The organism is Litorivita sp. NS0012-18 (genome assembly GCF_040371945.1).
Taxonomy (GTDB): domain Bacteria; phylum Pseudomonadota; class Alphaproteobacteria; order Rhodobacterales; family Rhodobacteraceae; genus Litorivita.
Genome location: NZ_BAABWS010000007.1, coordinates 1 through 51,375 on the forward strand (window position 1 = coordinate 1; position 51,375 = coordinate 51,375).

39 protein-coding genes and 1 tRNA gene are annotated in these 51,375 nt (G+C 59.8%); 20 read left to right on the plus strand and 20 right to left on the minus strand.

Annotated elements, in window-relative coordinates:
• The first annotated feature begins 381 nt into the window (after nt 1–381).
• Nucleotides 382–942 (plus strand): metallophosphoesterase, encoded by a 561-nt coding sequence (locus tag ABWV64_RS15435; protein WP_353346885.1) that lies wholly within the window; start codon nt 382–384, stop codon nt 940–942.
• A 135-nt stretch (nt 943–1,077) separates the two neighbouring features.
• On the opposite strand, the gene ABWV64_RS15440 is transcribed toward ABWV64_RS15435, so the two are convergent.
• The 6 genes from ABWV64_RS15440 to ABWV64_RS15465 form a co-directional block, all read right to left on the minus strand.
• Complete coding sequence (locus ABWV64_RS15440) at nt 1,078–1,305, minus strand: hypothetical protein (RefSeq protein WP_502902683.1); 228 nt, start codon at nt 1,303–1,305, stop codon at nt 1,078–1,080.
• Between the two features lie 75 nt (nt 1,306–1,380).
• On the minus strand, nt 1,381–3,246 hold the full coding sequence (locus tag ABWV64_RS15445; RefSeq protein ID WP_353346887.1) for a TniQ family protein: 1,866 nt from the start codon (nt 3,244–3,246) through the stop codon (nt 1,381–1,383).
• Nucleotides 3,246–4,223, minus strand: a complete 978-nt coding sequence (locus tag ABWV64_RS15450; RefSeq protein WP_353346889.1) for a TniB family NTP-binding protein — start codon at nt 4,221–4,223, stop codon at nt 3,246–3,248. Before ABWV64_RS15450 ends, ABWV64_RS15445 begins: the two co-directional genes overlap by 1 nt.
• Nucleotides 4,220–6,373 (minus strand): TnsB C-terminal domain-containing protein, encoded by a 2,154-nt coding sequence (locus tag ABWV64_RS15455; RefSeq protein WP_353346891.1) that lies wholly within the window; start codon nt 6,371–6,373, stop codon nt 4,220–4,222. Before ABWV64_RS15455 ends, ABWV64_RS15450 begins: the two co-directional genes overlap by 4 nt.
• Nucleotides 6,370–7,047, minus strand: a complete 678-nt coding sequence (locus ABWV64_RS15460; RefSeq protein ID WP_353346893.1) for a hypothetical protein — start codon at nt 7,045–7,047, stop codon at nt 6,370–6,372. Before ABWV64_RS15460 ends, ABWV64_RS15455 begins: the two co-directional genes overlap by 4 nt.
• A 228-nt stretch (nt 7,048–7,275) precedes the next feature.
• Nucleotides 7,276–7,509 carry a hypothetical protein gene (locus ABWV64_RS15465; protein WP_353346895.1) on the minus strand — a complete coding sequence of 78 codons (234 nt, stop codon included), beginning with the start codon at nt 7,507–7,509 and terminating at the stop codon, nt 7,276–7,278.
• 646 nt (nt 7,510–8,155) lie between these two features.
• Here ABWV64_RS15465 and ABWV64_RS15470 point away from each other — a divergent pair.
• Nucleotides 8,156–8,659 (plus strand): hypothetical protein, encoded by a 504-nt coding sequence (locus ABWV64_RS15470; protein WP_353346897.1) that lies wholly within the window; start codon nt 8,156–8,158, stop codon nt 8,657–8,659.
• Between the two features lie 300 nt (nt 8,660–8,959).
• Entirely contained in the window at nt 8,960–12,844 is a 3,885-nt protein-coding gene (locus tag ABWV64_RS15475; RefSeq protein WP_353346899.1) for an anti-phage protein Upx-like protein, read from the plus strand.
• Between the two features lie 41 nt (nt 12,845–12,885).
• On the opposite strand, the gene ABWV64_RS15480 is transcribed toward ABWV64_RS15475, so the two are convergent.
• The 4 genes from ABWV64_RS15480 to ABWV64_RS15495 form a co-directional block, all read right to left on the minus strand.
• Complete coding sequence (locus ABWV64_RS15480) at nt 12,886–14,073, minus strand: hypothetical protein (RefSeq protein WP_353346901.1); 1,188 nt, start codon at nt 14,071–14,073, stop codon at nt 12,886–12,888.
• A gap of 153 nt (nt 14,074–14,226) precedes the next feature.
• On the minus strand, nt 14,227–15,534 hold the full coding sequence (locus ABWV64_RS15485; RefSeq protein ID WP_353346903.1) for a YecA family protein: 1,308 nt from the start codon (nt 15,532–15,534) through the stop codon (nt 14,227–14,229).
• Nucleotides 15,535–15,649: 115 nt separating this feature from the next.
• Nucleotides 15,650–16,567, minus strand: a complete 918-nt coding sequence (locus tag ABWV64_RS15490; RefSeq protein ID WP_353346905.1) for a hypothetical protein — start codon at nt 16,565–16,567, stop codon at nt 15,650–15,652.
• Between the two features lie 260 nt (nt 16,568–16,827).
• Nucleotides 16,828–19,092, minus strand: a complete 2,265-nt coding sequence (locus ABWV64_RS15495) for an adenosylcobalamin-dependent ribonucleoside-diphosphate reductase (RefSeq protein ID WP_353346907.1) — start codon at nt 19,090–19,092, stop codon at nt 16,828–16,830.
• A 196-nt stretch (nt 19,093–19,288) separates the two neighbouring features.
• On the opposite strand from ABWV64_RS15495, the gene ABWV64_RS15500 reads away from it, so the two are divergent.
• Nucleotides 19,289–19,720: a DUF1489 family protein gene (locus ABWV64_RS15500; protein ID WP_353346909.1), complete on the plus strand. Its 432-nt coding sequence runs from the start codon at nt 19,289–19,291 to the stop codon at nt 19,718–19,720.
• A 6-nt stretch (nt 19,721–19,726) separates the two neighbouring features.
• Here ABWV64_RS15500 and hisG read toward each other — a convergent pair whose 3' ends face one another.
• The 3 genes from hisG to hisS are packed head-to-tail and all read right to left on the minus strand — an operon-like array spanning nt 19,727 to nt 23,060.
• Nucleotides 19,727–20,422 carry an ATP phosphoribosyltransferase gene (gene hisG / locus ABWV64_RS15505; RefSeq protein WP_353346911.1) on the minus strand — a complete coding sequence of 232 codons (696 nt, stop codon included), beginning with the start codon at nt 20,420–20,422 and terminating at the stop codon, nt 19,727–19,729.
• On the minus strand, nt 20,419–21,501 hold the full coding sequence (locus tag ABWV64_RS15510) for an ATP phosphoribosyltransferase regulatory subunit (RefSeq protein ID WP_353346913.1): 1,083 nt from the start codon (nt 21,499–21,501) through the stop codon (nt 20,419–20,421). The genes hisG and ABWV64_RS15510 overlap by 4 nt, the downstream gene beginning before the upstream one ends.
• Entirely contained in the window at nt 21,501–23,060 is a 1,560-nt protein-coding gene (gene hisS / locus ABWV64_RS15515; protein WP_353346915.1) for a histidine--tRNA ligase, read from the minus strand. The genes ABWV64_RS15510 and hisS overlap by 1 nt, the downstream gene beginning before the upstream one ends.
• 174 nt (nt 23,061–23,234) lie before the next feature.
• Here hisS and ABWV64_RS15520 point away from each other — a divergent pair, with 174 nt between their 5' ends.
• Nucleotides 23,235–23,429, plus strand: a complete 195-nt coding sequence (locus ABWV64_RS15520) for a SlyX family protein (RefSeq protein WP_353346917.1) — start codon at nt 23,235–23,237, stop codon at nt 23,427–23,429.
• Between the two features lie 24 nt (nt 23,430–23,453).
• Here the strand turns inward: ABWV64_RS15520 and ABWV64_RS15525 are convergent, their stop codons facing one another.
• The 3 genes from ABWV64_RS15525 to ABWV64_RS15535 form a co-directional block, all read right to left on the minus strand.
• A complete protein-coding gene (locus ABWV64_RS15525; RefSeq protein ID WP_353346919.1) occupies nt 23,454–24,800 on the minus strand; it encodes a hypothetical protein in 1,347 nt (448 codons plus the stop codon).
• Between the two features lie 101 nt (nt 24,801–24,901).
• Complete coding sequence (dnaE, locus tag ABWV64_RS15530) at nt 24,902–28,411, minus strand: DNA polymerase III subunit alpha (protein WP_353346921.1); 3,510 nt, start codon at nt 28,409–28,411, stop codon at nt 24,902–24,904.
• A 47-nt stretch (nt 28,412–28,458) separates the two neighbouring features.
• On the minus strand, nt 28,459–29,265 hold the full coding sequence (locus ABWV64_RS15535; protein WP_353346923.1) for a DUF6544 family protein: 807 nt from the start codon (nt 29,263–29,265) through the stop codon (nt 28,459–28,461).
• A 265-nt stretch (nt 29,266–29,530) separates the two neighbouring features.
• Here ABWV64_RS15535 and xdhA point away from each other — a divergent pair, with 265 nt between their 5' ends.
• The 9 genes from xdhA (at nt 29,531) to ABWV64_RS15580 (ending at nt 40,160) form a co-directional block, all read left to right on the plus strand.
• Nucleotides 29,531–30,925 (plus strand): xanthine dehydrogenase small subunit, encoded by a 1,395-nt coding sequence (gene xdhA / locus ABWV64_RS15540; RefSeq protein WP_353346925.1) that lies wholly within the window; start codon nt 29,531–29,533, stop codon nt 30,923–30,925.
• Complete coding sequence (gene xdhB, locus ABWV64_RS15545) at nt 30,922–33,246, plus strand: xanthine dehydrogenase molybdopterin binding subunit (protein WP_353346927.1); 2,325 nt, start codon at nt 30,922–30,924, stop codon at nt 33,244–33,246. Before xdhA ends, xdhB begins: the two co-directional genes overlap by 4 nt.
• Nucleotides 33,236–34,189, plus strand: coding sequence for a xanthine dehydrogenase accessory protein XdhC (gene xdhC / locus ABWV64_RS15550; protein ID WP_353346929.1), 954 nt, complete (start codon nt 33,236–33,238; stop codon nt 34,187–34,189). The genes xdhB and xdhC overlap by 11 nt, the downstream gene beginning before the upstream one ends.
• Nucleotides 34,186–35,709: an ABC transporter ATP-binding protein gene (locus tag ABWV64_RS15555; RefSeq protein WP_353346931.1), complete on the plus strand. Its 1,524-nt coding sequence runs from the start codon at nt 34,186–34,188 to the stop codon at nt 35,707–35,709. Before xdhC ends, ABWV64_RS15555 begins: the two co-directional genes overlap by 4 nt.
• Nucleotides 35,696–36,778 (plus strand): ABC transporter permease, encoded by a 1,083-nt coding sequence (locus ABWV64_RS15560; protein ID WP_353346933.1) that lies wholly within the window; start codon nt 35,696–35,698, stop codon nt 36,776–36,778. Before ABWV64_RS15555 ends, ABWV64_RS15560 begins: the two co-directional genes overlap by 14 nt.
• A complete protein-coding gene (locus ABWV64_RS15565; RefSeq protein ID WP_353346935.1) occupies nt 36,778–37,698 on the plus strand; it encodes an ABC transporter permease in 921 nt (306 codons plus the stop codon). The genes ABWV64_RS15560 and ABWV64_RS15565 overlap by 1 nt, the downstream gene beginning before the upstream one ends.
• Nucleotides 37,699–37,735: 37 nt before the next feature.
• A complete protein-coding gene (locus tag ABWV64_RS15570) occupies nt 37,736–38,824 on the plus strand; it encodes a BMP family ABC transporter substrate-binding protein (protein WP_353346937.1) in 1,089 nt (362 codons plus the stop codon).
• 316 nt (nt 38,825–39,140) lie between these two features.
• Nucleotides 39,141–39,482 carry a carboxymuconolactone decarboxylase family protein gene (locus ABWV64_RS15575; RefSeq protein ID WP_353346939.1) on the plus strand — a complete coding sequence of 114 codons (342 nt, stop codon included), beginning with the start codon at nt 39,141–39,143 and terminating at the stop codon, nt 39,480–39,482.
• A gap of 174 nt (nt 39,483–39,656) precedes the next feature.
• Complete coding sequence (locus tag ABWV64_RS15580) at nt 39,657–40,160, plus strand: hypothetical protein (protein ID WP_353346941.1); 504 nt, start codon at nt 39,657–39,659, stop codon at nt 40,158–40,160.
• A 63-nt stretch (nt 40,161–40,223) separates the two neighbouring features.
• Here the strand turns inward: ABWV64_RS15580 and ABWV64_RS15585 are convergent, their stop codons facing one another.
• Both ABWV64_RS15585 and ABWV64_RS15590 read right to left on the minus strand, forming a co-directional pair.
• Nucleotides 40,224–42,716, minus strand: coding sequence for a GcvT family protein (locus tag ABWV64_RS15585; RefSeq protein ID WP_353346943.1), 2,493 nt, complete (start codon nt 42,714–42,716; stop codon nt 40,224–40,226).
• A 138-nt stretch (nt 42,717–42,854) separates the two neighbouring features.
• Nucleotides 42,855–43,670: a hypothetical protein gene (locus tag ABWV64_RS15590; protein ID WP_353346945.1), complete on the minus strand. Its 816-nt coding sequence runs from the start codon at nt 43,668–43,670 to the stop codon at nt 42,855–42,857.
• Between the two features lie 249 nt (nt 43,671–43,919).
• Between ABWV64_RS15590 and panC the strand changes: the two genes are divergently transcribed.
• Both panC and panB read left to right on the plus strand, forming a co-directional pair.
• On the plus strand, nt 43,920–44,765 hold the full coding sequence (gene panC, locus ABWV64_RS15595; protein ID WP_353346947.1) for a pantoate--beta-alanine ligase: 846 nt from the start codon (nt 43,920–43,922) through the stop codon (nt 44,763–44,765).
• Entirely contained in the window at nt 44,762–45,571 is an 810-nt protein-coding gene (gene panB, locus ABWV64_RS15600; RefSeq protein WP_353346949.1) for a 3-methyl-2-oxobutanoate hydroxymethyltransferase, read from the plus strand. The genes panC and panB overlap by 4 nt, the downstream gene beginning before the upstream one ends.
• Nucleotides 45,572–45,611: 40 nt before the next feature.
• Here the strand turns inward: panB and ABWV64_RS15605 are convergent, their stop codons facing one another.
• Both ABWV64_RS15605 and ABWV64_RS15610 read right to left on the minus strand, forming a co-directional pair.
• Nucleotides 45,612–46,010: a GIY-YIG nuclease family protein gene (locus ABWV64_RS15605; RefSeq protein ID WP_353346951.1), complete on the minus strand. Its 399-nt coding sequence runs from the start codon at nt 46,008–46,010 to the stop codon at nt 45,612–45,614.
• Nucleotides 46,011–46,218: 208 nt separating this feature from the next.
• Nucleotides 46,219–47,205 (minus strand): 2-hydroxyacid dehydrogenase, encoded by a 987-nt coding sequence (locus tag ABWV64_RS15610; RefSeq protein ID WP_353346953.1) that lies wholly within the window; start codon nt 47,203–47,205, stop codon nt 46,219–46,221.
• Nucleotides 47,206–47,317: 112 nt separating this feature from the next.
• Between ABWV64_RS15610 and ABWV64_RS15615 the strand changes: the two genes are divergently transcribed.
• The 4 genes from ABWV64_RS15615 to xylB all read left to right on the plus strand — a co-directional run bounded on the left by ABWV64_RS15615 (nt 47,318) and on the right by xylB (nt 51,215).
• Entirely contained in the window at nt 47,318–47,839 is a 522-nt protein-coding gene (locus ABWV64_RS15615; protein WP_353346955.1) for an SH3 domain-containing protein, read from the plus strand.
• A 91-nt stretch (nt 47,840–47,930) separates the two neighbouring features.
• Entirely contained in the window at nt 47,931–49,340 is a 1,410-nt protein-coding gene (locus ABWV64_RS15620; protein ID WP_353346957.1) for a mechanosensitive ion channel domain-containing protein, read from the plus strand.
• Nucleotides 49,341–49,402: 62 nt separating this feature from the next.
• Nucleotides 49,403–49,477, plus strand: a tRNA-Gln gene (locus ABWV64_RS15625).
• A gap of 286 nt (nt 49,478–49,763) precedes the next feature.
• Nucleotides 49,764–51,215, plus strand: a complete 1,452-nt coding sequence (xylB, locus tag ABWV64_RS15630; RefSeq protein WP_353346959.1) for a xylulokinase — start codon at nt 49,764–49,766, stop codon at nt 51,213–51,215.
• Nucleotides 51,216–51,375: the final 160 nt, after the last annotated feature.

Here is a 51,375-nt window from a genome sequence, read left to right on the forward strand (position 1 = left end):
AAAGTCCCGCATTGCAGTCATCGCCGAAAGACGCCTCGAATGACAAGTTACGCAACCGCCGGATGATTGGCGATTCCGCTACAAATCGCGAACGTCGCGGAACGGGTGTTATGTAAACCGCCCTCAGGTTGAACGAGAGGGGTCAAATCTCAGCGATTCCATGTGAAACTTGAGGCCCTCGACGGGGGATACTCGATCCTGGATGGCCAAATACACAAGAACCCGCTATGGAACCTGCATGACGAAATCGCGCAACCAAATACCCCAAACTTAGCGCTCGCACATCTTTGCGGGCGGTTTCGCGCTGTTCGCTCATGATGATCGCCATCTCCGCATACATCCGTCTCCGTCCGCGTCACCAACGCACAACGGAGAACACATATGGCCAATTGGTATACTGCCGACACCCATTTCGGGCATGAAAATATCATCGGATTTTGCAGTCGCCCCTTTGCCAGCGTGGGACAAATGGATGCTACCATGATCGAGAACCTCTGGGCGACAGTAGGCCCTGATGATGATCTGTGGATTGTCGGTGACTTTGCGTTTGGCCCCAAAGCCAAAGAGTCCTCCTACCTCGCTGAGGTCTTCGGCCAGCTACCTGGTGCCCGCAAGCACCTGATCTTGGGCAACCATGATCGGGAGCCGACGCTGGCCTTGCCTTGGGCCAGCATCTCACATCTTGCCGAGGTACGGGACGGCGCCAAGAACCAAGCGCACACACTTTGTCACTACCCGATGATTACGTGGAACCACGCGCGTCGCGAAGCGCTTCAGCTTTTCGGCCATGTGCACGACAACTGGGAAGGTTCGCAAAACAGCGTAAACGTTGGTGTCGATGTTTGGGATTTTATGCCCGTGCGTTTCGAAGACATCATCCGCCGCGCCCGCTCACTGCCCGTCAACAAGCATTGGGCAGACGTCGAGCCAAACACGATGTAAAGGAAGTCATCCCCTCTTAGAAAGACTATTCTCCCTGCGCGACCTGCGAGGTTTCGCTAATTGAACCGGCATACCCGTCTAGCATTTCGAGCGGCGCAATCCTAAGCTTTCTCATCTTCGCAAATTATGTAGATATTATCCCTCCAACAGAATCCGGTTCTTCAGGTTTTGATGCAAACGTTCGGTCTTGCCCTTTGTTTGATGGTGGTATGGTGTCCCTCTGAATCTATCCATTTTCTTCTCTTCCAGCCATTCGGCAAGTTCACCCGAGATGTTACTGGCCCCGTCGTTGCTCAGCGGCCTAGGATTGTGCAGGAAGGCCGCCGGATCACAGCCTGATGCCTGCAGGGCCGGATCCAGCATATCGGCCATTTCCAACACAGCACCCGAAGAACCTGTAGCCTGAAGTTGGCCCGCTTACCAAACGACGACAAGCTTTCACGGATCCGGCCAAGCGATTTCTGCATGCTTTAGCGGAAAACGTTTTTTCCGCTCTTCCTCCCCAGACAGGACTTCGCTTCGCACGAAGATCCGACCTCCGCACTCTTCCCACATTTGAATAGACGAGACCCGTTCCCTGATTAACTGATCGGTTATCTTCCGAGTCTTATACCCCAGAAACTCGGCATAGTGCTTTCCAGGAATATATCGCTCGAGGAACTGATCGACAGAGCTATAAGGCACCACCTGGACAGACTTACGGGAGATCGGGTGACGTGCACGAACCAGCTCCAAATAGCCTTCGTCCACCAGGTAACGGACGGCAGATGCATTCACCCCAAGGAAACCCGACAGAGTGGAACGCAGATATCCATTTGGCTTGATCAAGCGCAACGCATCAGCGACCTCTTCCGGATCCAGGAGCACCGATAGATACCCTTCTTGTTCGACATCCCTCGCAATGGTGTTCAGATCGCCTTTCTGTATCAGTCCCACAACTTCGACCGCACCGGCAACAGCCTTGCGGCAAACCGACTGAATTCCGACAAGCCCCTCTGCTTTCGTGGCTGTTTTATGCGGAACGATGCTGGCGAGAAACGCGTCGAGTTGCTTTTCATCGTAGTAGGGTCGCCTAACTGGGGAGCCCGCAATCGGAGCAATTACCCCGCCTGCAACCAGCACACTAAACTGCGCCCTTGGAGCATTAATCTTCTTCTGTGCTGCAACCTGACAGATCGCCCCTGCAAAACTGTTGACAAGTGGCGCTACCGCCTGTGCGTCGAGCACAACATTAGTCACAGCTTTGCCTGAATGATCGTCCAGCTTTAGAAACCCATTGGCACATAGGAGCTCAACAGTCTGGCGGTGCCCTAGCCCAAGTTCGCGCCGCAAAGTTTCAACACTGTGGACACGGCGCGCTGTGCAGGTTTTACCAAGCACGTCACCGCCCTCGCCTATGGGATAGGTTTCAACGAAGAATTTCCTGACCAGATCCTGTAGGGGCTCGTATTGCTCTGCATGAGATTGCTCGAGCCAGTTGTATAAACAGCCGTAGTTTCTGCGCGAGAGTGATATGGGAGAGTCGGCGCCAAGATGAAGCCGTCGTAACAGCCGCAACAAGCCTTCTTCGCCCTCTGACAGGATTTCAAAGCCTCGCGCAGCTGCACAACGCTTTTCTTCTTCTGACAAGAACTTCGGTTTCGCAGCAACACCGAACAGGTCCACAACACCGAAGATTTCAGCACCAATCGCAACCGCACCATACTCCATGCTGTCGAGCCAATTGCCCTGGCATTCACCTTCGAGCCGACGGGTCAGATAGTCTTCGAGACCTGTTGATGCTTGCGGCACGCCAAGTTCTCTCAACTGATCTTCCCCCAGACCAAAGTCACGAATTCGCCCTGCAAAATCATGTGGCCCACGGCTGTGCGAATAGCTGTCGTCGTCATACAGCCTGACCTGGTGGTGGCGGCATGTCCGGATCGAAGGCACATGCCAGGCACATCTTTGTGCCGCACTACCGGCAGTGTCTGTCATGATGTCATCCGCGACACATTCAGGACAGAACCGCAGACGCCTGCGCGTAATCCACCGTTTCTCGACAAGCTGCCCGGCCAGCCGGTATTGCCCAGTCGACACTTTGCAAACGACACCGCGCATCAGTTGAGCAAGTTCTACTCCGCCAAGCTGGGCGAGGCGCGAAAGGGCCCTTTCATCGCCGTCAGCGATGGCCTGAAGCGTAAAGCCCTGATCGGTGCAGAACTCCGAGGCAAAGGAAAGACCATTCGTCCAGGCAAGCCGGGATGCGAAGGATGCTGGGGTCTCCCCCGGCATCAATGGGATGAGGATCGGCAAAACCTGCATTATGCAGCCCCCCTCTTGATTGCTGGCGTAATCTCCAGCTCTGCGCCGCTGAGAAGCTGACCCGTCTTAATGGAGCGGAAATTCTCAGCAATGAATGGGTTTAATGCATCAACACAGCGCTTCTGTTTGCGATAGGCCCCCGCGAAGTGTTTTAGCTCAAGGGCTTGGCTCCCTTCGCGCAATGACAGATTGATAGCCGATATGATCAGCCCAATTTTCGACCCGAACTCGTAGCGGGCCGCATGTAGCAGTCGTCGTACGAACGTCGAATTATCGAGCGTCTTGCCGCGCGAAAGTTTTGCAGCATCAAGATAAGCGTCCAGTACCGCCGTCACCTCGTGCCCATGGGAGGCAAATGTCATTGGCATAAAGTGTACCGGATCGAACCGGCGGCTAAGCTGGTCATCTCGGTTGATCAGATCCAGCAGTTCGCAGGTGCCGCTGAGGATTAGGCTGACCGGCCACTCAGCGTATTCCAGGCACGATTTCCAGACCAGCATCACCTGATCAAACTCAGACTTCGACTTGGTCCGAAGGATATGCTGCGCCTCGTCAAAATGTAGGAAAAGCGTCTTATGTGAACGCGCCTGACGCATCACCTGCCGCCAGATCGAATGTCCCGTCCGGGCACCTTTGCTCTCATAGCCATATGCCTCGAGGGTATCGAGACCGACACCCTTGATCGTGGCCTCCGACGCCAAGCGAACTGTCAAAGCCTGATTATACGGTTTTCCATAAGCCACATGCGGATGCTTCTGCAGAAGATGTTCGATGCCAAAACTCTTGCCAGCACCTGCATTGCCAATGACAACAATGCCGCGTTGCGCTGTCACCCGGCCAGCAGCTGTATGCGCTTTGCGTCGGTAGAGAATATCGTCGATCTGCTCCCGGAGTTCCAGGTAAGTGTCATGAGCGATAAAGCGGTGTTCAAGGTCAGCCACGATGTGGCTGACCTCCTCACGGGACATATGCGTCATTGCCCGTCCTCCATCCGCCAGCGAGGACGCGAGACCGGCATGGTCTTCTCCGCGTCATCGTTCTCAGGCGTTTTTGCCGACACCTGAGGTAGTGCCACCTCGGCCTTGGCGATCACGCCATCAAGGAGAGCTCGTTTTTTCCTGGACACCGTGGGAGCAATACCCGCAATGACTTCCAGGCCGAGCCAGAGATGCTCTCGATTGCGCTCAACATCTGCCTTTGTCGGAGCAAGCGCCGAAAGCCCGAGCCTCTGCGAGGCCGCGCGGTCCTCTTCAGAAAAATCGGCAAAGGCCTGATCGATTATATCCTGTGTCAGTTCTGCTTCCGCCTCGAAACGGCGGCGCAAATTGGTGCAGGCCTCCGTCCAGAGATCCAGCGACAGACCATCAAACCCTTTCGCCAGGGGGCGGGCAACAACCCAGACACCATCGAGATTAACTTCGATGAGGCCAAGATCCTGATGATCCACCCGGATTTCAACTTCGAGATCGGGATTGGACAGGAAATGATGCCGGACCAACTCACAGGTGTAGAAGATGCCCGCAAAGCGAACCCCGCGCCCGGAAATACTCCGGGTATATTTCCGACCGAATGCACCGAGGCGCTCAATCCGGCTCGGAGGGCGGGGCTTGCCAACGGTCGAGCACAATTCCCGCCAGCAGTTCAGCGGTGTCTGACCTCCGATGCCTCCATGGGGTTTGTTGTTGTATACATCGACAACGAAGCGAACCAGGATCCGGGTCAACTCGTCATCCGCGAGCGCAGCATAATCTTCAGGCTCAAAATCACCTTTTTCGACGATGTTTGAATAGGTGCGTGCGCTCAGGCATTCCATCAGCTCCACACCGAAGGTTCTGAAACAACGCTCGATATGTCCGCGAAGCTTGGGCACGCCCGCAGGTGGAAACATGACCGTTCCCCGGAGATCTGTCACAGCTCCCCGGAAATCAAAATTCGCAAAGGCCGTCCCCTGGTCTGAGGCAACAGTTTCAAAACCGGTGCCGGGCCAGTCCGGAAGTGCACAACCAAAGAGACGGGCAAGGTCCGCCTTATCCCGGGTTGCCAGATCCAACGCCGCGATTGCATCTTCGGCTTTCGGGGTCGCGCAGACCTTCACCGAGAGGATCAGTCGCGTTCGCACATCAATCACGACATAGATCCAGCGTCGCCCTTTTGGCAGAGCTTTGATCTGTTCCTCAGTCAGCTGACCGAACACACCCGCCTCTGCAAAGAAGGTGATCAGGTCGACTTTCCATTCATCGATTTCCAGCCGCTCTCCGGGGCGTAGGACATTCAGACCTTCGCCGATAATTGCAAAATGCCGGTTGGCCGCTTCCAACCCCTGCCGTTGGCACATCACATGATAAGGCTCAAGACGACATATCTCCCTGTAGATTGTACTTTCTGCGGGAATGGCCAAAGGCGGCAGGCCCTGGTTTATCCGATACGCGTTCGCCAGCCGGAATGCTCGCTTGGTCTGGCGAATGACACTCTTCTTCGACGGGCGCTTGAAACTCGCATATCGATCCGCGCATTTGCGAAGCAGGGCGGCGCTCTCGGGTCCAAATTTAACCTTCGTCCGTCCCGCCAGATAACGTTTGTCTATGAGCGCGAGAATACAGCGGTTTCCGGCCTGATAGGCCCGCACCCAACGCAACAGGCTCGAGGAGCCTGGCGGATCAATCTCGTCTCGCGACCGCTTCTTGCCTCCATATTTGCGCTTCCCGGCATCCTTATCAGGCTGTGGAATCTGCACCGTGATTTCCTGCGCCACACTCCGGATCCAGATCTCCACATCTTTCCAATAGCGGCCGATCTCTCCGCGTGCTTCAGCATCCAGAAAAAGATCGCACCAGGCCTGACGGAAGAAGACTGTTGCGCGCTGTTTTGCAGGCAGATGGGTGACGATCTGATCCGCAAACTGCACACGTTGTCGGGCGGCCTCTTCACTGTGATAGCCATCCTGGATAACAAGTTTACCTGATTTCAGACCTGTGCTGATCTCGTCATAAGTAAGCTCGTCAAAGACAATTTCTCCTTCACTCCAGCGACTGATGATGACACCTAACGGCCCTTGCTCCACGAGAAGACCCGGGACGCCACCTTGCTGAAACTGCGAATAGGGCTCGAGACGAATGATATCAGTCATTGCACGCCTCCCTCGATTAGCATGCCCAGATCGATAACCCCGTCCTGTATCGGGCGCAGGACACCTGCATAGATTGCTTTGAATATTTCTGGCCAGGCCCTGCCACCGATTGCTGCTCTCACTATCAGCTCTCGGATCGAAACCGGCAGATCGATCTCAGACGCAAGCTCTGCGATTATTGCAGCCGCTTCCGGGTCATCCTCACGCCTGTATGCAAACAAGCGCCGTGCATTCAGCGCCTCCCACTGGTCGTAGTTTTCCTCAGTGATCAGCACCAGATTATCCGCGAAATCATCTGGCATCGCTGCCGCCACATAGCCCAGTTGTGCCTCAAGGTTCTGAGCCCTGGCGCGTTCTGCCGGTTTGACCTCGGCAGCAAACCTGCTCCCGTCCGTTAATGTGTAGAGCTGATCCACAACCTTTCGGCGCGCGCGACCATCCGCGTCGACATACTCGATGGCAGGCGGCTGCTCGACCATATCCGCCACGGGATAGAGCGCTGATGTCGTGGTGAAGGCATCAAACTCAGCGAGACTGTCAAACACGACTTTCTGACTGTCTCCCCCATGCGGGCGGAACCCGCCTGTTTCAACATATGTGCGCCAGCGCGAACCCTCAGACAGATTGCGTGTTGAACGGCTGCCCAGTGGGGCTTTGAAGATTTCTTTTTCCATGTTTTTTTAATGGTGTGCGGGATCACTCCCTGACCAATAGGGTTAAGGTGAACCGCACACATTCCTCTTGTCGAATGGTGGAAGGCGACCGAACTCGACCAATCGGGTCAAAAGACTCGGCCGCCAGACTTGACTTTTGAGGGGATTCGAGAGACCTTCTGAGTGTCGGGTACCAATCGACGTGAAGGCCCCTGAGAGTCCGCTCTCGGGGCTTTTCTATTTTCTAGATCATCGCTTCTCCTCCTTTGTCCCTGAGACCACCGCTGGCCACAGGTCTTCGACGCGAAACCCCGTGCGCGCGGCGATGGCCGCCTCAATCGCCGCCGACCGCTTGCGCCCGGCAAGTACGTTCGACACCGCTGGCCGACTGTACCCGATGCTTTCAGCGAACTCTTTGATCGTGGTGTTCGACATCCCGAGGTGCAGTTTCACGATCTGCTGGCGCATTTTATTGGCATCCATGGTTCACGGCCTTTGGCAGAGACTGGTATTTACGCTGGTGTCGGAACGAACGTTCCAACACCCCCGATTCTAGGGGCATCTCCGTTAGACAATCAAGAGCCAATCCGGCCCCAAACAACCCGTAAATGCATGATTTTCAAGGTTAGTTTTGATTATTAACTTACGTTAGGAGCGCACTGCGTGAATGTTCAATTCTGCTATTAACGTAAGTGGTGAAACAGACGTTTCAGGGAGAGGGAAATGCCGTGAGGCGGTTACGCCCTCAAAGCGTTGTGTGCGACGGCTTCAGGTAAACTTGACCCCCTCGCTACGCAATTTCTGAACTCGCCAGGCACGCAACAATATCTTCGATCAGGTAGCTGCGAAGCATGGGAGCGTAAGCCACTAAGCCTGCGCAAGCATCGGCCCAGAGCGAGCTTTGGGCGCGACGCTCGGTTTCGGCGACTACAACTCACTCTTCGGGCATTCGCCGCAACCCTGAAACCCGAACTTGATCGTACTGACGGATCGAAGTTGCAGCAGCCTATTCCAATCGTGGAAAATGTCAGCGCGCAGCTGTTTTCTCAACGGTCCCGAGTACTTACATCTTGTTTCACAGGGCACTCCAAGAGAACCGCTCGCACCATTTTTGAAAAGGAAAAAATTGATGATTTACTCTGTTGCACCTTTGGGCGGTCAAACAATCGGCAAAGCCGCAAGTCGAGAAGATGCCTGGTGGCTTTGTTGCCGCTACGGTCTAAAACCATTTCCCTTAGATGATGCCTCAGCGGTGAGATTAGAGGACGCTGCAAATGGAGTGAAGGTATGGACTGTTCCCTGCGAGCATACCCAATACCCATATGACCGTGCTGCCTTCGAAAATCGGCATCGTGATGACTTGGCCGCACTAGAGAATGGCCTTCCAGCATGGCCTATTGCTGAAGAAAATGGGATAGCATTCCAGACGTTCAAACAACGGATCAAACGAGGCTGGTCGGTTGAAAGAGCCGCAACTGAAGGGGTACGGGAAACAGCGCATAACCCAGATGACGAATGGGAAGTAATCGCGTTAGAAAACGGTTTATCGGTCCGCGCATATCGAAGTCGTGTTCAGGCTGGTTGCCCAGAAAGCATCGCCGCGACAATGGGCTTAAGTTGGCGGAATTGGTAAGATACCGCATTTAACGGGCACAACGGCCCATTCCAGACTGAAAGCGTGTTAGCCTATGCCGCAGTGTAGCTTTGCCAAAGTGGATGTTAGTCTGAGTTGCTGTCATAGGCAAAATTGGACTGAACACTGGTATCTCTGCGTCTCCTCGATCGCAGTGGTAAGAGCAAACGAAAGATACTAGTGTGTCCTTCCCGCAGTCCGACGCGCACCAGATGGATGTACTATCGCCGAAAGAACTTGGCTTGGCGCAGTTCTTGCAACTGAAGCGGGACACAACGAGCAGCAAGTGATTTCGCGAAAATGAACGAAGAAGATGACGTATTTAAGCTGATTTCAGACTTCATCAAAGGCAAGTCTGGCCCACCTGACATGAGTACCGCGCAGCTATCGGTAACGGGCCAGCCGAACACTGATGAAATCATTCTGCCACAGTTGAGCAGGGACTACGGTGATTTCGCAGCAGAGTATCCCCTAGTCATTCGGGCTATGAAGCACTGTTCACTTAGTTCTTGCCTGTCATGTTTTGGCGCGATGCTGACCCTGCCTGAGTTCCAATCTAACAATCGCCGGCTTGAAATCCTTATCCACCTCGCGCTTATGTTCGCGCGGGGCCGGGTTTCAATCACTCCTGGAAAGGCCTCCGCTTGGTTTAACCAACTTGACGAAGGCACATGTGGCCGCGTGGAAGATCCTGCAGAGGATGTTTTCGTCGCTCCGGTTGCGCTCTCATCAGAATCATTTCTGGTTTTCGAAGGCACCGCGGAAGGAAACGCATTTCAAACACAGATTTTCCTGAATGCTCTAGATGATATGCCCGATCGCGGAGCCTATCTCGCTCTGAAAAACTCGGTGCGGGCGCTCTTGAGAGTATCTCAGACGATGGCTGAACAAGTTGGAGTTGACGAGTTCCTCGTTGGAAACACAGCACCAGCTTCAAAAATTAGAAAGCCGGGCGCTGAAGTCTGGTCACAGCTGATGAAGAACGTCACCTATTCTTTCGATGAGTTGGATGAAATTGGTGTCACCAGGCAAGAGCTACATCCCTTCATCATTCATGAAGATACCTTTGAGCTACTAGACAAGCTCCAACCTGGTCACACCCCTGTCGAGGCGCATCCGGTTTACGAGACAAAGAAAGGTCTGATATTTTTTGCGCCAAGCGTCATAGGCTTGGCAATCCGCCATTTCATCATTGAGCAATGTATTGAAGCAGACATGCAAGAGGTTTTGCACGCCTCGATTACAAATGCATATACCCGTCTTTTCTCATCAGAGCCATTTTTGGGGGATACTCGCCTTACGCCCCAACTTGCAAAATATGCTGGTCTTTATGTATCCCATGCCACGAAAGAAATCGACTCGGGCAGATATCTTCACGTTGTTTTCGTGGTCGATAGCTTCGACGGCTATGAGAATGGTACTTTTGCAGGACACAACGACTTCGACAAGACGGCCGACTTCGTAGGGCGCGCAATAGAAGAAGCACACAGCGAGGTTTCGGAAAGAGCTGGATATCGGGAGGCTGTCACCCTTGTCATCGGCTGTGGTTGGGGGCGCGGATTTGGGTTTGGGTTGCATGAACTACCACCAAACTGGCGCATTGAAATGATGCCTGCCTTTGACGCCTTCACTTTGTCGCGTCTCCCTTCGTTTTCATCATTGGAGATATTCCGTGTTTTGGATGCAAAGCGCAGCGCCGAGGCGATGGGGATTGAAATCCTAAATGCTAACGGATTACTGAACTTGTACGCGTGGATGAAGGAGAACCACGGGCATATTGTTCCGCACGAAAAGCTTCAGGACGATTTTCTGGATGCTCCCGGAGCAAGCTTTCTTCATCTACCGATTAACTCAAATCTGAACCTGCGTCAGAGAGCAAATCTTGGCGCGCATATTAAAACGCTGAGACGCCCCGATGGAACGCTGTCGCGATTTAGGCGGAACAGTGGGACGCCGAGATACGGCACCGATGAGCTATCTCCCTTTTATGTCGACCTTGAAGGTATCGGCGGTGACTTGTGGAGATCTGTCTATCTAGGAAAAAAGGGAACCTATTGGATAGAGGGTCGTGTCCCGCAAGGCACGGACGCTTCACTAAGCTACCACATGCTTGCGATGGTGATGCACTGGAGTGAACAGGTTTTCCGACACTTGGATGAAACTGTGACCACGGAAAACCTCAATGTCTGCCTTAAGGCATTTTTTGACGACCATGAAATGCCCGTGGAGGCTACGACCATCCCCGATGAGAAGGAGATATCTAGCCAAGTAAGTACGCAACCGATCGAAATTGCGGGATATACTGCCGCCAGAATTCAATTGCATGAGGGATATCTCCTCTCGTCGCAACGTCACGATAATCTCGGAGAGCGGATTGTCGTCCGTGCAATGGTTTCCAGTATTATTGGTCAGTTAAAAGACACCGTTGACGACGAGCAAATCGAGGCCGTTGTAAGCGCCGTGATGCCCTCTGAACATGCGAGGCATTTTCACGGCTTTACCGTGCCAAACGTCCGCGATTTCATCAGGGACGATCTACCAAGATCAGTCGTCAAGATCACATCTCTGGATGATGCACAGTCGCGCCTTGGTCTAGGTTGGAAGTGCCGCGACCCTTCGCAAGGCCTTTACATCAAAGGACTTCAGGACTGCAAAATTTATCTTCGCCAACTGGTTGATGCACTTGTGAGCGAACTGAAAGCCAGTCTTTCCAATTTCAACCGCCTTAAGACGATCTACGCCCTGCTTCGAAACCATGAAGCTGCGATGAAGGAATTCGAAACTTGGAAGAGAACCTTCGCTTCGGTGAATGCTCTAAGTACCGTCGAGGGAGGTGCGACGGATGAGGCTTCGGAGTCGATTGCAAAATTGAATGCCGCGAGCATGGCTTCCAGGCTGGTTGTGGAAGCTGCCGTATCAGAGTGCCCACTTGATGACGGTTTGACGCCGGGGCGGTATGATCTTGCTCAACTCATGTCGCGCGCCGCGCTGCTTCATCACCTTGGAGGCTATTCGGTTGCTATGGAAGCAGGGATGATGCCAGCGGAGATCAAGATATCCCCCGCAGGCGATGTGATGATGAATCACTCCTTCTCGGATGATGTCATCACACCCTTTGGACAGAGCTTTCAGTCGCAGGCACTACGCGATGCCGCTGATGCCTATGTTGAGAACTATGCCCAGCCACGGGCTTGGGAAAATGATCACCCAAAGTCGGACAAGTCAGAGTTGGATGAGAGTTTCGAACAGGCTTGGTTTGATGAGTATGGCTCTTCCATTGATGAGATAGCAGCAATTCTCGGCGGCTTCGAAACAATCGCTCATACCGATCGCAAGGCGGTGATGCCTATGCGGCTTTCCGAACTTTTGGCTCGTTTAGCAGCCGACACAGGGCTGGAAGAAGAGCGGTTAAGAGCGTGCCTAGAACCTTTCCTCTTCGCGCCCAGGGCATCATGGAACGTTGTACCGGAGGGTTTTGAGGAGTCGAGCTGGCACCCTTGGCGCTTCCAGCGCCAACTCTCAATAGTCTCACGACCGATCATTCAGCTCGACACGCGCCATGATCCGACCTGTCTTGTTGCTCCGGCAATGACATACTTGCACATTCTGAAATACGTCTCTGATGCGCGCCTTGGAGATTTTGACCAGAAGTTCTTTCGCGCTGGCGGAAGCATGTTCAAATGGATGGGCAGGATCAATGGTAGCGAGGGAGAAGAATTCAATGAAACGGTGGCGAAAGAGTTTCGTCGCTGTGGCTGGAAGGCCGGGTCAAATCTATCAGATGGGCAAATTCTCTCCCGTGCGAAAAAGCAGGGCTTTGGTGATGTCGATGTCTTGGCTTGGAACCAAGAACAAAGACGTGTGCTGGTTGTCGAGTGCAAGGACCTTTCCTTCGCCAAGACTATGGGCGACATCGCGCGGCTACTTAGCAAATACAAAGGCAAGGTAAAACCAAACGGAAAACCCGACCTTCTTCGAAAGCATTTAAACCGCTGCAAAGAAATCGAAGAAAACCGACAAGCGCTTTCGACTTTTGTAGGCTTCGAAGTGAACGAAATAGAGCGGGTTCTTCTCATGAGCCAAGCGACTCCCCTGCAGTTTGCAAAAGTTGGAGAGGAGAACAGCGTCGCAGTAGTAACGTTTCGGGAGATTGAACCGACTTTCGGCGGCGAACGAAGCGATTGATAACCTGGGTCTCATTGCCGAACTTGGCAACTTGTAGTGATCTAGTGCGGAACAGCTTTGTACTCACCAGCGTTTTCCAAAATTTTGCACATCGTGGAAAACGTACTAGAAAGGCCCGCAATGAGTTTTTCATAGATGTCAAAGAGCGATGCATCTGTTTCTAGGCCAAGGCGTCTTGTCACGGATTCCAACTGTGGCGAATTTGATCCCGGCGTCAAATGCGAGTATGCAACGCGCAGGTCGTAGAGCACATAAAGCGGCGACATAAGCGTCGCGACCTCTTTTTTTGATGCCATTGTTTCCACTATGGTCTGCAAACGCTTCAAACTTCCGGGCCCCGGAGATTTCGCGCCAAGGCTTTTTACAACTCCGTCGAGCGCAGCGTTGTCCAGAGACTCCAAATAGACCTTGTTCAAGGTGTCGGCGACGTGACGTCGCTCTTTCGGTGTATCGACGACTGGCGGGTTGAAAGAAAGCGCAAGATCATAAGCCTCCGCCTCGAGGTGACCAAATGCAACACCAAACCTGGAAAAGCTCTTGTTTAGAAATTCAGATCGAAGGCGGAACAGCTCTTCCTCTTTGGTAAGTTCGGTGAACACCGCTTCTATTTGACCGTCATAGAATTCGCTACCAAGTGAATGATCCGATGGAATGTTCTCTGAGCGCAGATAAAACTGCTCATTCTCGGGCAGCTTAGCGATATCCCCAAGCCACATGACGACATGTCCGTGACGATTGAGACCAAAACTTATGCTGTCTTCCTGAGTGTCAATTGATCCGTAAGTAGTCGACGCAAATTTCACCCTATAAGCAGGGGAGTTGTCGTACTTCAGTAGTACACTGCGATTAAAAAACACGGGCTGGAGGAAGCCTTCATCGAAGGAACGATACAAACCTGGAAGGTAGAAATAGTCGTCAGGGTCGAAGAGAAACGGCACATTTGTGAACCCGAATTTTTCGGTGTGTTTACGCCTTTCGACTCTAACCACCTTCGATGATCGTTCAAAAGCCTCTTTGTGAATATTTACTATCGCAAAGCGTGAACCGTCGGGAAGCTGTTCATGGCCGCATTTTGGGCACCTCAGTACGGGGAGACCGCAAATTTTAATAGCGACCCCGGAGACAATTTCATCGAAGTCAAAAAAAGCAAGTTCGGTGTGTGCATTGCAATTGCCGCAGTAGATACGCTGGGGAACACCGTCTTTAGGGATAATATCACTAATTTCCATAGTTCATCCAAATTGAAGTAAGGCTTACCGCCACTGAAACAGCAGAATATTCGCAGAATGCAATTGCATAAATTCTTATACGTTCCCCCCAAGGGGTCTCAAAATAATATTGGGTGGTGATGAGTCTATTTTGACCAATCATAGATTAGCCCGTTAACGTCCATGGCATTTTTTGTATTTTTTCCCACTGCCACAGGGACAAGGTTCATTCCGGCCTGTTTTCTTGGCTTTGTTAGCAGGCGGGGCAGTTTGTCCAGATCGGTTGAGCATCATCCTCCTAGCAGGTTGGCTCATTCGAGAGGCGTCCTCATAGATGTGGGCATTTTCGTTCGTCTGCGATGTGGGAATTTGAACTGCAAATGATTTTGCTTGATGATAAACACCATCTGCGCTGACCTCAGCAAAGACACCAATAACGTTCTTAGCTTTGAGCGCCACTGCGACTGCGCTTGCTTTGTTGTTCACTTGTGTCCAGTCGACTTGGCGATTGTATTGCTGAATCCAGACAAAGAGCGGGTCAGCATCGCCACCTAGAGAAAAGTAACGAAATGGGTGCTCGGTCAGGGTTTTCCGAAGATCAATCAGCATTTTCGCGAGATTATTTTTGCCCTCCCCGCCGAAGTCGCGGATATGACTTTCTGCTGAAAGCCATCCGCTTTCTTGAGTGGCATCAAGGGCATCAAGAATCTTCGACACCTCCACCGGGATTTCCTGCATAGGAAGCGCTTTAGTTTCCCAGTCCTCTCCTTCAAAGAACTTGTCAACAATCTCACTCATTCCATCCCACAAGACCATGTTGGCTTCACCGCCTTTGAGCTGTTCAGCCAAATCATGATCAAATCGATTTTTTGTCAGGTAAGCGCCAAGATGGTCAAACTCGTCAAAGAGATGAGCACGGCGAATCCTAGCTACGGATTGCCGAACCTCTAGGTAGTGGGCAAAAAAACCTGGCGTAGGCAAAAATCGCTTAAGCACAAACAAGTCGTCAATTGACAGCGAAATGAAGGCATGCTGTCCAAGCAACGGTTCGACTTGCGGCAGTTCCTTGCAGAATGTTGCGAGCGGCGAGAACGACTCGACAGTAAGTCCAATTGGCACCAACACGCGATAGTCGGAGCGGCGGACACGACCGCACTCTTGGTACTTGCCATCAATACGTTGATAAAGCGGCACTTCCTCTGCGGAATCAAGGTAACGAAAAAGACGGTCGCATTGCTGATGCGCCTTGAGCACCAAGTCTTGTACGGACTGAGCGTGGCGACCGAAATCTAGCTCAGGTGATGCAATGGTTGCAGCGGCTCCAGCTTTTGCTTCAACCAATATAAGTACATCATCAATCAGGATGAGCGTGTCGTTTTCGGACCACTGCTTGGTGGTGGGATCCTTGTAATAGACTTCCTGAAGTACTTTAGCTCCAGGGAGTTGGGCAGAGAGTATATCGGCGAAGGCCGCTTCGCTCATCAATTTCTGCCGATCTTCAAAAGCTTTCTTGTAGTCAGGCTTTCGCTGAAGAAGGTTGAAGAGGAGTGCGCGATACCCTGCGTCACGGGCAAAACATGGGTCCACAGCGTAGTAGTCAGACCCAAGTTGGATCAACGGTTTTTTTGCGAGCAGGCAGTGTCCGGTAAGGTGTACCAGCAAAGTCACCGGCAGCGAAGAATTCTGTTTCCTCCCCGCGACTGTAGGCCAAATCCGCTAGAAGCATCGGCGGGAGTTTGGTGTGACGGCTGACGTTGGCGACGCCACCGCGAAACATATCATCTATTGCTCGGCTTACGGTGCTCAGTTGTTCCGCGTTTTCCGCACCCCACGCTTCCGTGATGTCTTCTAGGGGCTTTTCATTTGCATCTGCAAAGGCCTGCGCCGCTTGAAACTGTTTCATAATCTCCGAAATAGCGTTGGCTTGGCCAGTACGTGTGGCGTTGGCCATCGCTTGGAAGCCTTCGGCGATATCGCCTGCACCAACGCCGTACACCTCTTTCAGAACATCATCATGCGGCGCCAGAACGTAGCGGTAAAACTCACCTTCTAAGACTTGGTAACGGTTTCCGCGCAGCATGACCCACGTAGACTTCGCGCGAAATTCAATATCAGCAGTGTCAGGACCGAATACGCCGGTTTTAGTTCCTGCTGATGAAACCATTGCGAAGAGCATTGCCTGCTCCCGCAGTTTTTGGCTGAGGTCATACAGTTCCACGCACTTAGGTTCATCGAACGTCATGTCGTCGGGTGCAGAATCGGATGCAAGCACTGCATGTACGTATTCAAGCAGAAATTGATTTTGGTTGATGAGGTCTTCTGGGCCGTCGGCTCCTGGCTGTTTCTCGTCGGTAATCCTTTTGTCGGTCATCATTTTCAGCGTGTGCTGAGCGTAGATGTAGCCAAGCAGATCGTGCGGAGGCATTGTCACTATCAACTCACGCATGCGTGCGGCGGTGGTCTGCATGTCTTTCAGAAGAACGACTTCAGATTCTTTTCGTTCTTTTTCGTCCATCAAGAAGGTTACCTTCTGTGTTGAAGAGGCAATTGCGGTTAACACCCACAGCGAACTTCAGCTTTTCCACTCATCGTATCAACGTCTGATGATGTCTTCAGTCCAGCGCAATCTCGATCGTCTGTCCCTGTCAGACTTGCGAACGGCCCCGGGAGAAATCCGAGGCCGTTTTCTCATATCACCAGCCAAAATGATCTATTGAAACGTTTAGGTCATGTCGCGTGAAACGCCACATCAATCTACAAAACCGGCGCGCTAGATCATCCGCATTTGCTATGGCCGCAGCTCGAGCAGGTCATGCAGCCTTCGACCATCATCAAGGTATATTGACCGCAAGAGGCACAGGCCTTGCCTTTGGGGCGGCTGTCGAGGCCCATGGCTTCGGCTTGCGGGTCGGCCTTCAGGCCCATGCCTTCGCCCTCGATGAAGCCGATCGAGATGAGGTGGCGCTCCAGCACCCCGCCGATGGCCGCGAGGATCGAGGGGATATATTTGCCTTCCATCCATGCGCCGCCGCGCGGGTCGAACACGGCTTTGAGTTCCTCGACCACAAAGGACACATCCCCCCCGCGCCGGAAGACGGCGGAAATCATCCGCGTCAGCGCCACGGTCCATGCGAAATGCTCCATATTCTTGGAGTTGATGAAGACCTCGAAGGGGCGGCGATGCCCGCCCATCACGATGTCATTCACCGTCAGATAGATCGCATGTTCGGAATCGGGCCATTTGAGCTTATAGGTCGCGCCGTCCAAGGATTTGGGCCGCTCCAGCGGGTCGGCCATATAGATCACATCGGCGCCGTGATCGACCTCGGGGCTTTCCTCGCTTGTCTCCGAGACGCTCAAAACCGATCCGGTCACATCATTGGGCCGGTAGGTGGTGCAGCCTTTGCAGCCGGTTTCATAGGCCTGCATATAGACGTCTTTGAAGCTTTCGAAATCGATGTCTTCGGGGCAGTTGATGGTTTTCGAAATCGAACTGTCGATCCATTTTTGCGCCGCCGCCTGCATTTTGACGTGGTCCGCAGGGGCCAGAGTTTGCGCATTGGTGAAATAGTCGGGCAAGGGCGCATCGCCCATTTTGTCGCGCCACATCTGCACGGCGTAATCGACGACTTCCTCTTCGGTGCGCGATCCGTCCTTTTGCAAAACCTTGCGCGTATAGGCATAGGCAAAAACCGGCTCGATACCCGAGCTAACATTGCCCGCATAAAGCGAGATGGTGCCCGTGGGCGCGATCGAGGTCAGCAAAGCGTTGCGGATTCCATGTTCGCGGATCGCGCCGCGCACGTCCTCGTCCATCGCCTGCATCGTGCCGGAGGCGAGGTAAGGCTCGGCGTCAAACAGCGGGAAGGCGCCTTTTTCCTTGGCCAGATCGACCGAGGCCAGATAGGCGGCGCGGGCGATTGCCTTGAGCCAGTCTTCGGTTTGCTGCGCCGCCTCGTCCGAGCCATAGCGCAGGCCGACCATCAGCAACGCATCGGCCAATCCGGTCACGCCCAAACCGATCCGGCGTTTGGCATGGGCCTCGCGCGCTTGCGCCTCCAGCGGAAACTGGCTGGCGTCGACGACGTTGTCCATCATCCGCACGGCCACGGCGACAAGCTCCTGCATCGCCTCGGCGTCCAGAGAGGCCGCCGCATCAAAAGGATCCTTGACCAGACGCGCCATATTGATCGACCCCAAGAGGCAGGCGCCGTAGGGCGGCAAAGGCTGCTCGCCGCACGGATTGGTGGCGGCGATGTCTTCGCAGTAATTGAGGTTGTTGGCGGCGTTGATCCGGTCGATGAAAATCACCCCTGGTTCGGCCACATCATAGGTGCCCTGCATGATCTGGTTCCACAGATCGCGCGCATCCATCGTGTGATAGACCTTGTCGCCGAATTTCAAATCCCAAGGGCCGTCGGCCTTGACCGCTTCCATGAAATCATCGGTGATCAGAACCGACATGTTGAACATGCGCAGGCGGGCCGCGTCGGCCTTGGCGGTGATGAAATCCAGAACGTCAGGGTGGTCGCAGCGCATCGTCGCCATCATCGCACCGCGGCGCGAACCGGCGGACATGATGGTGCGGCACATCGCATCCCACACATCCATGAACGACAAGGGGCCGGAGGCATCCGCCGCCACGCCCAAAACATCCGATCCGCGCGGGCGGATGGTCGAGAAATCATAGCCGATGCCGCCGCCTTGCTGCATGGTCAACGCCGCTTCCTTGAGCATGTCGAAAATGCCCGCCATGCTGTCGGGGATCGTGCCCATGACGAAACAGTTGAACAGCGTCACCTTGCGCGCCGTGCCCGCCCCTGCGGTGATGCGCCCTGCGGGGAGGAATTTGAAATCCTCCAACGCGCCGTAAAACACCTCTTCCCACTTCGCCGGCTCTTTTTCCACCTCGGCCAAAGAGCGCGCGATTCGCCGCCATGTGTCCTCGACCGATTGATCGCGCGGCGTGCCGTCGGCGTCTTTCAGTCGGTATTTCATGTCCCAAATCTGTTCGGCGATGGGGGCGGCAAAACGGCTCATAAGGCGATCCTATTGGGGTTTTGGCTACGTGGCAGCAGCGTCTGTTCGGGTTGCACAGCAGGGGCAAAATACAGATTCGCCCGCCCGCCGCGCAGGGGCGTGAAGGCTTTTGAACCTACGCGGATGCCCTCTTCGGGTCAACTTGCCATTGCCCCTCTTGGCCCTATATTTGACCGCAAGACCTTGGGACGTGGCGATGACAACACACATACATCTTGTGAAACTTTCTGTCGGCACCGAGGGTGTGGATGACCTTGAGGCATGGCAAAAACTGCCCCAAACCCACACGGCGGACGGGTTGCCGCGCCATGTCACCCGCATGTGGCCCAAGCGCGAGCCACAGATTTTGGCAGGCGGATCAATCTATTGGGTGATCAAGGGCCAGATCCAAGCGCGCCAGCGCATCTTGCGGCTAGAAGAGGTGGACCGCGGCGACGGTATCCGCCGCTGTGCCATCGTTCTGGACCCGCATCTGATCCGCACCGCCAGCGCCCTGCGCCGCCCGTTCCAAGGCTGGCGCTATCTCAAACCCGAAGACGCGCCCAAGGATTTGCCGCAAGGGCGCGAGGGCGATGATGCCCTGCCGCCCGAATTGTCGGCGGCGCTGGCCGATATCGGGCTTTTGTGAGCGCGCTCAATCGACCTTGAGTTTGGCCGCGAGGGTCTTGAGCGTCGCGCGCTCGGTCTCGTCCACCTCGGCCATGCGCGAGCGAAACAGCGTCGCTTGCGATTTGAGCATCAAACCGTCGTCGAGCAATTTGAGATGGTTGGCGCGGATCGTCTCGCCGGTCGAGGTGATATCGGCCACCGCTTCGGCGGTCTCGTTGCGCACGGTGCCCTCGGTCGCGCCTTGGCTGTCGACCAATTGGTAATCGGCCACGCCGTTGTCGCGCAAAAACTCGCGCACCAGACGGTGGTATTTCGTGGCGATGCGCAACCGAAAGCCGTGATTGGCGCGAAACTGCGCGGCGGCGGCGTCCAGATCGTCGATGCAATTCACATCGACCCATCCGTTCGGCACCGCGATAATCAAATCGGCATGGCCAAAGCCCAAGGGCGCAAGCTCCTCGACCTGCATCTCCCATCCGGCCAGCTTTTCGCGGATCAGATCGGTGCCGGTGACGCCCAGATGGATGCGCCCCGCCGCCAGTTCGCGCGGGATTTCGCCCGCCGAGAGCAGCACCAGTTCAACACCCTCGATCCCCTCGACCGCGCCGGAATATTCGCGCTCCGATCCGGTGCGCGCCAAGGTCACGCCGCGCGCGCCGAACCAGTCAAAGGTCTTTTCCATCAACCGGCCCTTGGAGGGCACACCCAGTTTGATGCTCATGCGCCGCCTCCCAATTCGATCATCAACCCCGGCCGGATCACCCCGCCCACGGCGGGAATTTCCGCGCCCTGCCCGAGCACGCGGGTGAGCGCATCATAGCGCCCGCCCGAGGCCACGGCGGGCAGATCGGGGCGCGCCTCGGCATAAAAGCCAAAGACGAAACCGTCGTAATATTCCATCTGGCTGCGCCCGTAGGAGGCTTCGAAATCGAGGTTCTCGACATCGATGCCGCGGCGCGACAAGGCCTCCATCCGCGCTTCGATCCGGTCCACGGCGGCGGTGATGGCGGGCATGTCGACGGTGATATCGCGCAGCCGCTCCAGCGCGTGCGGCAAGGTCTCGCGCACGTCCAGAATGGAATCGATCACCAAAACATCGCCTTCGGAAATCGGCGCGGCGGCGGCATCCTCGCGCAGCGCGGCGATGCGCGCTTCGACTTCGGCGCGGCTGCGCAATCCCATCTGCACCGCCCCCTCGAAGGGGTCGTCTTGAGCCAAAAGCACGGCGCGGCTGGCAGGCGGCGGCGTGCGCCCCGCAAAACGGTCGAGCAGCGCGCGAAACCGGCGCGGCCGCCAGATATGGCGCATCAAGGCGGCGCGGCGTTTGTCGGTGGTCTGCAAGGCGGCGACAGCGGCGGTCAGCACCCCCATATCCCCCGTGGCGGCCCGCACCGGCAGATCGCCCAGCGCCTCGAAGATGCGCGCAAAGACCTCTGCATCGGCCTCGGCGGGGTTTTGCGTGTCGAAAATCTCGTATCCGACCTGCAGGTATTCATTGGCGCGGTCGGGATTGTCCTCTTGGCGGCGAAACACCTCTCCGGCGTAGGTATAGCGCGCGGGGGTGGCGCCGTGGCGCATGTGCATCTGCACCACCGGCACGGTGAAATCGGGGCGCAGCATCTGCTCGCCGCGCAGCGCATCGGAGGTCACATAGGCGCGCCCGCGGATGTCCTCGCCGTAAAGGTCGAGCAAAACCTCGGCGGGTTGCAGCACGGCGGTTTCCACCGGCAAAGCGCCCGCGGCCTCGAATGTCGCGCGCAATTGCGCGGCCGCGTTGCGGATCATCAAACGGTCGGGCATCAGGCCTCCTCGCCCTGCTCTATGGCGGCGGCGGGGGCGTGCAGCGCCACGATCTCGGCGACTTTGTCGACCATCTGGGCGCGCGGCACTTCGAACTGGCTGGGCCGGTCCTTCCATTCTTCCAATGTGGCGGTCTGGGCGATCTGCGCGCCAAGGATCAGGTCCTTGATCTGCACCACGCCTTTTTCCTTCTCGTCGCCGCCTTCGATCACCGCCACGGGCGACAGACGTTTGTCGGCGTATTTCAATTGGTTGCCGAAGTTTTTCGGATTGCCCAAATAGACCTCGGCGCGGATGCCTGCGGCGCGCAATTCGCTGGCCATGGCCTGATAATCGGCCATGCGGGCCTTATCCATGACCGTGACGATCACCGGTCCTTGCTCTTGCGAGGTGATCCGGCCTTTTTCGCGCAGCGCGGCCAGCAACCGGTCCACCCCGATCGACACGCCGGTGGCGGGCACGGATTGGCCGGTGAAACGTTTGACCAGATCATCATAGCGCCCGCCGCCCGCGACCGAACCGAATTGCCGCTTACGGCCTTTCTCGTCGAAAATCTCGAATGTCAGTTCGGCCTCGAACACGGGGCCGGTGTAATAGCCAAGGCCGCGCACCACCGACGGGTCGATGTCGATCCGCGCCGCGTCATAGCCCCCCGCCGCGACCAGAGCCGCGATCTGCTCCAGCTCTTGGACGCCTTCAAGGCCGATCTCGCTGCTGCCCACCGAGGCGGTGAGATTGGCCAGCGTTTCGGCGGTGGTTGCGCCTTTGGACGTCAGGAAGGCGAGGACAGGCTCGATTTGCCCCTCGCTCAGCCCCACGCCGTCGATATAGGCCCCCGAGGCGTCCAGACGCCCCTTGCCGAGCAATTCGCGCACGCCCGCCGCGCCGACCTTGTCGAATTTGTCGATGGTGCGCAGGATATTGGCCTCCCAAGCGCCGCGGTCCTCATAGGAGGCGGGCGGAGCATCGGCGGTTTGCGCTTCTGCTGCGGCCACGGCCTCCAGCACGCCATTGAGAACCTTGCGGTTGTTGACGCGGATCACGTAATCGCCGCGCGGGATGCCCACGGCCTCCAACGTATCGGCCAGCATCATGCAAATCTCGGCATCCGCGGCCACGGATGGCGCGCCGACCGTATCGGCATCGCATTGATAAAACTGGCGAAACCGCCCCGGTCCGGGTTTTTCATTGCGCCACACCGGACCCATCGCATAGCGGCGGTAGGGAGTGGGCAAATCATTGCGATGCTGCGCATAGACGCGGGCCAGAGGCGCGGTCAGATCATAGCGCAGCGCCAGCCAATCGCCCTTGCCGTCCTCGTCGGCCTCCTGCCATGCAAAGACGCCCTCGTTGGGCCGGTCCACATCGGGCAAAAACTTGCCCAAGGCCTCGACCGTTTCGACGCCGGAGCTTTCCAAAGCGTCAAAACCGTAGCGATGATAGACCCCTGCAATCTTGCGCAGCATCTCGCCGCGCTCGGCCACTTCGGCGCCGAAATAATCGCGAAACCCTTTGGGCGGGAGCGCCTTGGGGCGGGGTTGTTTCTTTTGCTTGGACATCAGCCGGTTCCTTGCGGGCAAATCTTGCGCCGCGTTTAGCCGATGGGGACCGCAGGGGCAAGCGATGCAGGGCGCGCGCGCCCAAAGCCCCCCTGCACCGCGCGCATGATCGGGCGCGGATTACCCCGTTTTGGTCAGTTGACGCGGTTCAGCATCAAACGTATGTGTTAACACATGCAAGTCCTTGAAGAGAAAATCGCCCATCTGATCCGCATCACCGAAGATTTGTCGGAGATCGTCGCACGTCAGGAGACCGAGATCGCCATGCTGACGCGGCGTGTGCAGATGCTCATGGAGCGCGAGGCCGAACGCGAGGCAGGCGCCGACGGGCAGGTCTATATCGGCGACGAGCGCCCGCCGCATTGGTAGGCGCCCCTCGCGTCTCTCGGGCGCTCAGGGCGCTTTGATATCCTTGGCCAGCACCGCCCCGTCATGGAGCAACAGATTCGTCCAGCGCGCGTTATCGCCATATCGCTCATAGACCGAGACAAAGACCGTATCGCGCTCCAGCATGCCGATTTTATTGCCGCAAGGTTTGCCGCGCGGCGCGCCGCAGACCTTGGATTTCACCTTTTCATAGGCCTGATCCGCTGCGCCTTTCTGGCGCTGTTTGGCGGGGAGCAGATATTGCAACCGTTCATACATCGAGGCCGAGCCAAAAACCGCCAAAGCGGCGGTGAACTGGCGCGCGCAGCCATCGGCAAAGCCGGTCATATAGAACGTATGGGCGGTGGTATGGCCGGGCAGGCTGTCGTAGAGCCGGTATTTGGCGCGCCGCTCGGGATAGCTGGCGACCTCCTTGCCCATCGCCGAGGTCGGCAGGTTGCAAATATGGGCGATCTCGCCGTAGGGCAGCTGCGTGCCATAGGCGACGGCCAAGGCGTCGGGGCCGTTTGCGCGGCGCGGGGCGGCGGACTTGGCGGCGGCAAGTTTACCGAAGAACCCGCCGCCTTTGCGCGGCGCGGCGGCAGGGGTATCGCCCAGCGCCTCGGCGGAGGGTGCGGCGGATGCCTTGCCCGATGGCGTGTCCGCTTGCGGGGCGGCGGCGAGTGCGGGCGGCACGGCGGCCAAGGTCAGCGGCGCCTCCTGCCCGCCCGCACCGGTGTTGCGATTGCGCTTGAACAAGGCCGCCAGCCCCTTGCGGGCGGGTTTGGCGCTCTCGGGCGGGGTAGATGCGAGGGCGGGTGCGAGCGCGGGCGCGGGCGTGGCTGCGGCAGTATCCGGCGCGGCGGGTTGGGGCGCGGCTTGCGCTGCCGGATCGGGCGCGGCCAGCGCTGCGGCGACGGGCGGCTCCGGCTGCGCTTCGGGCGCTTTGCGGCCCAATCCCAAAGCCGCGAAAATCCCGCGTCTTGCGGGGGCGGCCTCCTCGGGCGGCGGGGCGCTTTGCGTCTCGGCCATTGCTGCGCTTTGCGCCTGTGCCAGTGGGTCGCTTTGCGCCTCGGCCACTGGGTCGCTTTGCGCGTCTGGCGGCGGCAGGTCTTGCGCGGGCGCGGAAACTTCGGGGGCTGTGGGGACTGCGGCGGGGGCTTTCTTGCGCAACAGGCGCGCAAACAGGCCTTCGTCCGCCTCTTGCGGAGCAAGCTCGGCGGGGGCAGCCATGGCTTCGGCTTGCGGCGCATCCTCGGCCAAGGGCACCTGCGACAGGCGCGGCATTTTATCGATCGGATCGCCGCATCCGGCCAAGGCCAAAAGCGCCGCCGCCATGATCATATGCCGTTTATGAATGCTCTGTCTTTCCACGCCTTTGACCCATCCCCTGATCCTCGCATGACACAGGGTTTACAAAAACTTGCGCCGCGCGGCTATAGGCCATTCGCCTATCAGCGGCGCATAGCGCAAAGTCAGACCTCTTCGACCTCGATCACCCCGTCGAGGCTTTTGATCGCGCCCTTGATTTGCGGGGTGACGGGGTATTCGCGGCCTGTGTCGACCTCGACCTCGCCCGGCAGGGCCGGATCCATCAGGCAAAAATAGATCGGCCCGCGCCCGCCGGATTTGACGCTTTGCGCCGCCCCGTCGAGCACAGATGCGACCGAGGAGACCGCCGCCGCATCCTCGACGAAAATCTTGAGCCCCACCGCCCCCGCATCGGCCACCACCCCGTCGATGGGCGCGATGGAACGGGCCAGCAATTTAAGCTGGTCGCTCTCCATCGTTGCCTCGGCGGTGACGACGACCTTCATGCCGGTTTCGATGTGATCGCGGCATTTTTCCAACGTGTCAGAGAAAATCGTGACCTCATAGGCGCCGGTGGTGTCGCTGAGCTGGGCAAAGGCGAAACGGTTGCCGCGCGCGGATTTGCGCTCTTGGCGCCCCGCCACGATGCCCGCCAGTTTGGCGATGAACGGGCCGCCCTCGGCCTTGGCGGTGACCTCGTCGAGGGTCAAAACCCCCTTGCGTTTGAGCGGCACCATATAGTCGTCGAGCGGATGGCCCGAGAGGTAGAAGCCGATGGCCTTGAACTCTTCGCCCAAGCGTTCGGCGGGCATCCAGTCATTGACCGGCGCGATGCGCGGTTCGGGCAAATCATCGCCCGCCTCGCCGAACAAGGAGACCTGATTGGAGCTTTTTTGCTCGTGGATCGCGGCGGAATAGGCGACCAGCGCATCAAGGCTGTCAAAGACGCGGCGGCGGTTTTTGTCCAGCTCGTCAAAGGCGCCCGAACGCGCCAGCATCTCCAAGGGCCGCTTGCCGACGCGTTTCAAATCGACGCGGCGGGCCAGATCGAACAGCGTGGCAAAGGGTTTGTCGGCGCCGTCCACCTTGCGCCCCTCGGTGATCAGGCGCATCGCCTCGACCCCGACGTTTTTGAGCGCGCCCAGCGCATAGACCAAAGCGCCCTGTTCAACCTTGAAGGTCGCATCCGAGCGGTTCACGCAGGGCGGAACATAGGGCAATTCGAGCCGCTTGCGCACCTCTTCGAAATAGACGGCCAATTTGTCGGTCAGATGGATATCGCAATTCATCACACCGGCCATGAATTCGACCGGATGATTGGCCTTGAGCCATGCGGTTTGATAGCTGACCACGGCATAGGCAGCGGCGTGGGATTTGTTGAAACCGTAGTTGGCGAATTTCTCCAAAAGGTCGAAAACTTCCGACGCCTTTTTGGCAGGCACGCCGTTCTCGGCCGCGCCTTTTTCGAACTTCGGGCGCTCGGCGTCCATCGCCTCTTTGATCTTTTTGCCCATGGCGCGGCGCAGCAGGTCGGCGCCGCCAAGCGAGTATCCCGCCATCACCTGCGCAATCTGCATCACCTGTTCTTGATAGACGATAATCCCTTGGGTTTCTTCAAGAATATGGTCGATCAACGGGTGGACGGATTCGATTTCCTTGAGGCCGTTCTTGACCTCGCAATAGGTCGGGATGTTCTCCATCGGACCGGGGCGATAGAGCGCCACGAGGGCGACGATATCCTCGATACAGGTCGGCTTCATCCGCTTGAGCGCGTCCATCATGCCGGTGGATTCCACCTGAAACACCGCCACGGTTTTTGCGCTGGCGTAAAGCTTGTAGGTCGGTTCGTCGTCGAGCGGGATATGGCCGATGTCGTTCTCGGCCCCCTCGGCGGGTTCATAAAGCTGCCGCCCGTCCGCCGAAACATGCAAATCGCGCCCGCCGCGGTGGATTTGCTCGATCGCGTTCTTGATCACCGTCAGGGTTTTGAGGCCGAGAAAGTCGAATTTCACCAACCCCGCCTGTTCGACCCATTTCATGTTGAATTGCGTCGCGGGCATGTCCGAGCGCGGGTCTTGATAAAGCGGCACCAAAGCGTCCAGACGCCGGTCCCCGATCACCACGCCCGCCGCGTGGGTCGAGGCATTGCGCAAGAGCCCCTCGACCTGCATCCCGTATTTCAAGAGCCGGTCCACGACCTCTTCGTTTTTCGCCTCCTCGCGCAGGCGTTCCTCTTGCGCCAAGGCTTGCTCGATGCTGACGGGTTTGACCCCCTCGACGGGGATCATTTTGGACAGGCGGTCGACCTGCCCGTAGGGCATTTGCAACACGCGGCCGATGTCGCGCACGGCGGCTTTGGACAAGAGCGCGCCAAAGGTGATGATCTGCCCGACTTTGTCGCGGCCGTATTTCTCTTGCACATAGCGGATCACCTCTTCGCGGCGGTCCATGCAAAAATCGATGTCGAAATCGGGCATCGACACCCGTTCGGGATTGAGGAAGCGTTCGAACAGCAGGCTGTAGCGCAACGGGTCAAGGTCGGTCACCGTGAGCGCATAGGCGACAAGGCTGCCCGCGCCCGACCCGCGCCCCGGACCCACGGGAATATCGTGATCCTTGGCCCATTTGATGAAATCCGCAACGATCAGGAAGTAACCCGGAAAGCCCATGCCCTCGATGATATCCAGCTCGAAATCGAGCCGTTCCTGATAGGCCTCGACCGTATCGGCATGGGGGATCACCGCAAGGCGCGCTTGCAGGCCCTCATTGGCCTGACGGCGCAATTCTTGCACCTCGTCATCGGCGAATTTGGGCAAGATCGGATCGCGCCGATAGGCACCAAAGGCGCAGCGCTTGGCGATTTCAATCGTGTTTTCAATGGCTTCGGGCAGGTCGGCAAAGAGGGTGATCATCTCTTGCTGCGACTTGAAGTAATGCTGCGGGGTCAGGCGGCGGCGCGGTTCTTGTTGATCGACATAGGCCCCTTCGGCGATGCAGATCAACGCATCATGGGCCTCATACATTTCGGTTTTGGGGAAATAGACATCATTGGTCGCCACAATCGGCAGGTCCATCGCATAGGCCATTTCCAAAAACCCGCGCTCGGTGGATTTTTCCGCCTCGGGCAATCCGCCATCGACGGGGTGGCGCTGCAATTCGACGTAAAGCCGATCCGGATAGGCGCGCGCCAGACGCTGCATCAAGGCTTCGGCGGCAGGGCGCTGCCCCGCTTGAAAATAGCGGCCCACAGGCCCGTCCGGCCCGCCGGTCAGGCAGATCAGCCCCGCGCTATTGGCCTCAAGCTCGGCCAATGTGACCTGCGGCAATTGCCCGCCCTTATCGACGTAAAGGCAGGTGTTGAGCCGCATCAGGTTCTCGTATCCGGCCTCGTTTTGCGCCAGCAGGACCAAAGCCGCCGGATCGCGCTCTTTCTCGCCGGGGGCAGCCTCGTGATAGGCGACATCGACTTGGCAGCCTTGGATCGGTTGCACCCCTGCCCCGCCCGCCGTCACCGCAAATTCCAGCGCGGCGAACATGTTGTTGGTATCGGTCACCGCCACCGCAGGCATGTCCATATCACTGCACAGGGCAGGCAATTTTTTCATCCGCATCGCCCCTTCGAGAAGCGAATATTCGGTATGGACGCGCAGGTGGATGAATCGGGGGTCACTCATACCGCGCAGCCTAACGAAGCCGTGCGCGGCGGGAAAGAGCGCGCGCCCTATTCGACGCGATATTTCGTGATGCGCCCGCGAAAATAGGGCACATATCGGCCCTCGCGGATATATCCGACCTCGCCCGCCAAAGGGATGCGGCGCCCTGCGACGGTCTCAAAATCGCTGAAACGGCCCTCCCAATCATAGGTGGCGGGCTGGCCCGACGGGTCGGTTGCGGGGCGCGCTGCGGCCTGCATTTTCACCAGATCGCCATCCCTCACCGTAAAGGTCACGGCGGCGCCGTTCGGGGCGCTGACCTGCCAGCGCCCCGCCTGCAAAACCTGCCAGCGCAGATCGCCGTTGGAGAGCACGGCATCGGGCGCCCAAGGCAGTTCGGCCAGATAGCGCATCGCCTCGGCCAGATCGATCTGCGCGCCGCGCGCCGTCACCACTGGGAAGGCGCCCAGAAGCCGCACGCTCAGCACTCCCTCGCCGTGCGTGTAGCTGTCGGTCACGGCGACCAAGGGCAGCGGCCCGATGCCGCCTTGGCGCGCGCGCCACAAAAATCCCAGCGAGGTGAGCGAGATCTCTTGCTCCGCCGTGATCGCCTTCCACCCCGCATCGGGTTGCAGCTCCATCTGCGCCTCTTGGTGCAACAGGACGCGGCGATGGCCCGTCAGCGCGCCGCTGCGGATCGCCCAATCGCGGATTTGCGGCGGCAGGGCCTGCGCGGCGGGCAGGGTCGCCGCCTCGGCCGCCGCCATGCGCGCGCGCAACCCGCGCGTCAAAACACCGGTGCGCCATAGCCCGAAAGCCAAAGCTGCCCCGACCAGCAGGGCCAAAACCGATATGATCAGCGCCGCGATTCTCATAGCGCAATTGTGCCTCTGCCCCGCCCCGAGGTCTTTGGCCCAGATCAAAAACAGGGCGCGCCGCCGCCGATATGGCCGCCCAAAAAGCAGGCATACGCCCATTCTCGCGGCGAACCCCTCGCGGGTTTTTCTTGCCGCACGGCGTTTTGATGTGCTTATCTATGCGAGGCCTTGGGAGAGGCTGGCAAAGGCCGTCTGTTTTCTACGTCGCATCGAAGACAGGCACGGGGTCACGATCATCGGTAAGGCGGCAGGTTTTACATATATGGATATCACCTTTCTTCTCAACGGAGAGAGCGTGTCGATCAAGAAGGTGGCGCCGATGGCCACCCTGCTTGACTGGCTGCGCGAGACGCGCGGGTTGACCGGAACCAAAGAGGGCTGCAACGAGGGTGATTGCGGCGCCTGCACCGTGATGGTGCGCGACGAGGGCGGCGCGCGCGCGCTCAACGCCTGTATCTTGCTCTTGCCGCAGCTACACGGCAAATCCATCCGCACCGTCGAGGGCATCAGCGCGCCGGATGGCGCATTGCATCCGGTGCAAGAGGCGATGGTCGCCCATCACGGCTCGCAATGCGGGTTCTGCACGCCGGGGTTCATTGCCTCGATGGCGGTGGCGCATCGCAATGGCGAGACGGATTTCGACACGGCTCTGGCCGGCAACCTGTGCCGTTGCACCGGCTATGCGCCGATCATCCGCGCCGCCAAGGCCGCCGCCGCCGCGCCCGTCCCCGCGTGGATCGAGGATGACCTGCCCGCCCTGCCCGCGCCGCCTGCCCCGCCGCAGGCGGGCGATATGGGCGGCGATGTGGCCTTGCCGCGCAGCGCCGATGATCTGGCCGCGTGGTATCTCGCCCATCCCGATGCGACATTGATCGCGGGGGCGACGGATGTGGGCCTTTGGATCACCAAGGCCCTGCGCGAGATCAAAAGCGCCGCCTTCTTGCACCTGTGCAGCGATCTGCAAGGGATCGAGGAAACCGAGGACACCCTGCGCATCGGGGCGGGGGTGCGCATTGCCGATCTGATCCCCGTGATGGACCGTTTGCACCCGTCTTTTGGCGCGATGCTGCGCCGCTACGGGTCGGCGCAGGTGCGCGGCGCGGCGACATTGGGCGGCAATATCGCCAATGGCTCGCCCATCGGGGACGGGCCGCCGCCGCTGATCGCGCTTGGCGCGCGGCTGCATCTGCGCAAGGGCGCGGCGCGGCGCGAGATCGCGCTGGAGGATTTCTTTATCGACTATGGCAAACAGGACCGCGCGGCGGGCGAATTTGTCGAGGCGGTAACGGTGCCGAAACAGGCGGACAGGCTCAAGGTTTACAAACTGTCCAAACGCTTTGATCAGGATATCTCGGCGGTCTGCGGCGCGTTCAATATCACCCTAGAGCGCGGCGTGGTGAGCGCCGCCCGCATCGCCTTTGGCGGCATGGCGGGCACGCCCAAACGCGCCGCCGCCGCCGAAGCCGCGCTCATTGGCGCGCCTTGGAGCGCGCAGACCCTGCGCGCCGCCATGGCGGCAATGGCGCAAGATTACACCCCGATGAGCGATGCGCGCGCCTCCGAACGCTACCGTATGGGGGCGGCGCAAAATATGCTCTGGCGCTATTGGCTCGAAGATCGCGGCGACAGCCCCCTTTTGACGCAGGTGAGCGCATGAGCACCGATCACTCCGCCCTGCCGCATAAACCCCTGCCCCATGACGCCGCCGCTTTGCATGTCACGGGCGCGGCGCGCTATGTCGACGATATCCCGACGCCCGCAGGCACCCTGCATATCGCCTTTGGCCTGTCCGAAGTGGCGCGCGGGCAGATCACCGAAATGGACCTTGGCGCGGTGCGCGCCGCCGCTGGCGTCGTGGCGGTTCTGACGGCCGATGACCTGCCCTTTGCCAATGATGTCTCGCCCTCGGCCCATGACGAACCGCTGCTCAGCGATGGCAGCGTGCATTACATCGGCCAGCCGGTCTTTGCCGTGGTCGCGACCAGCCATCTTTTGGCGCGCAAGGCGGCGCGGCTGGCCCGTATCGCCTACCGCGAGGAAACACCGATCCTGACCATCGACGAGGCCCTCGCCGCCGGTGCGCGCTTCGAAGAGGGGCCGCGCATCTACGCCAAGGGCGATGCGCAGGCGGCGATCGACGGCGCGGCGCATGTGATCGAAGGCCGCATCGAGATGGGCGGGCAGGAGCATTTCTACCTCGAGGGGCAAGCCGCGCTCGCCCTGCCGCAAGAGGGCGGCGATATGGTGGTGCATAGCTCGACCCAGCACCCGAGCGAGATCCAGCATAAAGTCGCCGAAGCCATCGGCGCGCCGATGCATGCGGTGCGGGTCGAGACGCGGCGCATGGGCGGCGGATTTGGCGGAAAAGAAAGCCAAGGCAATGCTTTGGCGGTGATCTGCGCCGTGGCGGCGCGGGCATTAGGGCGGCCGTGCAAGATGCGCTATGACCGCGATGACGATATGATCATCACCGGCAAACGCCATGATTTTCGCATCACCTACCGCGCGGGATTTGACGCAAACGGCCTGCTGGCGGGGGTGAGCTTCGGGCAATATACCCGCTGCGGCTGGGCGCAGGATCTGTCGCTGCCTGTGGCGGATCGCGCCATGCTGCATGCCGACAACGCCTATCACATCCCCCATATCCGCATCGAAAGCCACCGTTTGCGCACCAATATGCAATCGGCCACCGCCTATCGCGGCTTTGGCGGACCGCAGGGGGTATTGGGGATCGAACGGGTGATGGACCACGGCGCGCATGTGCTGGGGATCGATCCGGTCGATCTGCGCCGCCGCAACTATTATGCGCCCGCATCGGCGCACGCGCGGCAAACCACGCCCTACGGCCAAGAGGTCGAAGATTTCATCTTGCACGAGATGACCGAGCATTTGCTGCATAGCGCCGATTACGCCGCCCGCCGCGATGCGGCGGCCGCATGGAACGCCGCCCATCCCACGATCAAACGCGGCATCGGGTTCTCGCCGGTGAAATTCGGCATCTCCTTTACCCTCACCCATCTCAATCAGGCGGGGGCCTTGGTGCATGTCTATCAAGACGGATCGGTGCATTTGAACCACGGCGGCACCGAGATGGGCCAAGGGCTGTTTCAAAAGGTCGCGCAAGTCGCCGCCGCGCGCTTTGGCGTCGGGATGGAGGCGGTCAAGATCACCGCGACGGACACCGGAAAAGTGCCCAATACATCGGCCACGGCGGCCTCTTCGGGCAGCGATCTGAACGGGATGGCGGTCAGGGCGGCTTGCGACAACATACGCACACGTATGGCCGAGCATCTGGCCGAGCGCCACAATTGCGCGGTCTCGGACGTGCGCTTCGACGGCGGTATGGTGACGGCGGGCGAGACGGCCCTGCCCTTCGCCGAGGCGGCGAAATCGGCCTATGAGGCGCGGGTCAGCCTCTCGGCCACGGGGTTTTATGCCACGCCCAAAGTCGCGTGGGACCGGATCAAAGGCGAGGGGCGCCCGTTTTTCTATTTCGCCTATGGCGCGGCCATCACCGAGGTCGCCATCGACACATTGACCGGCGAGAACCGCATTTTACGCGCCGATATCGTGCATGACGCAGGCCGCAGCCTCAACCCCGCGCTCGACATCGGGCAGATCGAGGGCGGCTATGTGCAAGGCGCGGGATGGTTGACCTGCGAGGAGCTGGTGTGGGACGACAAAGGCGCGCTGAAAACCCATGCGCCCTCGACCTATAAAATCCCCGCCGTGTCGGACCGCCCCGATGTGTTCAACGTCGCGCTGTGGGATGCGCCCAACCGCGAAGAAACGATCTACCGCTCCAAAGCCGTGGGCGAGCCGCCCTTCATGCTCGGGATTTCGGCGTTTTTGGCGATGAGCGATGCGGTGGTGGCGAGCTCCTGCGCCTGCGGCGGGGGCGCCTATCCGGCGATGGATGCCCCCGCCACGCCCGAACGGATATGGGCCACGATCGAGGGGCAGCGCCATGGCGGATAACACCGGATTTGACCTTGCCGCCCTGCGCGCGGCGCTGGCCCATGCGCCGCAGGTGGCGCGGGTGGTCGTCGCAAATGTTCGCGGCTCCGCCCCGCGCGAAATCGGCGCGGCGATGCTGGTGTGGGAGGGGCCTCACGGGCGGGAGCAATCAGGCACCATCGGCGGCGGGGCTTTGGAATATGAGGCGGCGAAAGCGGCGCTCGACGGGCCGCATCCGCGCCATAGCGCACAGGCCCTCGGCCCCGATCTGGGTCAATGCTGCGGCGGGGCGGTGGAGTTGTTTTTCGATCTGTTCACCGCCGCCGACCTGCCCGCATTGGACGGGCGCGAGGCGGTGGCGCGCGGCGCAGGCGAGATGCCTTTGCCGGTGCGCCGCGTGATGCAAGAGGCCCGCGCCCAAGGCCAAAGACCACGGGCGCAATACCTCGGCGGATGGATGATCGAACCCTTGGCACAGCCCAAGCGCAGCCTGTGGATTTGGGGCGCGGGCCATGTGGGGCGCGCCTTGGTGGATGTGCTCGCGCCGCTGCCCGATTTCGACATCACATGGATCGACACGGGCACCGAGCGTTTTCCCGATCCGCTCCCCGAAGGCGTCACCGCCCTGCCCGCCGCCGCGCCCGAAACATTGGCCCGCCATGCGCCGCAAGAGGCCGAGCATCTGGTGCTGACCTATTCGCATGCGCTCGATCTGGCGATCTGCCACGCGCTTTTGATACGCGGCTTTGGTTTTGCGGGGCTGATCGGGTCCAAAAGCAAATGGGCGCGGTTTCGCAACCGTCTGGCCGCGCTTGGCCATAGCGCCGAGGCGATTGCCCGCCTGACCTGCCCCATCGGCGCGCCGCAGCTTGGCAAACACCCCCAAGCCATTGCTGTCGGCACCGCCAGCGCATTATTGCAACAGCCGCCAAGCGCCTCGGCGCGAAAGGAGATTTGCGCATGAGCGAGGTATTGCTCTCGATCGAGGGGCTGACCAAAGCCTACCCGGGTGTGGTCGCCAATGACGATGTGTCTTTCGACATCAAACGCGGCGAGGTGCATGCTTTGCTGGGCGAGAATGGCGCGGGCAAATCGACCTTGGTCAAGATGATCTATGGCCTCGTCAAACCCGACAAAGGCGCGATGACGTTGAACGGCGCGCCCTATGCCCCGCCCGAGCCGCGCGCGGCGCGGGCCTCGGGGGTGGCGATGGTGTTTCAACATTTCTCGCTTTTCGATGCGCTCAATGTCGCCGAAAACATCGCGCTTGGCATGGAAAACCCGCCCTCGCCGCGCGATCTGGCGCCGCGTATCCGCGAGGTGTCGGAGGCCTACGGATTGCCGCTCGATCCCTTCCGCACGGTGGGCGATCTGTCGGCGGGCGAGCGCCAGCGGGTCGAGATTATCCGCTGCCTGTTGCAAGATCCCAAGCTATTGATCATGGACGAGCCGACCTCGGTTCTGACCCCGCAGGAGGTGGAGATCCTGTTCCAGACCCTGCGCAAACTGTCGGCCGAGGGCACCGCGATTCTCTATATCAGCCACAAGCTCGAAGAAATCCGCGCCCTATGCGACGAGGCGACGATTTTGCGCCTTGGCAAGAAGGTCGGCGAATGCACCCCGCGCGAGGTCAGCGCCGCGCAGATGGCCGAGATGATGGTCGGCACGGCGCTCACCGCGCCCAAACGCCAAAGCGGCGCGGCGGGGGATGTGGCGCTCGAAATCACGGGGCTGTCCTTGGCCTCGCCTTCCGAATTCGGCACCGCGCTCAAGGATGTGCATCTTGCCGTGCGGCGCGGCGAGGTTCTGGGCATCGGCGGGGTGGCGGGCAACGGTCAGGACGAGCTTTTGGGCGCGCTGTCGGGCGAGTTGCGCAGCCGCGCCGATGCGATCCGCTTTGGCGGCGCGCCGGTCGGCACGGCGGGGCCGAAAGCGCGGCGGCGCATGGGCATTCTGACCGCGCCCGAAGAGCGTTTGGGCCATGCGGCGGCCCCCGATATGAGCCTGACGGAGAACGCTCTATTGACGGGGGCAGAGCGCGAGAACCTCTTGGCGCGCGGCTTTCTCAAATGGGGCGCGGCGCGCGGCTTTGCCGAGAAGATCATCGAAACCTTCGATGTGCGCACCCCCTCGGCGGGCACGGCGGCGCGGGCCTTGTCGGGGGGCAATTTGCAAAAATTCGTCATCGGCCGCGAGGTCTTGCAGCGGCCGGAGGTTTTGGTGGTGAACCAACCGACATGGGGCGTGGATGCCTCTGCCGCCGCCGCGATCCGGCAGGCCTTGCTTGATCTGGCGGCCCATGGCGCGGCGATCATCGTGATCTCGCAAGATCTGGACGAGTTGATGGAAATATCCGACACATTTGCCGCGCTCAACGAAGGGCGGCTGACGGCGATCCGTCCGGCGGCGGGGCTGACGATCGAAGACATCGGCCTGATGATGGGCGGCGCGAGCGATATGGAGGTGGCCCATGTTTCGGCTTGAAAAACGGCCCCAGCCGTCCAAGGCCTTTGCCTATCTGACGCCGGTTCTGGCGGTGGTGGCGACGATGATCGCGGGCGGGCTTTTGTTTGCCGCGCTCGGCAAGGCGCCCTTGGAGGCGATCCGCACGATTTTCTGGGAGCCGCTCTTTGGCGAGTTTTCCTTTTACTACCGCCCGCAGCTTTTGGTCAAAGGCGCGCCTTTGGTGCTGATCGCCATCGGGCTGAGCCTCGGGTTTCGCGCCGGTATCTGGAACATCGGCGCCGAGGGGCAATATATCGTCGGGGCGATTTGCGGCGCGGGCGTCGGGCTTGCCTTTTATCCGATGGAAAGCTGGATCATCTTTCCGCTCATGGTGCTGGCGGGGGCCATCGGCGGGATGCTTTGGGCGATGATACCGGCGCTTTTGAAGGTGAAATTCGGCACCAACGAGATTTTGGTCAGCCTCATGCTGGTCTATGTCGCCGAGCAGCTCTTGGCCTCTATGTCTTTGGGATTGTTGAAAAACCCCGAAGGCTTCGGCTTTCCGGGAAGCCGCAATCTGCAAAGCTATGCCTCGGCGCATAATGCCGATCTGATCGAGGGATCGGGGATGCATTGGGGCGTGGTCTTTGCCTTTATCGCGGTGATTTTCGCCTATATCCTGCTCAATCGGCATTTGCTTGGCTATTCCATCCGGCTCACCGGCGAGGCCCCGCGCGCGGCGAAATTCGCAGGGGTCAATCCGGCGCGGCTGATCTTGTTCTGCCTTGGCACCTCGGGGGCTTTGGCGGGTCTGGCAGGGCTGTTCGAAGTCGCAGGCCCCGCGGGGCAGATCAGCATTGATTTCAACACCGGCTACGGGTTCACCGCGATTATCGTCGCCTTTTTGGGGCGGCTGCATCCGGTGGGCATCTTGCTGGCGGGGCTGCTCATGGCGCTGACCTATATCGGCGGCGAGATCGCCCAAGGCAGCCTTGGCCTGCCCGCCTCCGCGATCCAGATGTTTCAGGGGATGCTTTTGTTTTTCCTGCTGGCGGTGGATGTTTTGACCAATTACCGCATTCGATTTGCCCAAAAGGGAGCCGCATGATGGACCTCAGTGCAATCAACCCCGCGCTGCTTCTGGCCTCGCTGATGGTGGCGGCCACGCCGATCCTTCTGGCGGGCATCGGCGAATTGATCACCGAAAAGGCGGGGGTTTTGAACCTTGGCGTCGAAGGCATGATGATCACCGGCGCGATATGCGGATTTGCCGCCACGATCGAAACCGGCTCTCCGGCGCTCGGCTTTGCCTGTGCGGCGCTTGGCGGGGCGGGGTTGTCGTTGCTCTTTGCCTTTTTGACGCAATTCACCTTGGCCAATCAGGTCGCCTCGGGCCTTGCCCTGACGCTCTTCGGGCTGGGGCTGTCGTCGCTGCTGGGCCAAGGCTATGTGGGGCTCAAACCGGTCTCGACGCCCAAACTCGACATTCCGCTGCTCTCCGACATCCCCTTTGTCGGGCAGGTTCTGTTTCAACATGACCTGATGGTCTATGTCGCCCTTGGCCTTGTCGCCGCCGTTTGGGCGGTGCTCAAATACAGCCGCGCGGGGCTGATCTTGCGCGCCGTGGGCGAAAGCCATGATGCGGCCCATGCGCTTGGCTATAAGGTGGTGCGCATCCGCATTGCGGCGATCATGTTCGGCGGGGCCTGCGCCGGTCTGGGCGGGGCCTACATCAGCCTGATCCGCGTGCCGCAATGGACCGAAGGCATGACCGCAGGGGCCGGATGGATCGCCTTGGCGCTTGTGGTCTTTGCCTCTTGGAAACCGTGGCGCGTGCTTTTGGGCGCCTATCTTTTCGGCGGCGTCACCGTCTTGCAACTCAACTTGCAAGCGGCGGGTCTTGCCATTCCTGTAGAATACCTTTCCATGTCCCCATACCTGATCACCATCCTCGTGCTGGTCATCATGTCCTCGGACCGCAGCAAGGCACCCGCCTCGCTCGGCCGGATTTTCCACGCCTCGCAATGAGGCACTGCTGCCACATAAAAACCTAGGGAGTTTAAACATGAAACGCAGACATATCCTGACAGGGGCGGCCACCGCCTTGGCGCTTGGCCTGTCCTCGGCCGCATGGGCCGAAAGCCACAGCGACAAAACCAAAGTGGGTTTCGTCTATGTCGGCCCCGTCGGCGACGGCGGTTGGACCTATGAGCACAACCAAGGCCGTTTGGCCGTCGAAAAGGAATTCGGCGATGCGGTTGAAACCGTCTTTGTCGAAAACGTGCCCGAAGGCGCGGACGCCGAGCGCGTGATGACGCAAATGGCGCTTGAGGGGGCCGACCTGATCTTTACCACTTCGTTCGGCTATATGGACCCGACGATCAATGTGGCCAAGAAATTCCCCAAGGTGAAATTCGAACATGCCACCGGTTATAAGACCGCGCCGAACGTCTCGACCTATTCGGCGCGCTTCTACGAGGGCCGCGCCGTGCAAGGCATCATCGCGGGCCATATGACCGAAAGCAATATCATCGGCTATATCGGCTCTTTCCCGATCCCCGAAGTGATCCGCGGCATCAACTCGGCCTATATCCACGCCAAAAAGGTCAACCCCGATGTGCAGTTCAAAATCGTTTGGGCCTACACATGGTTTGATCCGGCCAAAGAGGCCGATGCCGCCAAAGTGTTGATCGAACAAGGCGCCGACGTGATCTTGCAGCACACCGATTCCACCGCGCCTTTGGCAGCGGCGGCGGCGGCGGGCAATGTGATCGGATTTGGCCAAGCCTCCGACATGGCCGAATTTGCCGATGGCCCGCGCGTCTCCTCGATCATCGACAACTGGTCGCCCTATTACATCCAACGCACCAAAGCCGTGATGGACGGCACATGGGAAAGCGTCATGACATGGGACGGCATCCGCGAAGGCATGGTCGGCATTGGCGAGATCACCGATAAGGTGCCCGCCGAGGTCAAGGCCGAAGCTCTGGCGCTCAAAGACGCCATCGCATCGGGCGACTACAAGCCCTTTACCGGCCCGCTCAAAAAGCAGGATGGCAGCGATTGGCTGGCCGAGGGCGAGACCGCCGATGACGGCACTTTGGCGGGGATGAATTTCTACGTCGAAGGCATCGAAGGCGACATCCCGCAATAAGCGCCGCGCGCTGGCGGATTGCGCAACGTTTGAGTGCACCGTTTCAAATCATGAAAGGCCCGCCGTTTTGCGCGGGCCTTTTTCGTGTCTTTGGGCCCGCCGCAGGCGCGCGCGCCGCGCCCGAAACCGCACCGACGCAATACCGACAAAATACCGACGTGATACCGACGCGGGTTTTTGGCCCTTCGCCCGCCCCCCTGCGGCGCCGCGACGCCGCGTTTTTCTATGCCTGCCCCCCGCCCTTCGCCACTGTGATCAAGATCAAAGCCGCCGCCGGAAAATGATGATTTGGAGCGGGAAACCGAAAGGACATGACATGAGCTGGAGCGACACATTGAACGGCACGCGGGGCCGTTTGCGGGGGCTAGGCAAGACCATCCCCGACACCACCCGCGCCTTTGGGGGCCTGTCCAAAGCGGTCAAGGAGGGCGGGGTTCTGGACTTCAAAACCAAGGAGTTCGTCGCCCTCGGAATCGCCGTCGCCACCCGCTGCGACGCCTGTATCGCGCTGCATGTGGACACGTTGATCAAGGCCGGAGCCAGCCGCGAAGAGGTCGGCGATGTTTTGGCGATGACCATCCAGATGGGCGGCGGACCGGCGATGATGTATGCGGGTAAGGCCTTGGAATGCTTTGACGAATTATCCGCGCAGGGGTGATCCGCACCGCAGCGCGCGCCGCGCGTCATTCACGATACGTGAGCGGCGCGCGGCCATCCGCGAAGGATTTCGCCGCTTTGCGAAAGCGCGCTAGGCAGGGGCCGCGGGGGCCGTCATGAGGGAGGGGCAAGGCCGCAAACGCGGCGCCCCACCCACCTGATAAGGACCTTCGTGATGCTCACTCAAATCGCTTCCGCCATCTTCACCGCCGCGCCTCTTTGGGCTTGGCCATTGCTTGTTGTTCTGGTCCTGCTGGGCCTGCGCGCCTCGCGCACCCGCAGCTCCCATGTGGCGCTGGTCTATGCGCTGCCGCTGCTGGGCATCCTGTCGGTCCGCACGGTCAGCGAGTTGCCGCATCAAGAGGTGATCTGGCTGTTTTTCCTCGCCGCCTACCTCCTCGGCGCCGCCTTCGGCCACGCCCGCCAGCGCCGCTACCTCATCGCCCGCGCCGGTCCGCACCTGACCCTGCGCGGCGAGTGGCTGACCATGAGCGCGATGCTGTTGATTTTCCTTGCCAATTTCGTCCAAGGCTTCATGTCTGCGGTGGTTCCGGACGTGGCCGGATCGCTGGGGTTTGCCGCCGGAATGGCGGTGCTGCTCGGGCTGTTTTCGGGCCTGTTCGGCGGGCGGGCGCTCTATGTCTTTCGCCGCGCGCCCAGCGCCGCGCTCCCCGCCTAAGCCTGTGAGAAAAAATGAAAAGCCCCGCGTTGCGCGGGGTTTTTGCCATTGGGGTGATCGGGTTTATCCGTCCTTGCGGATGGTCTCGTTTTTCGGATCATAGGGGCTGTCGCAGGTGACCATCGCGGGCCATAGCTGGTTGAGCATTTTCACCTCGACCTTTGTGCCTTCGACCGCCAGTTCGGGCGGCAAATAGCCCATGCCGATGCTCTTGCCGAAGGCCACCGAATAGCCCCCCGAGGTGAGCCGCCCGACCTTTTCACCATTGAGATAGAGCGCCTCGCGCCCCCATGGATCGGCGTCCTGCGGCCCGTCAATCAGCAGGGTGCAGCATGTCGAACGAATGCCCTTCTCCAGCATCGCCTCTTTGCCGTGGAACTCTTTGCCCAGATCGATAAAGCGTGGCAAATCAGCCTCTTGCGGCGTCGCATCGCGGCCAAGCTCGGTGCCGAAGGCGCGGTAGGATTTCTCTTGGCGCAGCCAGTTTTGCGCCCGCGCCCCGACCAGCTTCAACCCATGCGCCTCGCCCGCCCGCATGAGCAAATCAAACAGGTAGTTTTGCATCTCGATCGGGTGGTGCAATTCCCAACCCAGCTCGCCCGTATAGGCCACGCGGATCGCATCAACGGGGCACATGCCCAATTCGATCCTGCGCGCCGAAAGCCACGGAAAGCGTTTGTTGCTCAGCGCCGTAGCAGGATCGGCGTCACGGATCACCGCGTTCAGAACCTCGCGCGTTTTCGGCCCCGCGATGGCAAAAACGCCGTATTGCGTGGTCACGTCCTGAATTTCAATATAGCCAAACTCGCCCGCCTTATCCTCGGCCGCCTTGCGCAGGAAATCGCCGTCGTATGCGGTCCAAGCCCCTGCAGATACGAGATAATAGTCATCCTCGCCGCGCCGCACGATGGTATATTCGGTGCGCGTGGTGCCCGCCGCCGTGAGCGCATAGGTCAGGTTGATCCGCCCGACTTTGGGCAATTTGTTGCAGGTGAACCAATCGAGAAACGCCGTCGCGCCCGGTCCTTTGACCACATGTTTGGTAAAGGCCGTCGCGTCAATGAGACCGACGCCCTCGCGGATCGCCTTGGCCTCGTCAACGGCATATTGCCACCATCCGCCGCGCCGGAAACTGCGCGCGGCGTGATCGTCAAATCCCGCAGGGGCATAGTAATTCGGGCGCTCCCATCCGTTGACTTGGCCAAACTGCGCGCCGCGGGCCGCTTGGCGGTCATAGGCGGGCGAGGTGCGCAAAGGCCGCGCGGCTTCGCGCTCTTCATCGGGGTGGTGCAGAATGAAGACATGCTCATAGGCTTCTTCGTTCTTGGCGACCGCATAATCGGTGGTCATCCACGACCCGTAGCGTTTGGGATCAAGAGAGGCCATGTCGATCTCGGCCTCGCCCTCCACCATCATTTGCGCAAGGTAGTAGCCCGTGCCGCCCGCCGCCGTGATGCCAAAGGAGAACCCTTCGGCCAGCCACATATTGCGCAGCCCCGGCGCGGGGCCGACGAGCGGATTGCCATCAGGCGTGTAGCAGATCGGGCCGTTGAAATCATCCTTGAGGCCGACGGTTTCGGAGGTCGGCAGGCGGTGGATCATCGACATATATTCCTCTTCGATCCGCTCCAGATCGAGGGGGAAGAGATCGGCGCGGAAACTGTCCGGCACCCCATATTGGAAACGCGCGGGCGCGCCGCGCTCATAGGGGCCAAGGATCCAGCCGCCGCGCTCTTCGCGCACATACCATTTGGCGTCGGCGTCGCGCAAAACGGGGTGCTCGGCCCCGCCGTTCTTGCGATATTCCACCAAGGCCGGATCAGGTTCGGTGACGATGAATTGATGCTCGACGGGGATGGCGGGGATTTTGATGCCAAGCAGGTTTGCCGTGCGCTGCGCGTGGTTGCCCGTGGCGGTGACGACATGTTCGGCGGTGATCACCTGCTGCTCGTCCGAGGCCACCAGATTGCCACCCTTTTCGACCATCTTGGTCAGGGTCACGCGCCATTCCGATCCGGTCCATTCGTAGGCATCGACCTGCCATTTGCGCTCGATCACCACGCCGCGTTGGCGCGCGCCTTTGGCCATGGCCATGGTGACATCGGCGGGGTTGATATAGCCGTCGGTGGGGTGGAAAATCGCGCCCTCCAAATCATCGGTGCGCAAGAGCGGCCAGCGGTCTTTCATCTGCGCGGGGGTCATCCATTCATAGGGCACGCCGCAGGTTTCCGCCGTGGTCGCATAGAGCATATATTCGTCCATGCGCGCCTTGGTTTGGGCCATGCGCAGGTTGCCGACAATGGAAAACCCCGCGTTCAGACCCGTTTCCGCCTCCAGCGTTTTGTAAAACTCGACCGAGTATTGGTGGATATGGGTGGTGGCGAACGACATGTTGAACAGCGGCAGCAACCCCGCCGCGTGCCATGTGCTGCCCGAGGTCAGCTCGTCGCGTTCCAAGAGCATCACATCGTCCCAGCCCGCGCGCGCCAGATGATAGGCAATCGAGGTGCCGACAGCGCCCCCGCCGACGACCAATGCTTTGACATGCGTTTTCATGAGGCTCACTCCTGCGATCTATCCCTCCAAGATATGGCCGAGCGGCGCGCGAAACGGCGCTCGGCTGCCGACAGGGTAGCGGTCAAATGCGACGCTTGGAAGTTTTTGACCCCATTGCGGGCGAGCGGCGCGCAGGTTCTAGCGCAGCTGCGCGGCGCAGCGGGTCATCGCGCCGATGGTGCGGCACTGGCGTTCGTCAAAGCGGCTGACCACGGCGGGACCGGCGCTGCGCGGATCGGCGATCTGCGGGGCCGTGCGGTTTTCCGTGCGGTTTTGCGCCTTGAGCGCCGACAAAACCCGCGCCGCGTCATATTCCGCGCGGGCAACGATCATCGCTTCGGGCAGGACGGGCATCGGGGTCAACGCCAGTTGCTCTTCGGCGCTGAAGTCGGGCGCGGGCGAGATGACGGCGGCGGCCAATGCCGCGCGGTCCACGCCGCGCCAGAACTGCATCACCGCCTCGCGCGATGTATTTCCCAACACCACAAGCTCCAGTTCCGGCGTGATTGGCGCGCGGTAAGCGCGATAGCCTTGCGGCCATCCTTCGGCGGGCGAGACTTCGGTCAACGCGCCCTGAGGCGCGGCGCCGATCGCCTCGCCTGTGGTGGCGGGGCCGATGCGCACATTCAACATGCGCAGCCCGTCAGAATAGTTGAGCACCGTCTGCGCGGCGGGGCTATCTGCGGCGGCGGTAAATTCGGCGATCACGGCGCTCATGTCGGCGGGCGCTGCGCCCATCATCCGCGCGGCATCCTCAGGCTGGAAATAGCGGCGCACCCATCCGGCGGGCGCATCGGGCAAAAACCCCGCGACTTCGAGCTTTTGCACCCGCTGCACCGATCCGGCGCGGCGGCTGATCGAAGCGGCGTAATCCGAAAGGCTCAGACGGGCTTCAAGATGGGCGGCGTCACGCATTTGCGCACGCACGTCCATCCCGATGGCAAAAACCGCCATAGCACCGATACCAAGAAGTGAAAGCGCTCTGCGCATTGGATCACCCATAGATTTACCTAAGGGCACCTTGCGCGCCGTTTTGGCCCAGCGCAGGGCGCAAATATGGCGCCGCGCGGGTATTTTCGCGGCGCGCGCGCGGGCCTGCCGCAACGTCGGCAATACCGTAGTTGCCGCAATTTCGCCGGAGTGCTAGAGAGGAAAGGCCCAAGCACCCGCATGGGTTCGAGCCCGAAGTTTGAAAGGCCTGCCATGAAAATTCACCGCTCTATCAAAGATTTGCGCGAAGGCCTGCGCGAATGGCGCATGGCGGGCGAGCGGATCGGATTTGTCCCCACGATGGGGTTCTTGCACGAGGGCCATATGTCCTTGGTGCGCCGCGCGCAAAGCGGCGCCAAACGTGTGGTGGTGTCGATTTTCGTCAACCCGACGCAATTCGGGCAGGCGGGCGATCTGGAGGCCTATCCACGCGACGAGGCGCGCGATCTGGCCTTGCTTGAGGCCGCGGGGGTCGATGCCGTTTTCCTTCCGCAAGCGGGCGAGATTTACCCGCAGGGCGACGAGACCATCGTCGAAACCACGCGGCTGGCCAATATTTTGCACGGGCAGGTCCGGCCTGGACATTTTCGCGGCGTGACCTCTGTGGTCGCGCGGCTCTTCAACATCGTGCAGCCCGATATGGCGGTGTTTGGCGAGAAGGATTACCAGCAATTGCAAGTGATCCGCCGCATGGTGCGCGATCTGCATATGCCGGTTGAGATCCTTGGTGCGCCGACGGTGCGCGAGGCGGACGGGCTGGCGATGTCCTCGCGCAATGTGCGCCTTTGCCCCGAAGACCGCGCGGCGGCGGTGGTGCTGAGCCAAGCCTTGAGCGTGGGCGAGGCCGTCGCGGCCAAGGGCGCGGGCGTGGAGGCCATCCGCGCCGCAATCGCCGCCAAGATCGAGGCCGAACCGCGCGCCACCTTGATGGGGCTGGACGCGGTGCATCATAGCGATCTAACCGAAATGTCCGGCCCGCTGAGCGCGCCTTTGGCGGTGATGGTCTCGGCGCAATTCTCCGATATTCTTTTGATTGACCAAAGGGTGATCCAGCCATGAGCACACAGACCGCAATCCGCCGCACGACAGTGCCGCAAATCGCCAATCGCAAGGGCGGCGAGCCGATTGTCTCGCTCACCTCCTATCACGCGCATACGGCTGCGATTGTGGATAATTACGCTGATTTCATCCTTGTCGGTGACAGCCTCGGCATGGTCATGCACGGCATGGACAGCACCGTCGGCGTGCCGCTGGATTTGATGATCATGCATGGCAAGGCGGTGGTGCGCGGCACGCAAAAGGCGCTGATCGTGGTGGATATGCCCTTTGGCACCTATGAGGAAAGCCCGCAGGTCGCCTTTCGCAATGCGGCCAAGATCATGAAAGAAACCGGCTGCGGCGCGGTGAAGCTGGAAGGCGGGGCGCGCATGGGCGAGACAATCCGCTTTTTGACCGAACGCGGCATTCCGGTCATGGCGCATATCGGCCTGACCCCGCAATCGAGCCATGTGATGGGCGGGTTCAAAACCCAAGGGCGCGATGAAGACAGTTGGCCCGCGCATGAAAACGATGCCGCGGTGGTGACCGAAGCGGGGGCCTTCGCCGTGGTGCTGGAGGGGATGGTCGAGCCATTGGCCGCCAAGATCACCAAACAGATCGCCATTCCGACCATCGGCATCGGCGCATCGGCGGAGTGCGACGGTCAGATTTTGGTGCTCGAGGACATGTTGGGGCTGAACAAATGGACGCCGAAGTTTGTCAAAACCTACGGCGATCTTGGCCCCGCCATTGAGCGGGCGGTGGCGGAATATGCCGAAGAGGTCAAATCGCGCACTTTCCCTGGCGAAGAGCAAGTCTATCGCTGATCAGGATTTATAATAAGCGCACCGCCGAGCGCGCGGCGCGTTATGCGGCTTGCTGGCGGTTCCAATCGGGGACATAGGCGGCGCGCAGCGTGTTGCGCAGCTCCCATGCGTTATCGGCAAAATCGCGCCCGCCGCTAAAGCTGTGCAGGTAAATCTCGACCTCTTGGTCCGCCATCAGCGCCGCAATAATCTCTTCGTGCACGCGCGCTTGGGTTTTCGGTGCGCTATGACCGCGGCGGAAATCATCAAGCCGCTCGCTGACGGGGCGGCCCGTCATGCCCACATAGACCGGCCGGCCAGCGATGACGAAGGCATAAACCGCAGGTCGGTCCGGCACGCTGCCTTCAAAGCAAAGCCTTGATCGGTCTTGCGCATCCAAACGCCAGACACCGGCGTATGCCAAAGTATCGCGCCAAAACGGTCCCGTATCTTTTGCCATTTTTCGATCCTCCTAACCTGAAACAGGTGACGCCGCTGTTCGCACACAGACGGAGTGCCCTCGCAATCACCATGACCGAGCAAAGCACCAAGAGGGTTAATGAACCGATATGACGGGGGCAAAGACCGGCGGTCTCTTGCCATTTGCCTTTGATTTAGGCATTTGCCGCGCGTTTGCGCGAAATACCGACCATGCGCGCCGCGCGGCGTTACAGCATCGCGGGCACGACCTGATCGGGCGGGCGATGTCCGTCGGCGTATGTCTTGATGTTCAACAGAACCTTCTCGCCCATTTCGATCCGCCCTTCGATCGTGGCCGAGCCCAAATGCGGCAACAGCAACACATTGGGCAATTCGCGCAAGGCAGGGGCGATTTCGGAGCCGTGTTCGTAGACGTCAAGCCCCGCACCGGCCAATTCGCCCGCGCGCAGCATCCGCACCATGGCGTTTTCGTCGATCACTTCGCCGCGCGAGGTGTTGACGATCACCGCATCGGGTTTCATCAATTTCAGCCTGCGCGCATTCATCAGATGGTAGGTCGAGGGCGTATGGGGGCAGTTGATCGACAAGACATCAACCCGCGCGACCATCTGGTCGAGGCTTTCCCAATAGGTCGCCTCCAGCCGCTCTTCGGCCTCGGGGCGCAGGCGTTTGCGATTGTGGTAATGCACCTGCATCCCGAAAGCGGCGGCGCGGCGGGCGACGGCTTGGCCAATGCGGCCCATGCCCAAGATACCCAAACGCCGCCCGCTCACACGGCGGCCCAAAAGTGCCGTGGGCTTCCATCCGGTCCACTCGCCCGAATGCATATGGGCAAAGCCTTCGGGGATGCGCCGCGTGGTGCCAAGGATCAGCGCCAAGGTCATATCGGCGGTATCCTCGGCCGACACGCTCGGCGTGTTGGACACGAGAATGCCGCGCTGACGGGCGGTATGAACATCGATGTGATCGACCCCTGCGCCATAATTGGCAATCAGCCGCAATTGCGGACCCGCTTGGGCAATCAGGGGCGCGTCGATCGTGTCGGTCAGGGTCGGCACCAAAACATCGGCGGTGCGCAGCGCCTGCGCCAGTTCTTCGCGGCTCATCGGGGTGTCGTCCTCGCGCAAGGAGACATTAAACAGCTCGCTCATGCGCGTTTCCACGGCATCGGGCAGGCGTCGCGTTACAACAACACTCAAACGGGGTGATGGCATGGGGGCCTCCTCATCCTTCCAAAGCCGGCGGTTCTATGTCATCAAAGCCGATAGACAGCCGAGGCACAAGAACCCCGCGCAAAATCTCACGAGTTTCGAGCACGTAGAACCGATGAAACATCTCTTGAACCGGATATCGGGCCTTGGCCGAGCCGCGCTATTGGCGGGGCTGGTGGCCACGTTTGGCGCCGCCGCCAGCGCGCAGGACCGCGGCAGCGTGACCAACCTGCCCTTGCCGCGCTTTGTGTCGATGAAGGCCACCGAGGGCAATGTGCGCCGCGGCCCGTCGCTCACGCACCGCGTCGATTGGGTGTTCAAACGCCGCGAGATGCCGTTGGAGATCACCGCAGAGCACGGCCATTGGCGCCGCGTGCGCGACCGTGACGGGGCGGGCGGCTGGGTGCATTATTCGCTCTTGTCCGGCGTGCGCACGGTTTTGATCGAACAGGACATGCTGGCGCTGCACAAGAAACCCGCCCCCGACACCGCCATCACCGCGCGGCTCGAACTTGGGGTGATTGCGCGGCTGGGCAGCTGCGAGGCCGATTGGTGTTTGCTCAATGCGGGCGGCTATAAGGGATGGGCGCCCAAGGCCGCGCTTTGGGGCGTGGCCCCCGACGAGATCCGCGAATAACCGATTTGGTGGCTTGCCGACTTGCCCCCGCGGCAGATGGCGTTAGCTTGAAACGGGCGCAGATTGCCGCGCCTTTGGGGAAACTGATGCCATGACCACCTGCTCTTGCCTGCCCATTACGCGCCGCATGCGCCTTATCTTGGCATTGCTTTGCGCCGTATCCGTGGCATTGATGCTGGCTGTGGCGCAAGGCGCGCAGGCGCAAACCGCCGCTGCGCCCGAGCAACCTACCGGCGCCATTGCCGTCACTGATAATGCCCAACAAGACGCCGCCATCGCCCAACGTATCCGCGATATTTTGGGCGAATTGGAAGGCTACGGCGACATCTCGGTCACGGTGACATCGGGCATTGTGACCCTTCGCGGCGAGACCTTGGATGCCAAAGCCACAACCCGTTTGAGCGAACTGGCCTCGCGCGTCGAAGGCGTGGTGGCCATCGAGAATAAAGTCACCGAAACCACTGATGTGGCCGAGCGGCTCTCGCCGCTGATGGACCGGCTGCAAACCCGCGCCGAGACGGCGGTGAGCTACCTGCCGCTTGTGGCGGTTGCGATATTGGCCTTTGCGGCGGTGGTGGCCTTGGGGTTCTTTATCGCGCGGCGGCGCCAACCATGGGAGCGCATCGCCCCCAACGCCTTTATCGCCGATATCTACCGTCAGGTTTTGCGGCTGGTCACGGTGATTGCCGCGCTGGTTGTGGCGCTCGATATCTTGGGGGCGACGGCGCTTTTGTCGACGATCCTCGGCGCGGCGGGGATCGCGGGTCTGGCCATCGGCTTTGCGGTCAAGGACACGGTCGAGAATTTCATCGCCTCGATCCTGCTGTCGATCCGCCAGCCGTTCAAACCCAATGACACCATCGAGATTGACGGCGATCAGGGCAATGTCATCCGCATGACCGCGCGGGCGACGGTTTTGCTCAGCTTTGATGGCAACCATATCCGCATACCCAACGCGACGGTATTTAAATCGCGGATCATCAACTACACCCGCAATGACGAGCGCCGCGTGAGTTTCGACATCGGCATCGCGCCCGATGCGGATTTGACCAAGGCGCGGCAGGTGGCGATTGCCACGCTGGAGGAATTGCCGTTCTTTTTGCGCGACCCTGCGCCCAATGCGTGGCTTTCGACCATCGGCGACAGCACCGTGACGCTGACGCTGGCCGCGTGGATTTTGCAAAGCGAAACCTCGCTGGTCATGGCCAAGAGCGAAGCGATTCGCCTCAGCCTCGCGCGGCTGGGCGAGGCGGGCATCGACATGCCCGAGCCGACCTATCGCATCAACGCCCTGCCCGCGCCCGAAACCGCCGCGCAGACCCGCCCTGCCCCGCAGGCGCAAAAGACACCGCAAGCGGCCCAATCCGCCCCCGCAACACTGATTCCCCCGCAAGAGACCGCCGCACAGGCCGAAACCTCGCTCAAATCGATGGTCGAAGAGGAACGAGAGGCCCTCGCGGACGAAGATTTGTTGAACCGCACGGACGCCTCCCAAGAATAGCAAGTTTTTTGCATCTAAGGCCTTGATCAGCGCTCCGGTCCAGCGTAATTAGCGGCCTCAGTTGGGATGTAGCCAAGTGGTAAGGCAACTGTTTTTGGTACAGTGTACCGTAGGTTCGAATCCTACCATCCCAGCCAATTCACCTCTTGATTGCCGCTCAGCGTGAATCGGAACACGCCAAAGCTTTGATCCCGTTTTGCAACGCGTGGACGTCTGTTTGTGCGCCGCGCTTGAGCATCGCGCAGAGGGATGGCAAATACCGCAAGCACAAGCCATGTTGGGCAATGATCTGGCCGCCACTGCCACAGGGGCTTTGGACAAAGGATTACCCCGACGCCGCGCTCGGGCCGTCAGGAAATATTGGAAAACTATGTGGGCCGCTTTGCCTGACAAAGGCAGGGGCATAGAGGGAGGAGCACAGCGATGTATCTGGGTTTGGATTTGGGGACCTCGGGCCTGCGGGCCATTCTCACGGATGAGCAGGGCAGTGTGCAGGCCGAGGCAGAGGCCGGTCTGGCGCTATCGCATCCGCATTCGGGATGGTCAGAGCAAGATCCCGAGGATTGGATCACGGCCTGCAAGGCTGTTGTGGCCGAGATTGGCCGCAAGGCCCCCCGTGCGCTGGCGGGTTTGCGCGGCATCGGGTTGTCGGGGCATATGCATGGCGCCACGCTGATTGACGGCGATGACAAGGTGCTGCGCCCTTGCATTTTGTGGAACGACACGCGCTCTATCGCCGAGGCAAAGGCGCTCGACGCGGCGCCGCAGATGCGCGAGATCACCGGTAACATCGTCTTTCCCGGATTTACCGCGCCCAAGCTGGCATGGGTCAAAACCCATGAGCCGGAGCTGTTTGATAAAACCGCCAAAGTGTTGTTACCCAAAGACTATTTGCGGCTTTGGCTGACCGGTGAGCATATTTCGGACATGTCCGACAGCGCCGGCACCGCGTGGCTTGATGTGGGCGCTCGGGCGTGGTCTGACGCGGCGCTGGCCGCAAGCGGTATGCGCCGTGACCAGATGCCCGACCTTGTCGAAGGCAGCGCGGCGGGCGGGCATCTGCGCGCGGCATTGTTGTCGGAATGGGGCATCGACGGACCTGTGGTCGTTGCGGGCGGCGCGGGGGATAACGCCGCCGCCGCCTGCGGCATGGGATGCCTGAGCGAAGGCTCCGGCTTTGTCTCGCTGGGCACCTCGGGTGTGCTGATGGCAGGGCGTGATCATTACGCCCCCGCGCCGAACTCGGCGGTCCACAGCTTTTGCCACGCCGTGCCGGATCTTTGGTATCAAATGGGCGTCATCCTTGCCGCCACCGACAGCCTCAACTGGCTCTCGCGCACCCTTGGCGAAAGCCCTGCCACCCTGTCCGGACGGCTGCCTGACGTGGCGAGTGGCCCGTCCGATCTGACCTTTTTGCCCTATCTTTCGGGAGAGCGGACACCGCATAACGATAGCGAAATTCGCGGCGCATTTGTCGGGCTTGATGTGTCGATGGAGCGCGATGATCTGACCCGCGCGGTGATCGAAGGGGTGGCCTTTGCGCTGCGCGACAATCTGGTCGCGTTGCAAAGCACCGGCGCAAAGCTGGGCACGGTATTGGCCGTGGGGGGCGGCACGCGGTCGCGGTTCTGGTTGACCACTTTGGCGAATGTGCTGCAACTGCCGCTGTCCCTGCCGAGCTCAAGCGAGCTGGGCGCGGCTCTGGGCGCCGCGCGACTTGCCATCTGCGCCGACACGGGCGCCGCCCCATCCGAGGTGATGACGCCCCCCGACATCGCGCAGGTCATCACCCCCGACCTGAGCCTGTCCGAGCGCTATGAGGCCGCCTTTGACCGCTACCGCGCGCTTTATCCGGCCCTGTCGAACGCGGGGTGATTTGGGACGGATGACGCGACAAAACAAAGACTGCGGCCTGCGCTTGTGATCTATTGGCAATCCCCCCAACATGGGCATTGGCGGTATAACACCCGCTATGAAACTGAAAACAGCCGCCTGAATTCTACGGCCGAACCCCATTAAAAATGGGGGGATTCCC

Coding starts and splice junctions, on each gene's coding strand:
- ABWV64_RS15560 (WP_353346933.1), top strand. CDS start 35,696: ATGTTTCGGCTTGAAAAACGGCCCCAGCCGTCCAAGGCCTTTGCCTAT.
- xdhB (WP_353346927.1), top strand. CDS start 30,922: ATGAGCACCGATCACTCCGCCCTGCCGCATAAACCCCTGCCCCATGAC.
- ABWV64_RS15605 (WP_353346951.1), bottom strand. CDS start 46,010: ATGGCAAAAGATACGGGACCGTTTTGGCGCGATACTTTGGCATACGCC.
- ABWV64_RS15610 (WP_353346953.1), bottom strand. CDS start 47,205: ATGCCATCACCCCGTTTGAGTGTTGTTGTAACGCGACGCCTGCCCGAT.
- panB (WP_353346949.1), top strand. CDS start 44,762: ATGAGCACACAGACCGCAATCCGCCGCACGACAGTGCCGCAAATCGCC.
- panC (WP_353346947.1), top strand. CDS start 43,920: ATGAAAATTCACCGCTCTATCAAAGATTTGCGCGAAGGCCTGCGCGAA.
- ABWV64_RS15440 (WP_502902683.1), bottom strand. CDS start 1,305: ATGCTGGATCCGGCCCTGCAGGCATCAGGCTGTGATCCGGCGGCCTTC.
- ABWV64_RS15465 (WP_353346895.1), bottom strand. CDS start 7,509: ATGGATGCCAATAAAATGCGCCAGCAGATCGTGAAACTGCACCTCGGG.
- ABWV64_RS15490 (WP_353346905.1), bottom strand. CDS start 16,567: ATGGACGAAAAAGAACGAAAAGAATCTGAAGTCGTTCTTCTGAAAGAC.
- dnaE (WP_353346921.1), bottom strand. CDS start 28,411: ATGAGTGACCCCCGATTCATCCACCTGCGCGTCCATACCGAATATTCG.
- xdhA (WP_353346925.1), top strand. CDS start 29,531: ATGGATATCACCTTTCTTCTCAACGGAGAGAGCGTGTCGATCAAGAAG.
- ABWV64_RS15510 (WP_353346913.1), bottom strand. CDS start 21,501: ATGCCCGACCGTTTGATGATCCGCAACGCGGCCGCGCAATTGCGCGCG.
- ABWV64_RS15570 (WP_353346937.1), top strand. CDS start 37,736: ATGAAACGCAGACATATCCTGACAGGGGCGGCCACCGCCTTGGCGCTT.
- ABWV64_RS15485 (WP_353346903.1), bottom strand. CDS start 15,534: ATGAGCGAAGCGGCCTTCGCCGATATACTCTCTGCCCAACTCCCTGGA.
- ABWV64_RS15495 (WP_353346907.1), bottom strand. CDS start 19,092: ATGAGCCGTTTTGCCGCCCCCATCGCCGAACAGATTTGGGACATGAAA.
- ABWV64_RS15535 (WP_353346923.1), bottom strand. CDS start 29,265: ATGAGAATCGCGGCGCTGATCATATCGGTTTTGGCCCTGCTGGTCGGG.
- ABWV64_RS15500 (WP_353346909.1), top strand. CDS start 19,289: ATGACAACACACATACATCTTGTGAAACTTTCTGTCGGCACCGAGGGT.
- ABWV64_RS15455 (WP_353346891.1), bottom strand. CDS start 6,373: ATGACTGATATCATTCGTCTCGAGCCCTATTCGCAGTTTCAGCAAGGT.
- ABWV64_RS15460 (WP_353346893.1), bottom strand. CDS start 7,047: ATGGAAAAAGAAATCTTCAAAGCCCCACTGGGCAGCCGTTCAACACGC.
- ABWV64_RS15450 (WP_353346889.1), bottom strand. CDS start 4,223: ATGACGCATATGTCCCGTGAGGAGGTCAGCCACATCGTGGCTGACCTT.
- hisS (WP_353346915.1), bottom strand. CDS start 23,060: ATGTCCAAGCAAAAGAAACAACCCCGCCCCAAGGCGCTCCCGCCCAAA.
- ABWV64_RS15520 (WP_353346917.1), top strand. CDS start 23,235: ATGCAAGTCCTTGAAGAGAAAATCGCCCATCTGATCCGCATCACCGAA.
- ABWV64_RS15590 (WP_353346945.1), bottom strand. CDS start 43,670: ATGGCGGTTTTTGCCATCGGGATGGACGTGCGTGCGCAAATGCGTGAC.
- ABWV64_RS15480 (WP_353346901.1), bottom strand. CDS start 14,073: ATGGAAATTAGTGATATTATCCCTAAAGACGGTGTTCCCCAGCGTATC.
- ABWV64_RS15565 (WP_353346935.1), top strand. CDS start 36,778: ATGGACCTCAGTGCAATCAACCCCGCGCTGCTTCTGGCCTCGCTGATG.
- xdhC (WP_353346929.1), top strand. CDS start 33,236: ATGGCGGATAACACCGGATTTGACCTTGCCGCCCTGCGCGCGGCGCTG.
- ABWV64_RS15620 (WP_353346957.1), top strand. CDS start 47,931: ATGACCACCTGCTCTTGCCTGCCCATTACGCGCCGCATGCGCCTTATC.
- ABWV64_RS15475 (WP_353346899.1), top strand. CDS start 8,960: ATGAACGAAGAAGATGACGTATTTAAGCTGATTTCAGACTTCATCAAA.
- ABWV64_RS15575 (WP_353346939.1), top strand. CDS start 39,141: ATGAGCTGGAGCGACACATTGAACGGCACGCGGGGCCGTTTGCGGGGG.
- xylB (WP_353346959.1), top strand. CDS start 49,764: ATGTATCTGGGTTTGGATTTGGGGACCTCGGGCCTGCGGGCCATTCTC.
- ABWV64_RS15435 (WP_353346885.1), top strand. CDS start 382: ATGGCCAATTGGTATACTGCCGACACCCATTTCGGGCATGAAAATATC.
- ABWV64_RS15615 (WP_353346955.1), top strand. CDS start 47,318: ATGAAACATCTCTTGAACCGGATATCGGGCCTTGGCCGAGCCGCGCTA.
- ABWV64_RS15470 (WP_353346897.1), top strand. CDS start 8,156: ATGATTTACTCTGTTGCACCTTTGGGCGGTCAAACAATCGGCAAAGCC.
- ABWV64_RS15580 (WP_353346941.1), top strand. CDS start 39,657: ATGCTCACTCAAATCGCTTCCGCCATCTTCACCGCCGCGCCTCTTTGG.
- ABWV64_RS15585 (WP_353346943.1), bottom strand. CDS start 42,716: ATGAAAACGCATGTCAAAGCATTGGTCGTCGGCGGGGGCGCTGTCGGC.
- ABWV64_RS15555 (WP_353346931.1), top strand. CDS start 34,186: ATGAGCGAGGTATTGCTCTCGATCGAGGGGCTGACCAAAGCCTACCCG.
- hisG (WP_353346911.1), bottom strand. CDS start 20,422: ATGAGCATCAAACTGGGTGTGCCCTCCAAGGGCCGGTTGATGGAAAAG.
- ABWV64_RS15445 (WP_353346887.1), bottom strand. CDS start 3,246: ATGCAGGTTTTGCCGATCCTCATCCCATTGATGCCGGGGGAGACCCCA.